A 56,583-nucleotide genomic window follows, 5' to 3' on the forward strand; every position below is an offset into this window, starting at 1 on the left:
CCGTGTAACGCAGCCGGTCGATGTCCGCATCGGCACGAACGCCGCGGCTGAAGCAGCACAGCGTGCCATACACCGCCCCGCCGGACAGGCGCACCGGCGTGCTCAGATGGGTGCCGATGGGGAACCCCGGGTCCGGCGCCTTGCCGGACGCGATATAGGGCGCGGCATCTTCCATCCGTTCCGGCAGTCGGCCTTCGACCACCCGTTGGCACCAGCTTTCTTCGACCGGGTCGGAGAGGCCGGCTTGAATCGGCGCGAAATCGGGTGCGCTGTCCACGGCCATGATGGTGCGGTGGTCTTCCGTGAGCTGGGACACGAAGGCCACGTCCATGCCCAGCCGCGTGCGCAGCAGTTTCAGCACCTCCGGGACGGCGGCAGGAAGTTCAGGGTCGGCGGAGTCGCTGGTGGCGACCAGCAGCTCCGAAATCTTGACGTCGAGGTCGTCGGGGTCGTAGTCCAAAAGCATGCCTGTCAGTCTAAAGGCAGAGCCTGCGTGCGGCGGAGCACCGGGCCGAATGACACCATCGGCTTGAGAATTATTCTCATATACTGTGCTGCAGCCAGCCAGGCGCCAACCCGTGGGGTGCGGCGCTCCGAGCCAGCGCTTTCGTTTCCCAAATGATCCAGGTCTGCGCCCGTTCGCATGGCGCATCCGCTGTCCGGTCCGTGGATGGTGGATTCCGCGTGCGGTGTCGTTGGCCCTCCGGGCCGCAAGCTGCCCGCGGTGTGGCGATGGCTGGCCTGGTCTGTTGCAATTCCGAAGGAGGCTTGACCATGGCTGCCGATGCACCGTGCCCGGACACTGAAAACCCCACCGACGAGGAATACCGCCTGCCCTGCACCGAGGCGCTGCTGGCCAGCACGATGGCGCTCATGACGGGACACGCGCACACCGCCGAGGCCCCGTATCGCGATGCCATGGCCCGCAAGATCATCGTGAACCTGCAGGCCCTGTCGCAGATGCCGGGGCTGACCTCGCACTTTCGCACCATGCTGCGCAGCCTGCAGACCCACTGGACCCCGGGGCCGGAGCGCCAGGCGGCAGCGCAAGAAAACCGCGACCCCGAGCCCCGCCCCCAGGCCCTGTGGCATGCGGCACCGGAGGCGGTGCAGTAGGCCAGCGGTCCTGCCGCACCTTTGGCAGAACTGGGCCGGACATCGGGCCTCTTCGACTCAGCCGGCCACCTTGATCGCCAGGATCGCCAAGCCAAGCAGAACGAGCACCACGGGCAGAACGCGGGCCCGTGGCCGGGAGGCCTTCGCCGCGATGGCGATCTGGACCACTGCGACAAGGGCAAAGATCGCACCCGCCGCCACGATGGCATTGCCCGACCCGTTTTCGATGGCGTTGGCGGGAATGGACGGGTCCATCCCGTGCATGAAGTCGTATTGATTTCGTGGCAGAAGCGCCATGATCAGCAGGCCCAGGATGGACGCGGCATGCAGGGTGATCCGCAATAACTTATTCATGGTGCAGGTTAATCATTCAATGAGGCTGCTGAATCGTGGCCAGAAATTGACGATGAAGTTTCCATAGCTCGTGTTCTGTTTGATCTGTTCCAGAGACAGTCCCATGCCTCTGTTGTAGCGCGCGCCGATGATGCGGACTTGCTCCATGCTTAGTGGGAATGTGTATTTGTCATGATCTGCCAGTTGCCTCAGATGCTGCGCCACGACGTCGATATTGAAAACATCCCTTTGCAGGCAATTGGCGAGTCCCCTGGATTGGGTGACTGACATGTCGGAAGCGGGAATGCCCATTGTCTCGCCCGCCGTGCGGATTTGAATGCTGACGGAGCCGAACGATGTTTTGTTCGGATGCCGGGTGATCGCCATTTTGTCGATGGCAGGAGGGCCGCTCCAATCAAATGAACGAACTTCGAATGCGACGCGATCAATGAAATTGGGGTCGCCCCCCACCTCGATCCAGCAAACACCAGCCAGCAATGGTGGTGGAAGTCGATATTTGGTGGCGGCTTCAAGGATGTACTGTTTGTTATGACGAACCCACGCGTCCTTGAAGTTCTGGATGTATTGCCGGCCGCCGCCCATACGGTCCGGAATCAGCTTCCACGCAAATAGATCGATCAAACCCCATGTAGGTGAATCGTTCGATGTACGGCACTCATCTCAGCCATCGTTTCTCCCTTTTTTAAATCAATGAACCGATGGCCATGCTGTGCACAGCCATCTCGATCCATCTGCAAATAATAAGGGAGCGCGGTCTGCCCAGGCGCTGGCTATTCGTTTGGCTGAGTCATTGCATATCAATACACCAGCCGCTCGGGACGCACTTCCTGCAGGATGGTCGTGGCGATTTCCTCGATGCTTTTGGTGGTCGTGGACAGCCAGCGGATGCCCGCGCGCCGCATCATCGCCTCGGCCTCGGACACCTCGTTGCGGCAGTTGTCCAGCGCCGCGTACCGGGAGTTGGGGCGCCGTTCGTTGCGGATCTGCGAAAGCCGCTCGGGCTGGATCGTCAGCCCGAAGATCTTCTTGCGGTGCGGCTCCAGCGCCGGGGGCAGCTGGCGCCGCTCGAAGTCCTCGGGAATCAGCGGATAGTTGGCCACCTTCAGGCCGCACTGCATGGCCAGGTACAGGCTGGTGGGGGTCTTGCCGCTGCGCGACACGCCCACCAGGATCACGTCGGCGCCGGCCAGGTCGCGGTGGCTCTGGCCGTCGTCGTGGTCCAGGCTGAAGTTGATCGCCTCGATGCGGTCGGTGTATTCCTTGCTCAGGCTCACGTCCGAAAAACGCCCCACGCGGTGGTGCGACTTGGTGCCCAGCTCGGTCTCCAGCGGCCGGATGAAGGTGCCGAACATGTCCAGCAGCATGCCCTTGCAGCCTTCCTGGATGACGCGCAGCACGCCCATGTTGACCAAGGTGGTGAAGACGATGGGCTTCTTGCCCTCCACGTCCGCCGTGTGGTTGATCTGCCGCACGGCCTGGTGCGCCTTGTCCTCGGTGTCGATGAAGGGCAGGCGCACGTGGCGCGGCTTCATGTCGAACTGGGCCAGGATGGCGTTGCCGAAGGTTTCGGCCGTGATGCCGGTGCCGTCGGAGATGAAGAAAACGGTGCGCGTGTGCATGGGCAGGGGTTCCGAAGAAGGGGGACGATCCGTCAGCCCGCCGCCAGCGCGGCCGCGCAGGGCAAGCCTACAATGGCGCCCATTATCCAAATTCTCACCATGCACCCCGGCGGCCCACAACCACAACACCAAAGCCGAACGCCGTGCATGGGCGCTCGCCCGCGATTGCTCCCCCGGAGCGCAGGCGCAGACCCAGTTTCAACTTCTGGAGCTATCCCATGTCTGCACTCTTCAACGCGACCGCCCTGGTCGTTCCGTTTGAAAACCTGAGAATGACCGACGTTGAGTCGGTGGGCGGCAAAAACGCCTCCCTCGGCGAGATGATCTCCCAGCTGCCCCAGGGCGTTCGCGTTCCCACGGGCTTTGCCACCACCGCCCACGCGTTCCGCCAGTTCCTCGCCCACGACGGGCTGGCCGACAAGATCAGCAAGCGCCTCGCCGCGCTGGACACCGAAGACGTGCGCGCCCTGGCCGCTGCCGGCGCCGAGATCCGTGCCATGGTCGAGGCCCAGCCCTTCCCGGCCGACCTGCAGCAGGCGATCGCCGAAGCCTTCGCAAAACTGTCCGAAGGCAACCCCCAGGCGAGCTTCGCCGTGCGTTCGTCCGCCACGGCGGAAGACCTGCCCGACGCCTCGTTCGCGGGCCAGCAGGAAACCTTCCTCAACGTGGTCGGCATCGACGACGTGCTGCACAAGATGAAGGAGGTGTTCGCCTCCCTGTACAACGACCGCGCCATCAGCTACCGCGTGCACAAGGGCTTCGCGCACGACGTGGTCGCCCTGTCGGCCGGCGTGCAGCGCATGGTGCGCTCCGACCTGGGCGCGGCGGGCGTGATGTTCACCATCGACACCGAATCCGGCTTCGAAGAGGTGGTCTTCATCACCAGCAGCTACGGCCTGGGCGAGACGGTGGTGCAGGGCGCCGTGAACCCCGACGAGTTCTATGTGCACAAGCCCATGCTCCAGGCGGGCAACAAGGCCGTGATCCGCCGCAACCTGGGCTCCAAGCTGGTGCAGATGGTCTTCGCCTCGGCCGAGGAAAAGGCCGCCACCGGCAAGCTGGTCAAGACGGTGGACGTGGCGACCGAGCAGCGCAACCGCTTCTCCCTGTCCGATGCCGACGTGGAGCAACTGGCCCATTACGCCCTGGTGATCGAGCAGCACTATGGCCGCCCAATGGACATCGAATGGGGCAAGGACGGCACCGACGGCCTGCTCTACATCCTGCAGGCCCGTCCCGAGACGGTGAAGAGCCAGTCCAAGGGCCAGGCCGAGCAGCGCTTCAAGCTGAAAGGCACGGGCACCGTGCTGGCGGAGGGCCGCGCCATCGGCCAGAAGATCGGCACCGGCCCCGTGCGCCTGGTGAGCGACATCGCCGAAATGGACAAGGTGCAGCCCGGCGACGTGCTGGTCACCGACATGACCGATCCCAACTGGGAGCCCGTGATGAAGCGCGCGAGCGCCATCGTCACCAACCGCGGCGGGCGCACCTGCCACGCGGCCATCATCGCGCGTGAACTGGGCATCCCTGCCGTGGTGGGCTGCGGCGACGCCACCAGCCTGCTCAAGGACGGCACGCTGGTGACGGTGAGCTGCGCCGAGGGCGACACCGGCAAGATCTACGACGGCCTGCTCGAAACCGAGGTGACCGAGGTGCAGCGCGGCGAAATGCCCAAGATCGGCACCAAGATCATGATGAACGTGGGCAACCCGCAGCTGGCCTTCGACTTCTGCCAGCTGCCCAACGACGGCGTGGGCCTGGCCCGGCTGGAGTTCATCATCAACAACAACATCGGCGTGCACCCCAAGGCCATCCTGGACTACCCCGCCGTCGATGCCGACCTGAAGAAGGCCGTGGAATCGGTGGCGCGCGGCCATGCCTCGCCCCGCGCGTTCTACGTGGACAAGGTGGCCGAGGGCGTGGCCACCATCGCCGCCGCCTTCTGGCCCAAGCCGGTGATCGTGCGCCTGTCGGACTTCAAGTCCAACGAGTACCGCAAGCTCATCGGCGGCAGCCGCTACGAGCCCGAGGAAGAGAACCCGATGCTGGGCTTCCGTGGCGCGGCGCGCTACATCAGCGCCGATTTCGGCGAGGCGTTCGCGATGGAGTGCGACGCCATCAAGCGCGTGCGCGGCGAGATGGGCCTGACCAACGTGCAGGTGATGGTGCCCTTCGTGCGCACGCTGGGCCAGGCCGACAAGGTCACCCAGCTGCTGGCCAAGCATGGCCTGAAGCGCGGCGAGGCCGAGCTGAAGGTCATCATGATGTGCGAGGTGCCCAGCAACGCCGTGCTGGCGGACGAGTTCCTGCAGTACTTCGATGGCTTCTCGATCGGCTCCAACGACCTGACCCAGCTCACGCTGGGGCTGGACCGCGACTCGGGGCTCGAGCTGCTCGCGCAGGACTTCGACGAGCGCGACCCCGCCGTGCTGTCCCTGCTGTCGCGTGCCATCGCCGCCTGCAAGGCCCAGGGCAAGTACGTCGGCATCTGCGGCCAGGGCCCCAGCGACCACCCGGACTTCGCCGAGTGGCTGGCCAAGGAAGGCATCTCGTCGATCTCGCTCAACCCCGACAGCGTGATCGCCACCTGGCAGCAACTGGCCCGCTGACGGGCCCGGTCCGGCGACCATGCCCACGCGCCCATCGGCGATGGAGGAGCCCGGGGCCGGACATCCCTTTCCGCCCGACCTGCACGATGCCCGCCACCTCTGGCTGAAGGCGGGCCTGCTGCTGGTCTGGGCCGCAGTGTCCTTCGGGGCCTGCTACTTCGCCCGCGACCTGCAGTTCATGGTGGTGGGCGGCTGGCCGCTGGGGTACTGGATCGCGTCGCAGGGCGCGGTGCTGGTGTTCATCGGCATCGTGGCGATCTACTGCGCGGCGATGAACCATTTCGAGCGGCAGGACGCGAACGCGGTGGCCGGTGGTGCGGGCACGCCGCCGTCCACCCCCGACGCGCCGGGCCCGGGCGCCCCCGGCAAGCCGCATGGCTGACGCGCCGCCGCAAGCCGCCTACGGCCGGCGGCTCCGCCGCATCCTCGCGCTCTACGTGGCCGGGGTGATCGCCTTCCTGGCCGTCATGGCCTGGGCCGAGCAGCGCGGCCTGTCGCGCCACTGGATCGGCCCCATCTTCCTGTTCCTGTCCGTCATGGTCTATGCGGCCATCGGCGTGTACGGGCGCACGACCGATGCCGACGAGTACTACGTCGCGGGGCGCCGCATTCCGCCCGTGTACAACGGCATGGCGGCGGCGGCCGACTGGATGAGCGCGGCCTCGTTCATCAGTCTGTCGGGCGCGCTGTACCTGCAAGGCTTCTCGGGCGTGCCGGGGCAGGCCGGCGGGCTGGCCTATCTGCTGGGCTGGACGGGCGGGTTCTGTCTCGTGGCGCTGCTGATCGCGCCGCACCTGCGGGCCATGAACCTCTACACCATCCCGGAGTTTTTTCAGGTGCGTTTCGGCGGGCGCTGGCCTCGCGTGATCGCGGCGCTCGCGGCCGTGCTGTGCTCGTTCACCTACGTGGTGGCGCAGATCTACGGCGTGGGCCTGATCGCCTCGCGGCTCACGGGCGTGCAGTTCGAGATCGGCATCATGCTGGGACTGGGCGGGGTGCTGCTGTGCTCCTTCCTGGGGGGCATGCGCGCCATCACCTGGACGCAGGTGGCGCAGTACGTGATGCTGCTGCTCGCGTTCCTCATTCCCGTCTCCTGGCTGGCCTACAAGCAGCTGGGCAATCCCCTGGCGCCGCTGGTGTATGGCACCCAGATCGGCAAGATCGCCGACATGGAGGCCCGGTTGCTCGCCGACCCCGCGGAGCGGCAGGTGGTGGCGGCCTACCAGGCGCGGGCGCAGGAGCTGCAGGCCCGGCTGCAGGATGTGGGCGCGGCGCTGGAGCGCGAGCGCGAAGCGGCCCGCCAGCGCATCCGCCAACTGCGCGACCAGAACGCGGACGTCGGCCTCATCGTGGCGGCGAGCCGAGAGCTGGCCACCATGCCGCGCGACGAGGACACGGCCCGCGAGCGCTGGAGCCGCGAGATGCGCGAGAGCGAAGAGCGTGCCCGCCCCCTGGGCGGCCTGCCCGCGCACAGCCAGCCCTACGTGGGCGACCCGGATGGCCCGCCCGAGGCGCAGCGGGCGTACGAGGACACCCGGCGCAATTTCCTCGCGCTGATGTTCTGCCTCATGGTCGGCACGGCCGGGCTGCCGCACCTGCTCACGCGCTACTACACCGTGCCCTCGGTGGCGGCCGCGCGCTCTTCGGTGGCCTGGTCGCTGTTCTTCATCGCGCTGCTGTACCTCAGCGCGCCGGCGCTGGCGGTGCTGGTGAAGTTCGAGGTCATGAGCAACCTGGTCGGCAGCCCGTTCGATGCGCTGCCCAACTGGATCGGGCAGTGGGCGCGGGTGGATGCGGCGCTGCTGTCGGTGGAGGACGTGAACGGCGACGGCATCGTGCAGTTCGGCGAGATCCGATTCGGCGCCGACCTGATCATGCTGGCCACGCCCGAACTGGGCGGGCTGCCCTATGTGATCTCGGGGCTGGTCGCCGCGGGCGGGCTGGCGGCGGCGCTTTCCACGGCCGATGGCCTGCTGCTCACCATCAGCAATGCGCTGGTGCGCGATCTGTACTTTCACGAGACGGGCCGCAGGGCGTCGCCCGAGCAGCGCGTGATCCTGACCAAGTTCACCCTGCTGGCGGTGGCGCTGTCCGCCGCCTTCGTGGCGGCGCTCAAGCGCTCGGAGATCCTGCCCATGGTGTCGGCCTCGTTCTCGCTCGCCGCCTCGGCCTTCGTGCCGGCCATGGTGCTGGGCATCTTCTGGCGCGGCGCCACGCGGCAGGGCGCGGTGGCCGGCATGGTGTGCGGGCTGGGCGTGACCGTGTACTACCTGCTGTCGCATGTGGAGGCCGTGCGCGCCGTGGTGCCTGCCGTGCTGCTGGCGGACGGCCTGTGGTTCGGCATCCAGCCGATCTCGGCCGGCGTGTTCGGCGTGCCGGTGGGCCTTGTGACCGCGTGGCTGGTGAGCCTGCTCACGCGGGCGCCGGGGGCGGGCCCGTCGGTCCATTCGCGCCTGCCGGGGATGTGAACGGCGGGTGCGCGCGCCACAGCGCACGGTGGGGCTCGCGGCGATGCGGGCGGGGATGGTGGTTATGGATAAACCCGGATTCACAAAGCCCCGACCGCGTGCGACGCTGCGCCCAACCATCGGACGGGCCCGTGCCCCCGACGCCGCCGAAAACGATCAGGGGGAACCGTGCTACTCGTCAAGACATCTGCAGGCCATCTGGCCCTCAAGGACCGCCACGGCGCGCTGACCTCGCGGCAGCGTTCGGCCTTCATCCTGTTCGATGGCAAGCGCACGCTGGCGCAGGTGCTGGCGGCCACCGCGACCATGGGCATCGGCATGGACGACGTGCTGGCGATGGTCGGGCAGGGCCTGCTGTCGTTGCCGGATGGCAGTGCGCCCAACCTGCAGAACGCGTCGCCCGAGGGCATGCCGGCCCCGGTGGGGGCGCCGGGCGCGGCCCCGGCAACGGGCGAGTCATCCTCGCCCATGGAGCGCTACCAGGCGGCCTATCCGATCGCCACGGAAATCACGTCCAGCCTGGGGCTGCGCGGCTTTCGGCTGAACCTGGCGGTCGAGGGCGCACGCAGTTTCGACGACCTCGCCGCACTGGCGCCGAAGATCCGCGAACTGGTGGGCGATGAAAAATACCGGCGCCTGGAGCGGGCGCTCTTCGGCTGACCGGCCCTGCGCAGCGGGCCGGTCCTGCCGCAGCGCCGTGGCGATGCGGCAGGAAGGCGCGGATCAGGGCTGCACGTCCACGCGGCCGTAGGCGCCGTTCACGCCCTTGTTCGGTCCCGCCACATAGAACAGCGTGTTCAGCGGCTGCTGGTTCAGGCCGTTGCCGAACGCGATGCCGCGCACGCCGTCCAGCTGCAGGGTCGTTCCGTCCTTTTGCGCCAGGGCGCCGTTCCATTCGCCCGTTGCGGGGTCGAACGCCTGCAGCGTGCCGTCGCCTTCATTGGCGACGATCAGGCGGCTGCTGGCCCCGGCGAAGTTGCCAGGCGCCTGGGCGATGCCCCAGGGCGCGTTGAGCGTGGCGCCGGGCGTGACGATGCGCTGCGCCAGCGTGCCGTCGGTGTTGAAGGCGTTCAGCGCGCCCAGGCCGGCGCCGGCCACGGCGTTGCGCCGGTTGGCGTCCTGCTGCGCATAGGTCACGTAGATGCGCGTGCCGATGGTCTGGATGCCATAGGGCGCATAGTTGGCCGGCAGCTGCGGGTCGGCGAAGCTGCCCGCCAGCTGCACCTTCTGGAAGCTGGTGTCGAACACGTCGACCTTGTTGTTGCGGAAGTCGGTGGCATACAGGAAGTCCGCGCCGCTGCGGGTGGCCACGGCCAGGCCCTTGTAGACCGCGCCGCCGCCGTCCCGGTAGGTCACGATGGCATTGGCCAGATCGGCTGCGGGGCTCCAGCCGGAGAGGCTGCCGTCCTCGCTGGAAAACACGAAGCGGCTGGGGCCGGTCACGCCGTTCTTGGTGACCGGGAAGCTGCTGGTGCCGCTGAAGATGATGCCGGTGGGGTTGGCCGGAGCGCTGCCGGCCGGGGGCACGGTCACCACCAGGGTCTGCGGCACGCCGTTGCCGTCATAGAGCGTGGACTTCTGCGTGGCCGTGGCGGTCACCCAGACGAAGCCGTTCGGGTTGAAGGCGATGCCCCAGCCGTTCTTCAGGTTGGCATCGGTCTGCGTGCCTGCAATGCTGCCGTCGGACACCACGGCCTTGGCCGTGAAGGAGGTGACCGTCGGTGGGGCGTCGCTCCCGCCGCAGCCGGCCAGCACCAACGCCGTCGCCGGCACCGCACCCCACAAGATTCTGGATATTTTCAAGATTGCTCCGTTGGAAGATCGCAGTCATTTTTCTGCCGTCGTGAGTGCGGGCAGCGTTGCCAAAGGTTGTGGGGGGTGGTGAAAAGAAAATGCAAGCGCTGGCGGGCAGGCAAGGGCGCTCCACATGGAAAAAGGGCCATGCCTTCTTGCGAAGGCACAGCCCTTGGGGGAGGTGGCGCCCTTTGGGCGCCGGTCTCGGTGCGGACCGCGCCGCGCCGGTCAGCCGCCGACGCCGAGCAGCTCGACGTCGAACTTCAGCGTGGCGTTCGGCGGGATCACGCCACCGGCGCCGCGGGCACCGTAGCCCAGGGCGGCGGGAATGATCAGCGTGCGCTGGCCGCCCACCTTCATGCCCTGCACGCCTTCGTCCCAGCCCTTGATCACCATGCCGGCGCCCAGGCCGAACTCGAACGGATCGTTGCGGTCGCGGCTGGAGTCGAACTTGGCGCCTTGCTCGCCGTTGTTGTAGAGCCAGCCGGTGTAGTGCACGCTGACGTGGTTGCCGCGCGTGGCCTCGGCGCCTTCGCCCACGACGGTGTCTTCGTATTGCAGGCCGGAGGGGGTGGTGGTGAATGCCATGGGTGTTCCTTTCGAAGTGCTACTGAAATGATAGCGATATGCCCTAGTGCTTATTGCGCTGGAGCCCTAAAAGACCAAACCCGCGCAGCGCGCGGGTCGGGCAGGTGGCGGACGCTGGAGAGGCATCGCGCCGGCTTGGTCGACTTACTTCTTGACCCGCGCCGCGACCCAGCGGGTGGCGAAGGCCTGCACGTCGGACAGCCGCTTGAGCAGGTCCACGCCCGAGGGGGTGACCGTGTAGCCGTCGTTGCCGTGGTCCAGCAGGCCGGCTTCGCGCAATTCCTTGATGCGGGTGTTCAGCGTGTTGGGCGTGATGCCGCCCACGCTGTCCTGCAGCAGCCGGAAGGTTTGGGGGTGGCCGTCGCGCAGGGCCCAGAGCACGCGCAACGCATAGCGGCATTCGAGCTTTTCGAACAGCTGGTTGATGGCGGCGTTTTCCTTGGAGCTCATGAAAGCTTCTCCTTGCGCGATAGAGAGATAGAAATCCGGCAGCGGGCAAAACCCGGGCGGCCGGAACGCTGTGAATATAGCGTGGAAACCATTTTGCTACAAGTTTAATAGCTCCAGAGCAGCACCCCACTTGCGCTGCGGGGTAAAAATACTCAGGTGTTACAGGATTGTTGCACTCCTGCCACGGCCCCGGTGGACGCTCCCTCAGCGCGCCGCGGCACCCGCCGACACCAAGTGCTCGACCAGCAATTGGGCGGCCGGCGCCAGGCCCGGCGCCGGCCGGAAACACAGCGCGAACCGCCGCCGGGCCCACGGGTCGGCCAGCGGCACGATGCGCACCCCCGTCGCCGCGGCGAACGGCACCGCCACCTCGGCAGGCACCACGCTGATGGCGAGGTTGGCGCGCACCACGCGCAGCGCCGCGTCGAAGTTGGAGACCAGCACGCGGTGCACTAGCGTCTTGCCCTCCACCGCCGCGGCGCGCGTCAGCAGCACGTGCACGGCGCTCAGGGCCGGCATGCTCACGAACTCGTAGCCCAGCACGTCGGCGAACCGCACGCTGCCCTGACGCGCCACCGGGTGCGAGGGGTGGGCGACGATGGCCAGGTGGTCGTGCCGGTAGCTGCGCGTTTCCAGGCCCTGCAGATCGGCCGCGTCCCAGCAGATGCCGATGGAGGCGCTGCCTTCGCGGATGCCGCGGACCACCTCGGGGCTCACCCGTTCCTCCATGCTCACCTGGATGTCGCGGTGCGCGGGGTTCTGCAGGAAGGCCGCCACGTCGTCCGCGAGCGATTCGGCCATGACGGAGGCCGTGACCAGCATGCGCACGTGCCCGCGGATGCCGGTGGCGAAGGCCGCCATGTCGCGCTCGATGCGGTCCACGCTCGCCAGCATGGTGCGGGCATGTTCCAGCAGGGTTTCGCCGGCCGCGGTGGGCACCACGCCGTGGCGCTTGCGCACCAGGAGCGGCGTGCCCAGCGTGTCCTCCAGTTGCGCCAGCCGCTTGCTCACCGCCGAGCCGACGATGGATTCCTGCTCCGCCGCGCGGGCGATGTTGCGGTGCTCGCACACCGCCACGAAGAGTTTGAGGGTCTGGAGGTCGGGCAGGCGCATGGAAGGAAGGTGGAAAAAGGGAAGGGGGCCAAGATTTTCCTGCCTGGAATCTTAGGCGTTCCAAAATTGGCATGAATTGATGGAAGGGAATTTCTAGAATGCCTGCACAAGACCCCAGACAGGAGACTCCGTGACCCCCCGCACGCCCGCAGGCCCGCCCGCCCATCCGCTCCCCCCTTCGTCCGCCCAGGCCATCGTGAGAGAGGTGGGACTGCGCGATGGCCTGCAGAGCATCGCCACCGTGGTGCCCACCGCCCGCAAGATCGAATGGGTCGATGCCGCCTATGCGGCCGGCCAGCGGGAGATCGAGGTCGGCTCGTTCGTGCCGGCGCGCCTGCTGCCGCAACTGGCCGACACCGCCGAGGTGCTCGCGCACGCCAAATCCCTGCCGGGCCTGGTCGCCTCGGTGCTGGTGCCCAACCTGCGCGGGGCGGAGCGGGCCATCGAATGCCAGGCCGACCTGATGGTCGTGCCGCTGTCCGCCAGCCACGCGCACAGCCTGGCCAACCTGCGCAAGACGCCGGACGAGGTGGTGGCCGAGGTGGCGCGCATCCGCGCGGCGCGCGATGCGGCGGGCAGCCGCACCCTGATCGAAGGCGGGGTGGGCACGGCCTTCGGCTGCACGCTCCAGGGCGAGGTGGCCGAAAGCGAAGTGCTGCGCCTGATGCAGGCCCTGCTCGACTCCGGGGCCGACCGTGTGAGCCTGGCCGACACCGTGGGCCATGCCGATCCGGCGGGCGTGCAGCGCCTGTTCGAGAAAGCCCGCGGACTCGTCGGCGAGCGGCTGGCCTGCGCGCATTTCCACGACACGCGCGGCATGGGGCTGGCCAACGCCTATGCCGCCTGGCAAACCGGCATCACCCGATTCGATGCCTGCCTGGCCGGCATCGGCGGCTGCCCCCACGCCCCTGGCGCGAGCGGCAACGTCACCACCGAAGACCTCGCCTTCATGCTGGAGCGCATGGGTGTTTCCACCGGCCTCGACGTGGCCGCGCTGCTGGCGCTGCGCGAGCGCGTGGCCGGCTGGCTGGAGGGGGAGACCCTGCACGGCGCGCTCTGGCAGGCCGGACTGCCCCGCACGGCCGCGTCCCTTCCCGCAGCGGTTGCGTCCGCTGCCTGACCGAACCCTTATCGTTGCGTCCATGAATGCTCCCTTGAATCCTCCCTTGAATCCTTCTTCCGCCCCCACCGCCGAAGGCCCGCGCCTGCCCCTGGCGGGCCTGCGCGTGGTGGAGTTCACGCACATGGTCATGGGTCCCACGTGCGGCATGGTCCTGGCCGACCTCGGCGCCGAGGTCATCAAGGTCGAGCCGGTGGACGGCGACCGCACGCGGCATCTGCTGGGCGCGGGCGCCGGGTTCTTTCCCATGTTCAACCGCAACAAGAAGAGCATCGCCCTGGACCTGCGCAAGCCCGAGGGGCTGGAGGTGGCGATCCGCCTGGCCTCGTCGGCCGACGTGGTGGCGCAGAACTTCAAGCCGGGGGTGATGGCCAAGTACGGCCTCGACTACGCCGCGCTGTCCCGCCTGAACGAGCGGCTGGTCTACGTGAACCACACGGGCTTCCTGCCCGGCCCCTACGAGCACCGCACCGCGCTCGACGAGGTCGTGCAGATGATGGGCGGGTTGGCCTACATGACCGGCCGCCCGGGCGATCCGCTGCGCGCGGGCACCAGCGTGAACGACATCATGGGCGGTATGTTCGGCGCCATCGGCGCCATGGCGGCGCTGATGCAGCGCGCCCAGACGGGCCGGGGGCAGGAGGTGGATTCCGCCCTGTTCGAGAACAACGTGTTCCTCGTCGGCCAGCACATGATGCAGTACGCCGTGACGGGCCAGCCCGCCGCGCCCATGCCCGACCGTATCTCGTCGTGGGCGGTGTACGACGTGTTCAGCGTGAAGGACGGTGGGCAGATCTTTCTGGCCGCCGTGAGCGACGCGCAGTGGGTCACCTTCTGCGACGCCATGGGCTATGCCGACCTGAAGGCCGACCCGGGCCTGGCCTTGAACAACGACCGCGTGCGCGCCCGCGCCACGCTGCTGCCCGAACTGCGCCGCCGCCTGGCCGAGCACACGGCCGAGGCGCTGTCGGCCATCTTCGAGCGGCACGGCCTGCCGTTCGCGCCCATCCTGCGCCCCGAGCAGCTGTTCGACGATCCGCACCTGAACGCCACGGGCGGCCTGGCCGATGTCACCTTGCCCGACGGCGAGCGCGCCGGCAGCACCGCGCGGGTCACGCTGCTGCCGCTGCGGCTGGACGGCCAGCGCATGGGCGTGCGGCTGGACCCGCCGCAACTGGGCCAGCACACGCGCGAACTGCTCGCCGGCCTGGGCTATGCGCCCGAGGCCATCGCCGCGCTGCACGCGGCCGCGGCCGTGGCCTGACGAGAGCGGGCCCGGCCCCACCACCGGCATGCGAGCGCGGCACAGACCGCGCCGCCCCTTCATCCCCCCCAACGATCACGGAGACAAACCATGACATCGCTGCCCACCCCCTGCGAACCGGCGCTGCGCCCCGCCGTTCTCACCCGCCGCCGCGCACTGGCCTGGGGCGCTGCCGCGCTCGCGCTGCCCGGCCTGGCCAACGCGCAGCCGGGCGACAAGCCGCTGCGCGTGATCCTGCCGCTGTCGGCCGGCTCGGGCGCGGACGGCGCCATCCGCGCCATCAGCAACAGCCTGGCCAAGGCCCTGGGCCATCCGGTCGTGATCGAGAACCTGCCCGGCGCGGGCGGCATCACCGGCACGGCGCAGATCGTGCGGGCGCCGCGGGACGGGTCGGTGATCGGTGTCGTCTCGAACAACCATGTGGTGAACCCGGCCGTCTACAAGAACATCCCGTTCGATTCGCTGGCCGACATCACGCCCATCACCGTGCTGGGTGCCACGCCCTTCGTGCTGGTCGCCCATCCGTCGGTGCCGGCCAAGACCGTGCAGGAGCTGATCGCGTATGCCAGGGCCAAACCCGGCGTGCTGAACTACGGCTCGTCCGGCAACGGCACCATCCTGCACCTGGGAGCGGCGATGTTCGTGGACCAGGCGCAGGTGGACATCAAGCACATCCCGTACAGGGGCATGGGGCCGCTGATGAACGACATCCTGGGTGGACAGGTGCAGCTGGGTGTCGTGGCCGTGGCGCCGGCCGCGGCGCACATCAAGGCGGGCGCGCTGCGCGCGCTGGGCGTCACCACCGCGGTGCGCGTGCCCACGCTGCCCAGCGTGCCCACCATCGCCGAGCAGGGCCTGTCGGGCTTCGAGCTGGAAGGGTGGATCGCCCCCATCGGCCCCACGGGCCTGCCCAAGGCCGAGGTGGCGCGGCTCTACAACGGCTTCAAGGCCGCCATGGAGATGCCCGAGGCGCGCGAGGCCCTGCTGGCCCAGGGCTACGACATCAAGCTCACACCGCCCGAGCAGGCGGCGGCGTTCTTTCGCAGCGAGGCCGCACGCATGGCGCAGGTGGTGAAAAGCGCGAACGTGAAGATGGACTGAAACGCAGCCGCCACGCACCGGCCTTCGCGGGCCGGCATGGCGCTCAGAAGGGGCCGCGCAGGCCCCGGTTCACGCGGTGTGTCGCGCCCCATGCGCTGAAGCGACCTTGCGATGCGAAACGGGCCGCTCCGCCAGATCGATGCCGTTGGAATGCCTTCGGCGTTCACGCCCGCGCCCGCGCCCGCGTTCGGCGGGCGGCCGAGCCAGTCAACCTCCCTCGCGCCATCACGCCATCGCCGCCGTGTGACGGCAAGCCTGTCAGGGGGGCGCGCCCCCGTGGGCGACAGGCGTTTCATGTCGACGCCAAAGCCGGCCTCCAGCGGTGCCAGGCGCGCGGCACGCGACCCCTGGCCCGCGGGTCGCTGCGCCGGCGACCTCTGGGTAAAGATTTTGCAAATGCGATTCATTTTCAATTGGGCGCCCTAGAATTGCGGGTTTTCCCGGGCGCCGCCCTGTGCGGTGGCTCGCTCCCTGTCCCCCATCCGGCCCCTTCCGTTCCTGCATGACCCGCCCTCCGGACCCTCGCCGCCGCGCCCGCTGGCTCAAGACCCTGCATGAATGGCACTGGGTGAGTTCCGCCATCTGCCTCGTCGGCATGCTGCTGTTCGCGGTGACCGGGTTCACGCTCAACCACGCCGGCCAGATCGAGGCCAAGCCCCGGGTCACCAGCCTGCGGGCGACCGTGCCCGCACCGGTACTCCAGGCTGTGGCGCCCCCCGTCGGGCAGGCCCGCGCACCCTGGCCGCCGGCCCTGCAGGATTGGGCGCGGGCGCAGTGGTCCGTCGACACGGCAGGGCGCGAGGCCGAGTGGTCTGCCGACGAGGTCTATGTCTCGCTGCCGCGCCCCGGCGGCGACGCCTGGATCCGCGTGGGCCTGGCGGATGGCGAGGCCGAGTACGAACGCACCGACCGGGGCTGGATCTCCTACTTCAACGACCTGCACAAGGGCCGCAACACGGGCGCGGCATGGAGCTGGTTCATTGACGCCTTCGCCGCCGCCTGCCTGGTGTTCTGCATCACGGGCCTGTTCATCCTGAAGATGCACGCCGGCAACCGGCCCTTCACGTGGCCGATGGTCGGCCTGGGCCTGGTGCTGCCGGCCCTGCTGGCGTTCCTGTTTATCCACTGAACCGAAAGAGGAAAAATGCCCATGAAAAAGCATTTGCAGCTGCGCTACACCGTGGCGATGGGGGCCTGCCTGGGCGCGCCCGCCTTCGCGGCCGGGCTCGGCGTGGGGATCGAGATCCCGCGCCTGGACGTGGCCGAATACCACCGCCCGTACGTGGCCGTGTGGGTCGAGCGCGCCGATGCCACCGTGGCCTCCACCCTGGCCGTCTGGTACGACGTGAAGATGAAAGACGCCGAGGGCAGCAAGTGGCTCAAGGACATGCGCCAGTGGTGGCGCCGCACGGGCCGCGAACTGTCGGTGCCGATCGACGGCGTGACCAGTCCCACGCGCCCTGCCGGCAAGCACCTGCTGCAGTTCACCGAAGGCGCCAACCCGCTCGCCCGGCTGCCCGCCGGCAACTACAAGCTGGTGGTGGAGGCCGCGCGCGAGGTCGGCGGCCGCGAGGTGGTGACCGTGCCTTTCGCCTGGCCCGCCGCCAAGGGCGAGCCCCTGCGGGCCAAGGGCACCACGGAGCTGGGCGAGATCACGCTCGAACTCAAGCCCTGACCCGGCAAGCCCTTCACACACCATTCCCATCCGTCCGGAGTTTCCGCATGCATTCCAAGACCCCATCGCGCCTCGCCGCTGCCTGCCTCGTCGCCCTCTGCGGCGCGTTCACCTCCGCGCAAGCCCACAACGTGTGGCTGCTGCCGTCCACCACCGTGCTGTCCAAGGCCGAATGGATCACGGTGGACGCCGCGGTGTCCAACGACCTGTTCTTCTTCAACTACTTCCCGCTGGGCCTGGAAAACCTCACCGTCACCGCCCCCGACGGCAGTGCCGTGGCGCCCGAGAACGCCCACAAGGGCAAGCTGCGCAGCGTGTTCGACCTGAACCTCACGCAGACCGGCACCTACCGCCTGGCCGTGCTGAACAACGGCCTGTTCGCCACCTACAAGGACAAGGCCGGCCAGCCCAGGCGCTGGCGCGGCACGGCGGAAAAATTCGCGGCCGAGGTGCCCGCCGACGCGCAGGACCTCAAGGTCACGCAGTCGGCCGGGCGCATCGAAACCTACGTGACGGTGGGCAAGCCCAGCGCCGTGAAGGCCAGCGGCAAGGGGCTGGAGCTGGTGCCCGTGACGCACCCCAACGACCTGGTGAAGGGCGACAAGGCCACCTTCGCCTTCCACATCGACGGCAAGCCCGCCGCCGGGCTGGAGGTGGTGCTGGTGGCGGGTGCCACGCGCTACCGCGACAAGCAGGACGAGATCAAGGCCACCACCGATGCCAAGGGCGAGTTCAGCGTGACCTGGCCGCAGGCCGGCATGTACTGGGTCGATGCCGATGCCAGGGACGACAAGGTGTCGCTGCCCCAGGCCAAGGAACGCCGCTTGTCGTACGTGGGCACGTTGGAGGTACTGCCCTGATTCCGTCCGCCCCCGTGCGGGTGCGCTATGCGGGCGTGCCGCTGCAGGGCGGTGGCCGCAGCGGCGCCACCACCGAAGTGCTGCCGACGCGGCCAGCGGGCGGCGCGGCCCTGCCTTCGTTCGTGCCGGCCGGGTACGCCACGGCGCCGGGCCCGCGCCGTGCCGATCCGGCCGCGCTGCACACGCTGTCGGGCGAGTCCATGGGCACGACCTGGCGCGTGCGCCTGGGCAACCCGCGCTTCGCGCCGCTCGAGCCGGTGCGTGCCGCCATCGACGCCGCGCTGGGCCGGGTCGTGCAGCAGATGAGCCATTGGAAGCCGGACTCCGACCTCTCGCGCTTCAACCGCGCCGCCGCCGGCACCTGGCACACGCTGCCGGACGAATTCTTCACCGTGCTGCAATGCGCCTTCGACTGGTCGCAGCGCAGCGGCGGCGCCTGGGATCCCACCGTGGGCCCGCTCGTGGACCTGTGGGGCTTCGGCCCGGGGGCCGATCCGCAGGCCGGGCCCGTGGCGCGCATCCCATCGCCCCAGGCCCTGAGCGATGCACGGGCCCGCGTGGGCCATGGCCGCATCGCGTTGCAGCCTGCGCGCCGCCAGGCCCGGCAGCCGGGTGGCGCGCAGCTCGATCTGAGCGGCATCGCCAAGGGCTATGCGGTGGACTGCGTGGCGCAGCATCTGCAGGCGCAGGGCTGGACCGATTTTCTGGTGGAGGTGGGTGGCGAGCTGCGTGCCAGCGGCCGCCGGCCGGATGGGCAGCCCTGGCGCGTGGCCGTGGCCGATCCCGCGGGCCATGCACCGCGCGCGCTGGTGCTCCAGGGCATGGCGGTGGCCACCTCGGGCGACCTCTGGCATGCGTTCGACCATGCGGGCCGCCGCTATTCCCACACCATCGATCCGCGCACCGGCGAACCCGTGCACCACGCGCTGGCGAGCGTGACGGTGCTGCATGCCGAGTGCATGCAAGCCGACGCGCTGGCCACCGTCATCACCGTGCTGGGCCCGCAGGACGGCCTGGACTTCGCGCGGCGGCAGGGCCTGGCCGCACTGGTGTGCGAGCGCACGCCGCAGGGCCTGGCCTGGGCCACGACGCCGGCCTTCGAAGCGCTGGCAGGGGCCTGACGCCATCGATTGCTGCATCCCATGGTTCTTTCGATTCCCGTGCCGCGCCTTGCCGCGGCATTCATCCTGGTCCTGCTCTACGGGCTGATGTGCGCCGCCATCGCACGGCGCGAGCGCCGCCGCGCACGCCATGCGCGGGCCGAGGCGGCCGAGCTGGCCTCGGCCCGCGACGGGGTGCCGCCGCTGCTCGTGGCTTATGCCAGCCAGACGGGCCAGGCCGAGGCGCTGGCCCGCGAGACCGCGCGCCTGCTGCACGCGGCCGGCGAGCCCGTGCACCTGTGCGCGCTGGGCGCGGTGGATGCGGCGCTGCTGCAGCGCACGCGCCGCGCGCTGTTCCTGGCCAGCACGTACGGAGAGGGCGATGCACCTGACAACGCCGCGGGCTTCCAGGGGCAGTGGATGGGCGCGGCCGCGGCGCCCTCGCTGGCAGGCCTGCAGTACGGCCTGCTGGCGCTGGGCGACCGGCAATACGCGCACTATTGCGGCTTCGGCCGCCAGCTGGACGGCTGGCTGCGCGCGCAGGGCGCGGTGCCGTTGTTCGAGCGGGTGGAGATGGACAACGGCGCCCCGGCCGCGCTCCTGGCATGGCAGTACCAGCTGTCGCAGGTCGCGAACCTGAACGGGGCGCCTGCCTGGGAGGCGCCGCCATTCGCCGACTGGACGCTGGCCGCGCGCCGCCACCTCAACCCGGGCAGCCTGGGGGCGCCGGTGTTCCACATCGAACTGGCGCCCCCGCCCGGTACCGCGGCCGATTGGGCGTCCGGCGACCTGGTGCAACTGTGCGCGCCGGCCGACCCGCAACGCCCGCGCGACTATTCCATCGCCTCGGTGCCGGGCGACGGACGCATCCATCTCACCGTGCGCCAGGCCGTGCGCGAGGACGGCACGCCCGGCGCGGCATCGGGCTGGCTGTGCGCTGGCCTGGCGCCGGGGGATGCCGTGCCGCTGCGCCTGCGCGCGCACGGGCCTTTCCAACTGCAGGACAACGCTGCTCGGCCCCTCGTCTTGATCGGCAACGGCACGGGCATCGCCGGCCTGCGCAGCCATCTGCGGGCGCGCGCCGCGGCGGGGGCGGGCCCGAACTGGCTGGTGTTCGGCGAGCGCCAGGCGGCGCACGATTTCCTGTACCGCGCGGAGATCCAGGCCTGGCAGGCCGGCGGCGTGCTGACGCGCCTGGACCTGGCGTTCTCGCGCGACCAGGCGCAGCGGGTGCACGTGCAGGACCGCCTGGCCGAGGCCGCCGATGCACTGCGTGCCTGGGTGGCGGACGGCGCGGCCATCTACGTCTGCGGCAGCCTGGTGGGCATGGCGCAGGGCGTGCATGCCGCGCTTTGCGCCGCGCTCGGCGAGGACGCGATGGAGGACCTGCTGCGCAGCGGGCGCTACCGCCGCGACGTGTATTGACGCGGGTGCCACGGCACAGGGGCCGGCATGCCGGCCCCTGGCTGCCCGGCGATGGAGCGCCGGTGGAAAGGCCGCTTACTTGGCGGCCACCGTCTCGGGCATGGCCGAGGAGTGATGGTGGGCGATCAGCCACTGGCCGTTCACGCGCTCGTACACGTAGGTGTAGCGGGCCTGCACGGTCTTGCCGTCCTTGAAGCGGAACGTGTAGGTGCCCACGTCCTGTGCCACGTTGCAGCCGATGCGGATCTTGCGGCTGTCGATCTTGCCTTGCGGCTCGCTCTTGAGGAACTTCACGAAGTAGTCGCGGATTTCCAGCGGCGTCGTGCGGGGCTGGTTGGACACGGTGGGCAGCAGCACGCCGTCCTGCGCGTAGTTCGCGGTGACCCTGTCCGGGTCCAGCGTGCGCAGCGAGTCGTTCCAGCGGTCGAACAGCGCGGAGATCTGCTTTTCGTCGGCAGGGAAGCAGACCGGCTCACCCTGGCCCTGCGCGAAGGCCGGGGCGGAGACGGAGAACAGAGCCAGGGCAGCTGCGGAGAGGGCGGTGTGAAGCGTCTTCATGGGATCCTTTGAGAAAAGTGGGTCAAGCGCCGGCTTTCGCCTGCACTGCATCGCTCACTGCGATACAGGACCTATTCTTCAAGGCGCGCATGAACACGGCCGTTGCAGCCCCATGAAGGGCAGATGACGCAAAAATGAACCACGGATGAACAGGCTTTCGCCCCGGTGTCACTCGGCCGCGGCGTCCAGCCGGTACCCGAAGCCGCGCACCGTTTTCAGAAGCGAGATGGCATGGCCCTCGTCGATTTTCGCGCGCAGGCGGCGCACGTAGACATCGACCACGTTCGTCAGCGGGTCCTCGTTGGTGCCCCAGACATTGGAGAGGATGCGCTCGCGGCTGTACACCCGGCCGGGCGCGCTCATGAGCAGTTCCAGAAAGGCCAGCTCCTTCGCGGTCAGCGCGATGGGCTGGCCGGCGCGGGTGGCCTGCATGCGCTCCAGGTCGAGCACCAGATCGGCCACCTGCAGCGTGCTGGCGCGCTGGCGCTGCTCGCGCCCCCGGCGCATCAGCGCCTCGATGCGGGCCAGAAGCTCTTCGAACGCGAAGGGCTTGGTGAGGTAGTCGTCGGCGCCCAGCCGCAGGCCGTTGACCTTGTCCTCGGTGTTGCTGAGTGCGCTGAGCATCAGCACCGGCACGTGGCGCCCTTCGGAGCGCAGTGTCTGGCACAGCTCCAGGCCGCTCAGGCCGGGCAGCATGAGGTCGAGCAGCAGCAGCCCGGGATCGCCGGTGCGCGCCAGGGCCAGGCCATCCGGGCCGTTGCGCGCCAGCTCCACGCTGTAGCCTTCGGCCTTGAGGCCGCGCAGCAGGAAGTCCGCCACGCGCGGATCGTCTTCGACCACCAGGATGTTCATGCGGTTTCCTCGGGAGACAGGGTTTCGGGGTGGCTGGCCGAAGGCACGGTGATCTGGACCACCGTGCCCACGCCGGGCTGGCTGTCGATGTCGATGCGGCCATGGTGCGCGTGCACGATGGACTGCGCGATCGACAGTCCGATGCCGGTGCCGTCCGCGCGGTGTGCCCGCGCGCGCTGGCCGCGCACGAAGCGCTGGAACACGGCGGGCAGTTCCTCGGCCTCGATGCCGATGCCTTCGTCGCGCACCAGCACCTGGGCTTCGCCGTCGGGGCCGGGCTGGCAGCCCACGCGCACCGTGCCGCCGCGCTGCGAATAGCGCACCGCGTTGTCCAGCACGATCATCAGCGCCTGGCGCAGCCGGTCGGCATCGGCGTTCACCATCAGCGGGCCGCCGGGGGCGGGCGGCAGGGGCTCCACGGCCACGCCGTGCAGTCCGCCCAGCGCGGAGGCCTGCTCCGCCGCATCGGTCACCAGGGCCTGCAGGTCGATGCGGCGTGGGCGGATCACCAACTGGTCCGCCTCGGTCCTGGCGATCAGCAGCAGGTCGTGGATCACCTTGGTGAGCTGGTCGACGCCGCCGACGATGCGCTGCAGCGTCTGGCGGTATTCCTGCGCCGGCCGGTCGCCGCCGCGCATCGCGATCTCGGCCTCGCCCCGGATGGCCGTGGCGGGCGTGCGCAGTTCGTGGCCCAGGTCGGCGAACAGCTGGCGCCGGCGCTGGTCCACGCGCTGCAGGGTTTCGTGCGCCACGCTCAGTTCATGCGTGCGGGCCTGCACCGCGTCCTCCAGTTCGCGGCGCGCCGCATCGGCATGGGCGCGGTGCTGCTGCAGCTCCGCCGCCATGGCATTGAAGTGCTGGGCGACGCGGTCGAATTCGTCCTTCGAGCCCGTGGCCACCCGGTGGTCCAGCGCGCCGGCCTGCAAGGCCCGCGTGCCGGCCAGCAGGCGGTCCAGGGGGCGCTGCAGGCGGCGGTTCAGGTGCAGCGCCAGCAGGGCCGCCACGGCGAGGGTGACGATCACCAGCGTGATCGCCTGCTGGCGCAGCACGTCCAGCCCGCGCTCGGTGGCGGCGCGTGCCACGGGAACGGCGCTGCGCTGGCGCTCGATGGCGCCGTTGATGAGCTCGCGCAGGTCCAGGCCGCGCGCCATGTCGAACGTGGCGTTCAGCTCTTCCCACACCGCAGGGAAGTCGGCCCCGGGCTCCAGCGGCTGCAGCTGCGCCAGGCGGGCCTCCACGGCCTGGATGTTGTCCTCCAGCAGCTCCGTCACGCGCACGAGCTGCGGCACCTCCTGGGGCATGGACATGCCCTCGCGGTGGGCCAGTTCGTGCCACAGGGCCAGGTCGCGGCGGGCCAGCTCCGCCAGGGCGGCCGCGCTTTGGTGCATGCGTTCGAGCAGCCGCTCGCGCACCTCGGGCACGGCATTGGCGTTCATCAGGCGCTGGGTGGCCCACACGCGCAGCCGCTGCTTGTTGGCCGACAGGTCCAGCAACTCCGAGAGGATGTCGCTGGCCAGCCGGCTGTGCTGGGCGTAGTCGTTGACGCGGTGGGTGCCCCAGTACACGAACGCGGCCTGGATGCATACCAGGGCCACGAGGGCGGCGAATGCCAGGGAGAGTCTTGCGCGGTACATGGGGCCGTCGGAGTGCGAAGGGCCTGCATTATGTTCCGTGCCGGGTGCCGGCAACCTGCCAGAGGCCAGGCAGCCGGATTCCCCGGTTGCTATGAAAATAATAGCTACACAGGCAATCGATCTCCCGGCATCGGGGCTATTTGGCCGGGATGGCCTGGCCGCCGGCCAGCGCCCACAGCGATTCGGCCACCTCCGACATGCCGGCGCGCTGGCGGTACAGGCGGATCTCCACCGGCACGTCCCAGGCCGCCTCGCCGGCCGCCACCAGCGTGCCGGCCCGCAGGTCGTCGGCGATGAGGCTGCGCGGCAGCCAGGCCACGCCGCGCCCCTCCAGCGCCATGGTCTTGAGCAGCACCGCGTGGTGCGCGGTGAACACCACCGCCACGCCGCCCGGCACGGCCGATTCCCCGCCATCGCCGTACACGCCGCGCATGCGCGCCCGCATGATGCGGCCCAGGCCCGAGGCGTCGCTGTAGGCCAGCAGGGGCAGCGGCGCGCCGTCCCGGCCGATGGCGTGCAGCGGCCCGCCGTCGGGGCCCGCCGCGCTCACCGGCTGCAGCACGTCGTCCGACAGCCGCTGCATGGGGTACTGCGCCTCGTCCAGGCGCCCGGGCGCTTCCGCATGGCCGTGGCACAGCACGAACTGCACGCGCCGCTGCAGCGCCAGGTCTTCGCACGCCCGGGAGCTGTCCGACATGGTCTGGATGGGCCCCAGGCGCAGTTGCGCCTCCAGCTGGCCCAGCCAGCGCGGAAAGAAGGTGAGCGAGAGCACGTGTGTGGCCGCGAAGCGCAGGCTGGCGGCCGCCGTGTCGTGCGCGGCGCGCGCCTTGATGCGCGCGGCCTCCAGGTTGGCCAGCAGGGTTTCCATCAGGGGCAGAAAGCGCTGCCCCGCCGCCGTGAGGGCGGCCGGGTGCGCGCTGCGGTCGAACAGCTCCACGCCCACCCATTCCTCCAGCGCGCGGATGTGGCGGCTGAACGCGGGCTGGGCGATGGCCCGGGCCTCGGCGGCGCGCGAGAAATTGCCGCACTCGGCCAGGGCCAGGAAGTCTTCCAGCCATTCGAGATCGAGGGGGCGGTTGCCAGGTCCCATGGGCGTCGTGTTCCGTGCAGATAGATGTATGCGATTCGGGTATTGGACGGTGCGGGGCCCTCGCCGGAAGATCCGCTGCGTTGTCGTTCCCCCGCACCCATAACGGAGACCTTGAATGCCTTCCATCGCGAATTATCGCGGGATCATCCCCGCCATCTCGTGCCCCTTCACCCCCGACCACCGCATCGACGAGCCCGCCCTGCGCAAGCTCGCCGCCTGGCTGGCCGGCCACGAGGGCGTGGTGGCCATCATGACCAACGGGCACACCGGCGAGGTGTTTTCCCTCACTCCCGCCGAGCGCGCCGAGGTCACCCGCATCGTGGCCGACGAACTGAAGGGCCGCACGCCCGTCATCTCCTCCATCGTCTGCGAGGGCCTGGCCGAGGCCGCCGAACATGCCCGCGCCGCCCAGGCCGCCGGCGCCGTGGCGCTGGATGTCATGCCGCCCCACCACTGGCTGCGCTTTGGCTTCACGCCGGGCCATGCGCTGCAGTATTTCGAGGCCATCCACCGGGCCGCGCCGGGCCTGGACCTGGTGTGCCACGTGTACCCGGCGTGGACGCGCGCCTCGTACTCGTCGCAGCTGCTGGCCGAGCTCGCCCGGCTGCCCTACCTGCAGGCCTTCAAGGTGGGGCAGCGCGACATGAACAAGTACGCCCGCGACATCCAGGCGATCCGCGAGGCCGACGCCTCCAAGGCCATCCTCACCTGCCACGACGAGTACCTGCTGGCCTCGATGGTGCAGGGCGTCGATGGCGCGCTGGTGGGCTTCGCCACCTTCATCCCGCAGCTCATCATCGACCTGTGGAACGCCGTGAAGGCCGGCGACCTGAAAAAAGCCATGGCCGTGCAGGCCGTCATCACGCCGCTCAAGGACGCGGTGTACGGCGGCGGCGAGCCCACGGGCGAGGCCCATGCGCGCATGAAGGGCGGCATGTACCTGGCCGGCGTGATCGACGACGCCACCGTGCGCCCGCCCACCGAGGCGCCTAACGCCCAGGAGGTCGAGGCCCTGCGCGCCGCCGTCCGGCAGGCGGGCCTGCTGCAGCGCTGATCTGCGGATGGCATGACAAGACGGGACGCACCGCACGGCCCGCACCGGACATTCGCGACCCCATAAAGACAGGAGACACGCCATGCAACGCAAGCCATTCCTCCGCGCCGTCCTCGGCGCCCTCGCGCTCACCGCCGCCGCCAGCGGCTTCGCGCAGACCTACCCGAACAAGCCGGTGCGCGTGGTGATCCCGTTCCCGCCGGGCGGCACGCTGGACGCCGTGGGCCGCATGCTGGCGCAAAAGCTCGGCGAGCAGACCGGGCAGAGCTTCGTGATCGACAACAAGCCCGGCGGCAGCGGCGTGATCGGCGGCGACGCGGTCGCCAAGGCCGCGGCGGACGGCTACACGCTGCTGTTCAGCGCCTCCACCTTCACGACCGCGCCGATGACGCTCAAATCGGTGCCGTTCAGCGTCACGCAGGACTTCGCACCCGTGGCGCTGGTGGCCAAGGCGCCCCTGTCGGTGGCGGTCAACAAGGACCTGCCGGTGACCGACATCAAATCCCTGCTGGGCTACGCCAGGAGCCACCCGGGCAAGATGACCTTCGCCGTGGGCTCCATCGGCTCGGCCGGGCATCTCTCGACCGAACTGCTGAAACGGGCCGGCAAGATCGACTACCTCATCGTGCCCTACAAGGGCACGGCGCCGGCCTTCCAGGACCTGATCGGGGGGCAGATCGACGGCTTCATCGACCCCATCCTCGGCTCGCTCCAGTACCACAAGAGCGGCATGCTCAAGGTGGTGGCCGTGACCTCCGCCCAGCGCGTGCCCAACCTGCCCGACGTGCCCACGGTGGCCGAGACCCTTCCCGGCTTCGAGTTCTACAGCTGGTACGGCCTGTGGGCCCCGGCCAAGACGCCGCCCTCGCTGGTGCAGCGCCTGAACGCCGAGGTGAACAAGGCCCTGGCCGGCGACATGGCCCAGAAGCTCAAGGACCAGGGGCTGCTCGTCACGCCGGGCAGCGTGGACGACTTCGCCAGGTTCCAGCGCGCCGACATGGAGCGCTCCCAGAAGATCGTGACCGAGGGCAACATCCGTGCGGAATGACGGCACGCCGCCCCCAGGCGCCCATGCCGCCGTCACCGGCAGCAGCAGCGGCATCGGCCGCGCCATCGCCGAGTCGCTGCTGGCCGCGGGCTGGCACGTGAGCGGGCTGGACGTGGCCGCGCCGGCCATCGAACACGCCGCGTTCACGCCCGTGGCCGTCGATCTGACCGATGGCGAAGACATCGCCCGTGCCGCCGCGGGGCTGCAGGCCGTCCAGGCCCTGGTGCATGCCGCGGGTGTGCTGCGCGTGGGCCCGCTGGGCCAGCTGGACCACGCGGGCGGCGGGTTGATGTGGCGCCTGCACGTCGATGCCGCCACGCGCCTGGCCGATGCCATCGTGCCCGCCATGGCCGCGCGTGGGAACGGCCGGGTGGTGTTCATCGGCAGCCGCGTGGCGCAGGGCATGCCCGGGCGCGGCCAGTACGCGGCCACCAAGGCGGCGCTGGTCGCGCTGGCGCGCAGCTGGGCGGCCGAGGTGGCGGGGCAGGGCGTGACGGTGAACGTCGTCTCGCCCGCCGCCACGGCCACCGGCATGCTGAGCGACCCCGCCCGCGCCGGCAGCGCACCGCGCCTGCCGCCCATCGGCCGCCTCATCGAGCCCGTCGAGATCGCCGCGCTCGTGGGCTACCTGCTGTCGCCGCCGGCGGCGGCCATCACGGGGCAGGACATCGCCATCTGCGGGGGCGCCTCGCTCGCCCGCTGATCCTTCTTTTCTCAACCACCCAAGCACCATGAAAATCGTCGATATCGTCGAATCCACCCGGCCCATCCAATCCGACATCCGCAACGCCTACATCGATTTTTCGAAGATGACCCTGAGCCTGGTGGCCGTCGTGACCGACGTGGTCCGCGACGGCAAGCCGGTGATCGGCTACGGCTTCAATTCCAACGGCCGCTACGGCCAGGGCGCGCTGATGCGCGACCGCTTCATCCCCCGCGTGCTCGAAGCCGACCCCGCCACGCTGGTGGACGGCACTGGCGAGAACCTCGACCCGCACAAGGTCTGGGCCCGCATGATGATCAACGAAAAGCCCGGTGGCCACGGCGAGCGCTCGGTGGCCGTCGGCACCATCGACATGGCTGTGTGGGACGCGGTGGCCAAGATCGCCGGCCAGCCGCTCTACCAGCTGTTGGCCGAACGCTACGGCAACGGCACGCCCGACCCGCGCGTCTTCGTGTATGCCGCCGGCGGCTACTACTACCCCGGCAAGGGGCTGGACGGCCTCCGCAAGGAAATGGAGAGCTACCTGGCGCGCGGCTATTCGGTGGTCAAGATGAAGATCGGCGGGGCCTCGCTGGCCGACGACTGCGAGCGCATCGAGTCGGTGCTCAAGATCCTCGGCCCGGGCCAGCAGTTGGCGGTGGATGCCAACGGCCGGTTTGACCTGCCGACCGCCATCGACTACGGCCGCGCCCTGTCGCAGTACCCGCTGTTCTGGTACGAAGAGGCCGGCGACCCGCTCGACTACGAACTGCAGGCCAGGCTGGGCGAGGTGTACCAAGGCCCCATGGCCACGGGCGAGAACCTGTTTTCGATGCAGGACGCGCGCAACCTCATCCGCCACGGCGGCATGCACAAGGATCGCGACTGGCTGCAGTTCGACTGCGCTTTGAGCTACGGGCTGGTGGAATACCTGCGCACGCTGGACATGCTCAAGGACCATGGCTGGTCCCCCAGCCGCTGCATCCCCCACGGTGGCCACCAGATGTCGCTGGCCATCGCCGCGGGCCTGGGCCTGGGCGGCAACGAAAGCTACCCCGACCTGTTCCAGCCCTATGGCGGCTTCCCGGACGGCGTAAAGGTCGAAAACGGTTACGTCACGTTGCCACCGTTGCCGGGCATCGGGTTCGAGGGCAAGTCCGACCTGATCGCGGAGATGCGGGCCCTGGCTTCCTGAGAATATGGCGGGGCATTTTGCTATAAAAATATGAGCAATATGCCCTAGTAGGATATGCGCTGCAGGCCTGTTTGATCACAATCGATACCCCGGTGGCATCGCCCCGCTGCCCGGCTTCGCCATGCGATGCCGGGCTTTTGCCTTTGGGGGTAGCGCGGGGCGTGCGCGTGCCTTTATGCTGGCCAAGGCGCTGTGACGGGGCGGTATTTGCTTGTATGGTCATTGTTCTCGTGTCCTCTCGCGCCCACCCACTCCCATGGACATCAAGACCCTTCGCCTTTTCGTGGAAATCGCCAAACACGGCAGCTTCGCCGAAGCGGCCAAGGTGGTGTGCGCCACGCAGTCGGCGGTCAGCAAGGCGATGAAGGGCCTCGAATCCGAAATGGGCGTGCAATTGCTCGCGCGTTCGGGCCGGGGCAAGGGCCTCACTGCCGCCGGCAACCTGCTGCTTCGCCGCGCGGTGAACATCCTGCATGAGATGCGCGGGCTGGAGGGCGAGCTGGCGGAAATGCAGCAGGTCCAGCGCGGAAGCCTGCGCATCGGCTTTCCCCGCATGGGCACCAGCGCGTACTACGCGGGGCTGTTCACCGAGTTCCGGCAGCGCTTTCCCGCCATCGACGTGGCCATGGTGGTCGAGCCGCTCGACCGGCTGGAAGCGCAGCTGCGCGCGGGCGAGGTGGATCTGGCGGCCCTGGTGGCGCCCGCCGCGCACGACTTCGACTGGCAGCATGTGCGCACCGAGCCCGTGGTGGCCCTGGTGCCGCAGGCCTTCGTGCCCGCCGGCACCACGCGCATTTCGCTCGCGGACCTGGCGCAATGGCCGCTCATCCTGTTCGAGGAGGGCACCACCGTGAACCAGGCCCTGCTGCAGGCCTGTGCGCGGCAGGGCGTGCGACCCCACGTGTCGGTGATGGGCACGGGGCAGGTCGATTTCATGGTGCAGCTGGTGGCGCAGCAACTGGGCGTGATGCTGCTGCCGCGCGCCATCACGCGCTGGAGCAAGCACCCCGGCGTGCGCTATCTCGATGTGGACGATCTGCCCTCCATCTGGCACTTCACGCTGGCCTGGCGCCGCGGCGTGCCGCACGCGCCCGCGGCGCGCGCCTGGCTGGACCTGGCCCGGGATTACTTCCAGGTGCGCGAGCTCGGGCGCTGATCTCCGGTTGCGGGCTGGTTCAGTAAGCGCCCGACGAGCCGATCAGCCGCTGCGCGGGCGCCGGCAGTGCGCCAGTGCGGCTGTTGCTGCGGGCGGGGGCTGCCGGGGTTCCGGCCGTGCCGGCATCGGTGTCGCCCGGCAGGCGGAACTGGGCCACCATGCGCGAAAGCGATTCGGCCTGGAACTTCAGGCTGTCGGCCGCAGCGGCGCTCTCCTCCACCAGCGCGGCGTTCTGCTGCGTGACCTGGTCCAGTTGCTGCACCGCATCGCCCACCTGGTTGATGCCGCTCGATTGCTCGGCGCTGGCCGCACTGATCTCCGACAGCAGCGTGGACACCTGTGTGACCTGCGCCACCACCTCGTCCATGGTGCGTCCGGCCTGGGCCACGAGATCGCTGCCGGTGCTCACGCGCGACACGCTGGCTTCGATCATCGCCTTGATCTCCTTGGCGGCCTCCGCCGAGCGCCCCGCGAGCGACCGCACCTCGCTGGCCACCACCGCGAAGCCGCGCCCTTGCTCACCCGCGCGGGCCGCTTCCACCGCAGCGTTCAGCGCCAGGATGTTGGTCTGGAAGGCGATGCCGTCGATCACCCCGATGATCTCTGCCATGCGGCCGGAACTCTGCTGGATGTCCTGCATGGTGGACACGACGTTGCCCACCACCGAGCCACCCTGCGTGGCCACGGCCGAGGCGCCGGAGGCCAGCTGGTGCGCGCGGCGGGCCGAGTCGGCGTTCTGCTGCACGGTGGAGGTCAGCTCTTCCATCGACGCCGCGGTCTCCTCCAGGTTGCTGGCCTGCTCCTCGGTGCGCTGGCTCAGGTCGGCGTTGCCATTGGCGATCTGCACCGACCCGGTGGCGATGGAGTCGGCGCTCGTGCGCACGTTGCCCACGATCTGCACCAGGCTGGCGTTCATGCGCTGCAGCGCGTTGAGCAACTGGCCCACCTCGTCCTTGCTGTTCGCCTCGATGTGCGACGTCAGGTCGCCCGCCGCCACGGTTTCGGCGATCTGCACCGCGCGCCCGATGGGCCGGGTGATGGATCGCGTGATGAGCCAGCCCAGCACGAACGACACGGCCACCGCCGCGCACGCGATGGCGATGATGAGCTGAAAGCCCGTCTTCACCTCGCGGTCCGCGCCGTCGCTGGCCTTGTCCATCTGCAGCTGCTGGTGATCGGACATCTTGTCGAGGGCTGCCATGTAGGCCAGCTGGTTGCGCCGCAGCGTGTTGGCCAGCAGGCCCTTGGCTTCCTCGGGCTGGCCTGCGCGGATCAGCGAGAGGAACGCGTCCACGTCCTTCACGTAGGCGGCCCGCTGCTCCTGCGTGTCTGCGAGCAGCCGCTTGCCCGTGTCGCTCTGCACGGTGGGCGTGAGCTTGGCGTACATGCCGGTGATGAGCGCGCGGCTGCCTTCGATGCCCTTCATCTCCTGCTCTCGCTGGGCCGCGTCATCGAAGATCACCAGATTGCGCACGTAGCGGGCCTGCTGATCGACCTCGTCGGAAATCTCGTTCAGCAACCGGACCTTGACGTAATAGTCCTTGGTCACCAGCGTCAGCGCCTGATTGACGTTGCCCAGGGCCGACATGGAGATGCCGGCCACGAGGAGCAGCAACACGATCGTGGAAAGAAATGCGAGCGTGATGCGGGGGCCGATGCGCAGGTTTCCGAAGAATCGGTGGTTCATGGAAGTGGCTCTTTCTTTCTTGGTGGGCAGAAAAAAATGCGCCACCCGCAAGTGCCGGGGCGGAGTTGCAGGTGGCGCGCACTTCAATGCTTTCCTCTTGCGGCGTGCGGTTCGCCCCATGGGTCAGCCGCTTCGGCTTCTACCCTCCCTCCCTGTCCATCTGCGTGGAAACTTGCTGGTAGTGCAATGTCGTTCGTAAGTTTATGTTTCAGATTTTCAAATCCAAAGCGAAATTTTGGAAAGCAACACGTGCCAATTTCGCATGTCTCGCCAAGCGCCGCATGTGGCGTCCGGCCATCTTCCGAAGGGTGGTGGGGCTCTTTCCCGTGCGGGCCAAGGGGTGCTTCCGCGAAAACGTCCAGCCATGAAAAAAGCCTGCTCCCGCAAGGCGGGGGCAGGCTTTTCGATGGACGCTGCGCGGAGGGCGGCCGCGGGCTGACTACAGCGAGTCGATGAAGCTGCGCAGCTTGTCGCTGCGGCTGGGGTGCTTGAGCTTGCGCAGCGCCTTGGCTTCTATCTGGCGAATGCGCTCGCGCGTCACGTCGAACTGCTTGCCGACTTCTTCCAGCGTGTGGTCGGTGGACATCTCGATGCCGAAGCGCATGCGCAGCACCTTGGCTTCGCGCGGCGTGAGGCCGTCCAGGATGTCCTTGACCACATCGCGCAGGCCGGCCTGCATGGCGGCGTCGATCGGGGCGGTGTTGGCACCGTCCTCGATGAAGTCGCCCAGGTGGCTGTCGTCGTCGTCGCCGATCGGCGTTTCCATGGAGATCGGTTCCTTGGCGATCTTCATGATCTTGCGGATCTTGTCTTCCGGGATCTCCATCTTGGCCGCCAGGATGGACGCATCAGGCTCGAAGCCGAACTCCTGCAGATGCTGGCGCGAGATGCGGTTCATCTTGTTGATCGTCTCGATCATGTGCACCGGGATGCGGATGGTGCGCGCCTGATCGGCGATCGAGCGCGTGATGGCCTGGCGGATCCACCACGTGGCGTAGGTCGAGAATTTGTAACCGCGGCGGTATTCGAACTTGTCCACGGCCTTCATCAGGCCGATGTTGCCTTCCTGGATCAGATCCAGGAACTGCAGGCCGCGGTTCGTGTACTTCTTGGCGATGGAGATCACAAGGCGCAGGTTGGCCTCGATCATTTCCTTCTTGGCATCGCGGGAGGACGATTCGCCCTCGTTCATGCGCTTGTTGATGTCCTTGAGTTCGGGCAGCGGCACCACCACGCGCGCCTGCAGGTCCATCAGGCGCTGCTGCAGTTCCTGCACCGGCGGAATGTTGCGCTGCAGCACGGTGCTCCAGGGCTTGCCGGACGCCGCCTGCTTTTCCACCCACTTCAGGTTCAGCAGGTTGGGCGGGAATTCCTTGATGAAGGTTTCCTGCGGCATGCCGCACTTGTCCACGATGATGCGGCGAAGCTCGCGCTCCTTCTTGCGCACGTCGTCCACCTGGCCGCGCACCATGTCGCACAGCTTCTCGATGGTCTTGGCGGTGAAGCGGATGGTCATCAGCTCGGCCGACAGGGCCTGCTGGGCCTTCATGTACGCGGGCGTGCCGTAGCCTTCCTTGTCGTAGATCTTGTGGACCTTCTCGAACAGGTCGCGCATGGTGTCGAAGCGGGACAGGGCTTCGCGCTTGAGTTCTTCCAGCTTCTTGGTCAGCGCCTTGGAGCCGCCCTTGCCGTCGTCGTCGTCCTCTTCGTCGAATTCGTCGAAGTCTTCTTCGGCCACGTAGTCGTCGGCTTCATTGGGGTTGGAGAAGCCGTCCACGATGGTGGAGATGACGACCTTGCCCTCGCGAATCTCTTCGCCCATGTTCAGGATCTCGGCGATGGTGGCGGGCGATGCGCTGATTGCCTCCATCATGGCCTGCAGGCCGCCTTCGATGCGCTTGGCGATTTCGATTTCGCCTTCGCGCGTCAGCAGCTCCACCGTGCCCATTTCGCGCATGTACATGCGCACGGGGTCGGTGGTGCGGCCGAATTCGCTGTCCACGGTGGACAGGGCGGCTTCGGCTTCTTCTTCCGCTTCCTCGACGGTCGCCGCGGTGGGCGTCACGTTGTTCTGGAACAGGGTCTCGGCATCGGGCGTCTGCTCGTACACGGCCACACCCATGTCGTTGAGCATCGTGACCACGACTTCCATCGTCTCGGCATCGACCAGCTTGTCGGGCAAGTGGTCGGAGATTTCGACCTGCGTCAGGTAGCCGCGCGTCTTGCCCAGGGTGATCAGCGTCTTCAGGCGCGAGCGGCGCTTGGCCAGGTCTTCCTCGGACAGGACGGTCTCGTCGAGGCCGAATTCCTTCATCAAGGCGCGTTCCTTCGCCTTGCTGATCTTCATGCGAAGGGGCTTGACCTTCTCGACCGTGGCCGTGGGGGTGGCTTCGGCTTCGGGTTCGCCTTCGAGGTCGGCCTCGATGTCGGACAGGTCGGCATCGTCGCCCACCGCATCGTCGTCCGCTCCGGCCTTGGGCTTGCGGCCCCGCTTGGCAGGGGTCTTGTCGGCTGCGGCGGCACCGGCGGCCTTGGCCGGGCGGCCGGGGCGCTTCTTGGGCGTTTCGTCGTCGGCGGAGGCCGCGGCGGCCTTGGCGCGGGCGGGCTTCTTGGTTTCTTCGGAGGCTTCGGCCTTGTCAGAGGACTTGTTCACGGGCACGGTATGGACTTTCTTGGCGGCTGGAGCAGCGGCGGCCAGGGCCTTCTTGGGCTCGGTCGTTGCGGCTTTGGCAGCAGGTTTGGAAGCGGCCTTCGCGGCGGTGTCTGGGGCGGACTTGGGCGACTTCGCGGACTTTTGAGCAGGCATGGACACCTCAGGATCAAAAACGGACACAAAGAAAACGCAAGCGCCATGGATCCCGGCGCGGGTGGCACGGCAAAGGCCGGAGCCTTCGCGGTTCGAGGGAGCGACCCTCAGGGGCAAGATGTGTGGGCGAACATTTGGTGTGCAGTCCTTGCGGTGTGAAGGGCGGTCGTGCGTGTGTGTCACGGTTGCCCGGCCCGGAGGTGCTGCTGTCGCTCTTGCCGATGAACCCTACATTATAGCGGCCCAGGGGAATTTCAAGCCGGCTTGAGCGAAATTCCGCGCAATGCCTTGAGCCGCTGCTCCAGGGCCTGGTATTGCGCCAGAGCCGCCGGGTCGCGCGCTGCCAGCAGGATGAGCTCGTTTTGCTGGCGCTTGAGCTCCTCGATGAGCATGCGGTCGAGCAGGTCGCGCAGCTCGGCCCGCAGCTCCTGCACGTCGCCCTCGGTCTGGGCGTGCGAGCCGGTCATCACGCGTTCGGCCAGCCCTTCGCACTCATGCCCGCGCAGGCTCTCGCGCAGCACGGCCCAGGCCAGCGGGCCATGTTCGTGCAACTGGCCTTCCAGCCAGGTGAACAGGGGCCCGTGCGGTGCCGCCTGGGCGCACAGCACCGCGTGGTCCTCATGGGCCAGTTCTTCCAGGAACTCCATGTGCGACAGCAGAAGCCGCACCGCGTGGTCCGTGCGGCTCGCCGCCGGGGTGCGGGGCAGACGCGGCTGGATGGGGCGCTCGTCCTCCTTCTTCCAGCGGCCCTTGCCTTTCCAGTCGCCATTGTTTTTGCGAAACGGTTTGGCGGCATAGCCCTGGCCGCCGCCGGGCGGCTCGCCGGCAGGTGCCCAGCCGGCGTCCTGCGCGGAGGCGCCCCAGGGCGGTTCGTCGGCGTAGGCGGGCGGGGGGGCGCCACCGGAGGCCGTCCGGTGCGCGCCGCCGCCCTGGCGGCTGGCGTCCTGCGCTGCGGCCTGGTTCCACAGGTCGGACAGATCGCGCGCGTCGAGCTGGCCCTGCTCGGCCAGTTCGGTCAGCAACTGCCGCTTGAGCGCGCCGTCGGGCAGGGCGGACCACAGCGGCCGCGCGTTGCTCACCATGTGGGCCCGGCCTTCGGCGGTGCCCAGGTCGCAGTTCTCGCGGGCCGCCTCCAAAAGGAAGCGGCTGAGCGGCAGCGCCTCGCCCACCTGGCGGGCGAAGGCGTCGGTGCCGTGTTCGCGGATGAAGCTGTCGGGGTCGTGCTCGGCCGGCAGGAACAGGAATTTCACGCTGCGCGTGTCGGTGGCGTAGGGCAGGGCTCCGTCGAGCGCCTTGCGCGCCGCGCGCCGCCCGGCCGCGTCGCCGTCGAAGCTGAACACCACGGTGTCGGTGAAACGGAACAGCTTGTGCACGTGGTCGGGCGTGCAGGCCGTGCCCAGCGTGGCCACGGCGTTCGGGAAGCCGAGCTGCGCCAGCGCCACCACGTCCATGTAGCCTTCCGTGACCAGCACGTAGCCGTGCTCGCGGATGGCGGTGCGCGCCTCGAACAGGCCGTAGAGTTCGCGGCCCTTGTGGAACACGGGCGTTTCCGGCGAGTTGAGGTACTTGGGCTTGTCGTCGCCCAGCACGCGCCCGCCGAAGCCGATGCATTCGCCCTTCACGTTGCGGATCGGGAACATGACGCGGTCGCGGAAGCGGTCGTAGCGCTTGTCGTCCTCCTCGTTCACGATCACCAGGCCGCTCTCGGCCAGCAGGGGGCTGTCGTACTCGGGGAACACGCTGGCCAGATTGCGCCAGCCCTCGGGCGCGTAGCCCAGGCCGTAGCGCTTGGCCACCGTGCCGGAGACGCCGCGCCCCTTGAAGTAGCCCACCGCACGCGGCGAATCCTTGAGGTGCTTGCGAAAGGATTCACCGGCCTTTTCGAGCACGTCCGTCAGCGTGGCCTGCTTTTGCCGCTGGGCGGCGGCGCGCTCGCGCTCCTGGGGCGAGACGTCGTCCTGCGGCACCTGCAGGCCCACTTGCTGGGCCAGGTCCTGCACGGCCTCCACGAAGCCCATGCCGGCGTGCTCCATGAGGAAGCTGATGGCGTTGCCGTTCTTGCCGCAGCCGAAGCAGTGGTAGAACTGCTTGGAGGGGCTGACGCTGAACGAGGGCGATTTTTCCCCGTGGAAGGGGCACAGCCCCATGAAGTTGGCGCCGCCCTTCTTGAGCTGCACGTAGCGGCCGACGATGTCGACCACATCGACGCGGGCGAGCAATTCCTGGATGAACGACTGGGGGATGGACACCCGGCGATTGTCCCCCAACGCGCCGGTGCCGGCACCCGCCGGCCGGCCCGCGGGTCAGTTCGCCGGGTGGCGCGCCTCGCGCGGGCTGAGGCCGAAGCGGCGCTTGAACATGCGCTGGAAGGTGGAGGGGTCCGAAAACCCGCACCGCAGCGCGATCTCCGAGAGGCTGGGCCGCTCGGTGCCGGCGCCCGCGGTCGCGGTGACCTGCTGCCAGGCCGCCTCCAGCCGGGCGCTCCAGATGGCCGCCGCCACGCCTTCGCCATGGCGTGCGAACAGGCGGTACAGCGACGCACGCGAGCATTCCAGCAGCACCGCCAGCCGCTCGGCGCCGAAGGCCGGATCGCCGCAGTGGCGCCGCACCAGGCCCCAGGCCGCCCGGTACAGGCTGTCGTCGAAGCGGCCTGCATCGGCCTGCAGGCCGGCCTTCTGCGATGTCTGCAGCAGGGCCAGGGCCATGTCGGTGCAGGCTTTCAGCGCCACGGTGCGTTCGTCGATCCCCATGCGCGGCGCTTCGCGCCAGGTGGCGGCCATCAGGGTCTGCAGCACGCTGCCCAGGCCCGGGCGCTGCGGCAGCTGGTCGGGCAGGGTGAAGCCGGGGCCGAGGGTGTCGTGGATCGTCTTGCGCGACACGATGAGGGACATGTCGCGGTGGCGTGAGCGCCGGATCTCCACCGGCCGGGCGTAGTCCACAAGATAGAGCATGCCGGCCGAGATCTGCTGCGCTCCGTGGTTTTCCTGGGTGGCCCAGTCGCACTCCACCATCAGCGACAGGCTGATGTCGTCCGCGCCGTCCCGGCGGCACATGGCCTCGGTGCGCACGGCATGCACGGCCTCGCTCGCGTGCTCGACCAGATCGGCCCCATGGCCGACGATGCGCCGCAACCGCCCGCCGAACGCCGCCCCGTCCGGCACCTCGGATTCGGGGCGCATGCGGCTGAGCACCGATTCCCGCCAGAAGTCGAGGCGCTCCCGAGGGGGGACGGGATCGGTGGCGACCTCCACCAGCGTCCCCGGCGCGTGCGGACTGGCCAGCGCCGCATGGCGGCGGTGTGGAGGGGAATCGGGAGCCGGACGGACCTCGTTTGCCATGAATTCCCTTCCGCGGTCTGTTGCTTTCTGTGTGTTTCCACTCGAAATGTAGTGCACGCGCGACAGGTCGAGAAAAAAACCCTGTGCGGCCGACGGGGTCGAAATGGATCCTGCGTCTCACCCGCTGGGCCTGGAATGGCCGCGTGTCTCAATTCCCCGCCCGAAGGGCTCCCACCGTGGCATGGGTAAGAAATCCCCACTGGATCCGCGGGTTGAAATGGCCGGTGCGAAACGGGACGATGCACCGGTGGGCGGCAGGCCTGCCGCCCGATCCCGGGCTAAAAAACTGCGTCATCACCCCAATGGACCGGCCTGCCGGACACAATTTATGCACCCTGTGGACAGCCCCCTCGACCCCCTGCAGCATCTTGACCTTGTCCGAAGCTGCGGCGAAGGCGGACTTGGCCCTGCACCCCATGCGCTGTCGGTGCCGGTCCATGCCGAGCCGGGCGGCCCGGGCCAGGGCACGCTCACGGTCTTCGGCGCGGGCGGCCAGACGCTGGTGGAGACGGCCTTCGACGGCCATGCCACGGTGCTGGTGCACGCGGCGCAGGGCGGCCTGCGCCTCGTCCTGGACCTGGGGGACGGCCTGCATCTGGCCGCCCGGCTCGAGGACTACCGGTCCGGCACGGCGGTCGTGCTGTCTCCGATCTCCACGCTGGTGGATGCCTACCTCGCCACGCAGCCGGGGATGGCGCTGGCGCGGGCCCAGGCGCGCGTGCTGGAGTCGCTGGGGCTGCCGCCCGACCTTCCCGTGGGGACTCTGGGCTTCAGCCTGGACCGCGACCGGTTCGATGCGGACCACTTCCACCAGGCCGCGCGCGGCGCGGGCGGCACGCAGGCCCTGACCCGGCAGGTGGCGGACGGCATCGACGCCACGGTCTCCGTCCAGCGCTTCGGACGGAACGCGGCCGGCCTGCTGGGCGCCGACAAAAGCCCCGACGCCACCATCAAGGACCTGGTGGATGGCTTGTCCGGCAACTTCAAGGACTGGGCCGGCGGCAAGGTCAAGGGCTGGCTCATGCGGGTCAGCGGGATCAACAGCTTCCTGAACGAACTGGGGCTGGGCGAAGGTGAGGACACCACCGCCAAGCAGCTGCAGGCGATCACGGCCGAGATCAAGCGGCTGAGCGAGGCGATCGGCAGGGTGCCGCGGTCCACGGCCTACATCACCCGCCTGACGGCGCTGGAGGCGTTGAAGGCGTTCGTGCAGGACAAGACCGATTTGCTGGCCAGCGCAGCGGGGGATGCGCCGCCGACGGCCGACCAGCTTCAGGAGCAATTCGTCAAGTCCGTGAATGAAAGCCTGGTGCTGACCCAGCTGCACGACAACCAGGTGGGCTCCGGTGCCGATGCCAAGGGGCTGATCCGCCTGCTGCTGGACGATCATCCCAAGTTCTATTCGGGCCGCACCGGAACGGCCTATGACGACCTGCTGTTCAACGCCTTCAACCAGGCGCGCGCACTGCAGGCCCAGGCACTCAATCTCAAGGTCGAGGCCGCCCATGCGGGCGATCCGCCGCAGCTGGACAAGGCGGAGCGGCACCTGGACGAGTACCACATCCACCTCAAGCGCCAGCGGCTGATGTACCCCAACGGGCTCAAGCCCTTCGCCGACGGCAGCATCCTGGACCGCGACACCGGCCTGATGTGGAAACCGGAGATGTTCGAATACGACGGCCTGGAAGGGCTGATGGCCGACCCGGCGAGCGCGGGCAATCCCTGGCGCCTGCCCAGCATCACCGAACTGCAGAGCCTGATACCGCCGGACGCCGTGCGCCATCGGCTGCCTTCCGGCGAACAGTCGGCCGCGACGCCTCAAATCATGCGATATTTCGGCTTCAAGCCGCAGTCGTACCAGCACGACGGCACCACCCGCTACCGGCATTTCGCCGACCTGGGGCAGGCGGGGTCCAGGCCCTACAAGATCCTCGGCCCGGGCTACATCGTCACCCGCAACGCCTACAAGCGCCGCGATCGCCAATGGGGCCAGTCGGACTACGAACTGCGCACGCTGGTGATGAACCTCTACAACGGCGACGAGGAAAACATCCGCATCAAATTCTGCCGTGGCGACGGCAGGTGCTATACCCAATACGGCTCCTCGCAGCCACCCGTGCCGTGGACCATGCCGGTGCTGTACGTGCGCACGCCGCCCGTTCCCGTGGAGTTCAAGGTCGAGTTCTACGAGGGTTTCAAATCCACGGCCGACACGGCGCAGGGTTGGGCGCTGGTGCGCTACTCCGACAGCAGCGATTGGAAGGACGTGACCCAGGACGCCATCTGGAGCGTCGAGGGCGAACACGCCTCGGACGTGCACGTGTCCAACCACGAAGGCACCAGCGGCCTGGTGCAACTGCGCAGCCAGGAGCGTACGCCACGTGCCTACACGATCAAGGCCGAACTGCCCTGGTACCTGTCGGACCAGCCCGGGCAATCGGGCCGGCTGGAAGGCAAGGCCATCCTCTACGGCAACCAGAGCGCGCCGGTGCCGGTACTCAAGCGGCTGCTGCTGTCCCCGGCCACGAAGATCACCAAGCAATCCCCGTTCTCGTACGACCTCAGCATCCGGGGCGTCCTGAGTTCGGGGGCCGCCATCGACAATGACATGGCCGTCTGGTCGTGCAACCCGAGCGATTCCGGCGTGCAGATCAGCCCCTCAGGCCGGGTGACGGTGTCCCAGGCCCCCACATCGAAAAAGCAGATCCAGATCAAGGCCACGATCGGCGGCGCCGAAGGGTTCGCCTACCTCGTGCTGCTGCCCTGACCCGCGAGGCGCATTCCATGCCATTTCTCACCATCAGTGCCGGCCGCGACCGGTCCATCGCCCTCGCCGCGGACGGCGCGGCCTACGGCTGGGGCGGCGTCAAGCGGCTCGGCGCCCAGCTGCCGCCCGGCTATCCGGGCGAGCTGTGCACGTCCAGCCCCACCGAGATCGGCCACAACCGCTACGCGCAGCCGCAGCCCCAGTGGCTGAACCCCGGGCTGCCGTTCACCGCGGTGCACGACGGGCATTCCCACACGCTGGCCGTGCGCGAGGGCGGCGCCGTGGTGGCCTGCCGGCCCGTGGTGTCGCCGGATCACGGCGCCGACCGCGTGGGCGTGTCGGGCCTGCCTTCCCCCGTGGTCCAGGTGGCGCAGACCGAAGCCGCCGCGTTCGCGCTGCAGGCCGACGGCACGGTGCGCTCCTGGGGCATGGCGGCCTATGGGCAACTGGGCCGCGCGACGGCCTCGCGCGAATCCGCGCCGCAGGCCATCGAAGGCCTGGGTGCCATCGCGCACCTGGCGCCCGGCCATGCGCACGTGCTGGCGCTGGACCGTGCCGGACGCGTCTGGGCCTGGGGCGCCAACGCGGCCGGTCAGCTCGGCAACGGGGCGCTGAAGGAATCCGCCGTGCCGGTGCGGGTGGACCTGCCCGGGCGCATCGTGCAGGTGGCCGCGGGCGACACGCATAGCTTCGCGGTGGACGCGCAAGGCGGGCTGTGGGCCTGGGGCTCCAACCAGTACGGGCAGGCGGGCGGCGGCGATGCGCGCTATGTCGCCCGGCCCGTGCGGGTGCGCACCGGCTTTGCCGTGGCGCAGGTGGATGCGGGCATGTTCTACACCGTGGCGCTGTCGCGCCAGGGCGACGTGTTCGCATGGGGCTGGAACGGCATGGGGCAGCTCGCGCGGGACGGCCTGGCCTTTTCCGCCAGGCCGCTGCGGGTGCCGGCGCTGCGCGGCGTGCTGCAACTGGCGGCCGGATCGGGCCATGTGCTGGCGCGCACCGGCACCGGGCTGCTCGCCTGGGGCGACAACCGCTCGTCCGCCTGCGGGGCGTTTCCGTCCACCGCCGTGCAGGTCCGACCCCATCCCATCGCATTCGCCTGAAGGCCCGCCATGACCGATTCTTTCTCGACCCCGGAGCCGACGCGCCGCGCCAGCCTGCAGTGGATGTTCGGGCTCTCCCTGGGCACAGTGGTTGCCCCGCTGGCCGGCTGCGGCGGCAGCGCCTCCGGCGCCACGGCGGACACGCTGCCCGAGCCCGCCGCGCTGACGTCGTCCGGCGGCCAGCTCAGCCTGGACCTGTTCGCCCGCTACGGCGCGCAGCCGCTGCGCATCGCGGGGTCGCAGCCGCCGGCCTATCCGGGCGTGGCCCGCACGGTGCAGACCGCGCTGCGCAGCTTCAACGGCCAGTACATGGCGCCCACGCTGCACCTGCAGCCCGGCGACACGCTGCGCATCCGGCTGGTGAACGAACTGCCGGCCAACGTGAAGGGCCAGTCCTCGCTGGACTACCTCAACCACCAGAACAGCACCAACCTGCATTTCCACGGCCTGCACGTCGATCCGCGGGAGATCCGCCCCGGCGTGTTCGGCGACTACGTGGTGGACATGGCCGAGGCCGGCGTGCTGCCGGGGGCCAGCCGCCAGCACGAGGTGGCCATCCCGGCCGACCACACCAACGGCATCTACTGGTACCACCCCCATCTGCACGGGTCGTCCAACGTGCAGGTCTCCAGCGGCATGTTCGGCGCCATCCTCATTCACGACCCCAAGGACACCTTCATCGACACGCCGGACATCCGCGAGCGCGCGATCCACGTGCACAAGGTCAACCTGACCGACGACGGCAAAACGGAATCGTTCTACGACTCCATCCGCACCGCGTCGTCGGGCTTTTTGCTCAACGGCGCCTACCAGCCCACCATCGTGATGCGGCCGGGCGAGTTGCAGCAGTGGCACTTCGTCAACACGGCTTCGTTCTACCCGTTCAACCCCGTGCTGGACGGCCATACGCTCTGGGCGTATGCCAAGGACGGCAACGTGTTCAACCGCCGTTTCAAGCCCATCAACGCGGCCACCTCGGACCAATTCGACAACGCCCACTGGCCCGGCAACGCGCTGTATCCCGGCAACCGCCATTCGATCGTGGTGAAGGCCAGCGACGTGCCCGGCACGTACTACCTGCGTTCGGTCAAGGCGCCGTCGAGCGAGGCGCAGGACGAGATCGTCGCGCGCATCGTGGTGGAGGGCACGCCGCTGTCCACCCCGCTGCCCCAGCCCGCGCGCCTGCCGCGCTATGCCGAGCACCTGCCCATCACCGATGAGGAACTGGCGGCCCATGGCGGCAAGCAGCGCAGCCTGGTGCTGGCCGTACTGCCCAAGACGAGCGAGCGCCTGGCCCAGCCCATTCCGGCGGGGGAGGGCTGGTTCATCCCGCTGTCGGACGGCGTCGACGGCTTCACCGACACCGTGTTCTCGTCCGGCGACGCCTCGCCGCAGGCCCGGCTGTCGCCGTTCCAGTCGTCGCTCACGGCCACGCAGACGGTGGCGCTGGGCGCGGTGGAGGAGTGGACCATCCAGAACCTCAACCGCTACCCGCACCCGTTCCACATCCACGTCAACGACAGCTACGTGGTCCGGGTCAACGGCGAGCCGGTCGACCCGTACTGGGCCGACACGCTGCCGGTGCCGCCGATGGGCAGCATCACCTTCCGCATGCGGTTCACCGACTTCCACGGCCAGTTCGTGTGGCACTGCCATGCGCTCGACCACGAAGACCTGGGAATGATGCAACTGGTGCACGTGGTGGCGTGACGGGTGAACGAGCACGAGCGAGCGAACACGGCCGAGAGCCGGCGCGCAGCCGCAGTAACCAAGAGAGAGAGGGGAGAGAAGAAGAGCGCGGCGAGGGGCCCGGTGCGGTGCGCCGGGCCCCGCAGTCGTGCGCGCAAAGGCCGCCTGAGGGAGCGGCGCGGGCGCCAAAGCCCTCGCGGCCCGGTGGGTCACGGGACGCGCGCGGGACCGATGTGCCGCAAGATGCGCGTAAGCTGTCGGCTCGATCGCCGCCCCGCCATTGCCCGTGGCCCATCGCTGTCATGAATCAGCCCGCCTCCCTCCACGCCGCCTCTTCGGCCACCGCCTCTTCGCCCGCCTGCGCCGCCTGCCGCGATGGCCAGGCGCTGGACTTCGAATTCACCATGGCGTTCCAGCCCATCGTCGATCTGCGCGACCGCAGCGTCTACGCCTACGAGGCGCTGGTGCGGGGGCTGGACGGCAGTTCGGCCCAGAGCATCCTGGATCGGGTGACCGAGCAGAACCTCTACGCCTTCGACCAGGCCTGCCGCGTGAAGGCCGTGGAGCTGGCCGCGGCGCTGGGCATGCCCTGCCGGCTGAGCATCAATTTCCTGCCCAACGCTGTGTACCAGCCGGAGGCCTGCATCCGCGCCACGCTGCAGGCCGCGCAGCGCTGCGGCTTTCCCACCGAGCGCATCATCTTCGAGATTGCCGAGCGCGAGAACCTGCTGGACAAGGCGCACCTGCAGGGCATCCTGCACGCCTACCGCCGCCACGGCTTCCTGAGCGCGATCGACGATTTTGGCGCGGGCTACGCGGGCCTGAACCTGCTGGCCGACTTCCAGCCCGATCTGCTGAAGATCGACATGGCCCTGGTGCGCGGCGTCGACCGCCACCCGGTGCGGCAAGCCATCGTGCGCGGCATCGTGGGCCTGTGCCATGACCTGGGCGTGCAGGCCCTGGCCGAAGGCGTCGAAACCGATGCCGAGCTGCACACCCTGCGCGGCCTGGGCATCGACCTGTTCCAGGGCTACCTGTTGGCCCGGCCCGCGCTGCAGGCCCTGCCGCCCGTGCGCTGGCCGCAGGACGCCGCCACCTGACGCGCTGCGTCGCCAGGCGGCCGCGGGGGTTTACACGGCGCGCCGGCTGGAAGATGCTCGGCCTTCGTTCAACCCCCCCGTCCTTCGCCGCATGTCCATCGATCCCGCCGTCCTCCAGGCCTTTGCACCCACCGGGGTGCTGCGCGCCTCCATCAACCTGGGCAACCCCATTTTGGCCAAGGCCGGCGCGCCGGGGGTGGACCCGTCCGGCGTGTCCGTCGATCTGGCGCGGGCCCTGGCGGAGCGCCTGGGCGTGCCGATCGCCTTCGCCGTGTTCGATGCGGCCGGCCGATCGGTCGAGGCCGTCACGCAGGAGCAGGCCGATGTGGGCTTCTTCGCCGTAGATCCGCTGCGCGCCGCCGGCATCGCGTTCACCGCGCCGTACGTGCTCATCGAAGGCTGCTACTTGGTGCGCGAGGACTCGCCGCTGCGCGACAACGAGGCCGTGGACCGGCCCGGTCACCGGGTGGTGGTCGGCAAGGGCAGCGCCTACGACCTCTATCTGAGCCGCGAGATGAAGGCCGCCACCCTGGTGCGCGCCCCCACGTCGCCCGCCGTCGTGGAGACCTTCCTGGCCGAAGGCGCCGACGTGGCCGCGGGCGTCAAGCAGCAGCTGCAGGCCGATGCGCAGCGCCTGGGCGGCGGCCTGCGCCTGCTGCCGGGCCGCTTCATGGTCATCCAGCAGGCCATGGGGCTGCCCAAGGGCCGGGGCGCGGCCGCGGCGGGCGTGCTCCATGCCTTCGTGGAGGAGGCCAAGGCCAGCGGCTTCGTGCAGGCCGCGCTGGAGCGGCACAGCATCCAGGGCGCCTCCGTGGCGCCGGCCCAGGCACCGGCTTGAGGCGGTGATTCGATTGCTATTGTTTTAATAGCGATATGCCCTAGTGTTGATTGTGCTGGGGTCTGTTTTGATACCAAGCCTGCTTCGCAGGGCCCCGCCGGGGTGCTGGCCGGTGCGGGGCTCGCGGGGCCGCGCATAAGATCGCATCGGCACCGGGCGGGCCGCGGCATGCTGCGGCGGCCCGCGCTGCCATCCGACCATTCCAAAGGAGACAACCCATGAAAAAAACGTTCCGCCTGCTGGCCGCCGCATTCGCCCTGGTGGGAGTGGCATCGACGGCGTCGGCCGAGGTGTACCCCAAGGAGGCGCTGCTGAAAGCCAACAAGGAGGGCGCCGGCGGCGGCAAGGGCACGCTGGCCGGCGAATACGCCTTCACCCGCGACAAGGCGCTCAAGGACCAGGCCATCAAGGAGATCAGCTGGCTCACGCTGCAGCCGGGTGACTCCATCGGCTACCACAAGCACACCAGCAACGAGGACACCTACGTCATCGTCTCGGGCCGCGGCACCTTCAAGGACAAGGACGGTGTGGACGTGGCCGTGAAGCCGGGCGACGTGACCATCGTGCGCAAGGGCGAATCGCACGGGCTGACCAACACCGGCACCGAGCCCCTGGTGTTCCTGGACGTGATCGCCGAGCAGTAGGCGCTGGCGCGGCGGCCAGCCCCGGGCCGCAACGCCCAAGAGCACCCGCAGGGTGCTCTTTTTTGGGGTGGCGGGCGCTCAGTCCCCCATCACCACGCCTTCGCGGCGCGGGTCGGCGCCGCCCAGCCACATCGGCTGCCCGTGCACCTCGGCGCGGGTGATGGCCTGCAGGCCGCTGGTCATGTTCATCTCGCGCACCTCGGCGCCGCGGGCACGCAGCGCCTCCACCGTGGCCGGCGGGAAGCGTTTTTCCTCCAGCATCGTCGGGCCATTGAGCGAGCCGAAATTGGGCAGGTTGATGGCCTGCTGCGGCATCAGCCCCCAGTTGAAGATGCCGTAGAGCGTCTTGGCCGTGTAGTGGATGATGAGCGCGCCGCCCGGGCTGCCGCCGCTCATCACCACCTGGCCGGTCTGCTTGTCGAACACCAGCGTGGGCGCCATCGACGAGCGCGGGCGCTTGCCGGGCTCCACGCGGTTGGCGATGGGCTGGCCCTGCGCGTCCTTGGGCGCGAAGCTGAAATCGGTCAGCTCGTTGTTCAGCAGGAAGCCCTTGACCATCTGGCGCGAGCCGAACTGGTCTTCGATGGTGGTCGTCATCGCCACCGCGTTGCCGAAGGCATCGACGACGCTGATGTGGCTGGTGCCGTGCTCGATCTGGTCGGGCATGGGCGCATGGCTGGTTTGGACCGCGCCGGGGTTGCCGGGCTGCGCCACCTTCATGCTCTGCGGGCCGATCAGTTGGGCGCGCTGGGCGAGGTAGGCGGGGGCGAGCAGGGTGCTCCAGCTGCCGCCCGGCGGCTGCACGAAGTCGGGGTCGGCCACGTAGAGGCCGCGGTCGGCGAAGGCCAGGCGCGAGGCCTCGTTGTACAGGTAGAGCCAGTCGGCGCTGGGCAGCCAGTCGCCCGCGCCCTTGGGCCCTTCCTGCAGCGCCATCGTGGTGGCGTCGGTGTTCTTCAGGATGCCCAGGATCTGTCCCACGGCGATCGCGCCCGAGCTGGGCGGCGGAAAGCCGCACAGGCGAAAGTCCTTGGAGGCCACCTGGTAGTCCGTGCACAGCGCCTCGCGCTTCCTGGGCTGGTAGCCGGCCAAGTCGGCCAGCGCCAGGCGCCCGGGGTTGGTCGGGTGGCCCTGCACCTCGGCGACGATGGCCTGCGCCACCTCGCCCTCCAGCAGCGCCTTGGAGCCGTTGCGCGCGATGCCTTTCAGCACGGCGGCCAGCTCGGGGTTCTTGAGCACATGGCCCACGGGCCAGGGCTGGCCCGCCGCGTCGAAGAAATAGGCGCGCGCGGCCGGGTCCTGTGCCAGGTACTTTTCGTTGGCCAGCAGGGTGTTCAGGCGCGGGCTCACCTTGAAGCCGTTCTCGGCCAGCTGGATGGCCGGCTGGAACAGCGATGCCCACGGCAGCTTGCCGTGCTCCCGGTGCGCCAGCTCCAGCATGCGCACCGCGCCGGGCGTGCCCACCGAGCGGCCGCCCACCACGCCGTCATAGAAGGGCACGGGCTTGCCGTCTGCGCCGAGAAAGAGGTTCTCGGTGGCGGCGGCCGGCGCCGTCTCGCGGCCGTCATAGGCCTCGACCCGGCTGCCCGCCGAGTGCAGCAGGAAGGCGCCGCCGCCGATGCCGCTCGATTGCGGCTCGACCAGCGACAGCACCATCTGCACCGCGATAGCGGCGTCGATCGCCGAGCCGCCGGCCTGGAGCACCTGGTAGCCCGCATCGGTGGCCAGCGGGTTGGCGGCCGCCACGGCGAACTTCTGCGTCGCCCAGCCGGGCTTCTCGGTGTAGCCGGACGCGCCTTCGGGCTGGTCGGGCAGCGTGTAGTTCAGGCGGGGGCTGGTGCCGCAGGCCGCGAGCAGGGCGGCAGCCGCGAGGGCGGCCAGCCGGGCGGCGGGCAGGTGCTTGGGGGTCATGGAGTCTCCCGGTGTGGTGGGCGCCATGGTAATGCGGGGTGCAGGCCTGGCCTGCGGGTGTTACACCCCGCTACCGAAACGGCGCGCGTGGGTGGCCTCTGCGTTGGACGCCTTTGGTCTTTTTGGCCTCCGGCGCAATCAATACTAGGGCGTTTCGCTATCTATTTTGTAGCAAATCAAAGGTCGCGCACGGGCCCGGGGCGACCGTCTTCCACCACGAAGCGGGCCAGGGTGGAAGCGCCGCTGTCGGCCCGCAGCGGGTCGTCCACGGTGCGCAGCGTGGTGGTCCAGCGCCGGGGCGTGACCTCGGCCAGCCCCCAGCCGCGCAGGTCGCAGCGCGCCAGCAGCACGTGCGGGTTGTGGCGGACGATGGCGTCCACCTTGTCCTGCGTGGTGCCCGAGCGCGAGCTGATCGAGGTGCCGCAGAACTCGCTGGCCAGCACACGGGCCGTGGGGGCCACGGAGGACTCGGCAGGCGCGTCCCCGTCGGCCGGCGCCATCACGTTGCAGACGTAGTTCTGGTGGATGTCGCCTCCCAGCAGCACCGTGTTGCGCGGCGCATGCCGGGCCACCGACTGCAGCAGCCGCTGGCGCGCGGCCGGGTAGCCGTCCCAGCTGTCGGTCGATTGCACGCCGGAGGGGTAGTGGCGCGGCGAGAACAGCGTCTGCTGCGCGACCACGCTCCAGCGGGTGCCGTCGCCGCTGGCGCTTCCCACACCGCTGCCGCGCGCATCGGCGGCCAGGCCGGCATCCAGCCAGCGCTCCTGCGCCGTGCCCAGGAAGCTGCGCCCGGGCGCCTGCAGATCGGCGCAGTCGCTGGGCCGCACAGCGCCCGCGCCGCTGCTGCCTTCCGCGCGGCAGGCCTGGCGGTCGCGGAACTGGCGCGCATCCAGCAGGTGGATGGTCGCCAGCCGCCCCCAGGGCAGCGCGCGGTACACCTGCAGCGCGCCGAACCCGCTGGCCGCCAGGCTCGCCACTCGCAGCGGCGTGTGTTCGTAGAAGGCCTGCCATGCCGCCGTGCGCATCGCCAGGAAGTCGGCGGCGTCGCCGCGGCCGTGGGTGCCGGCGTAGTCGTTCTGTACCTCGTGGTCGTCCCAGGTCGTGGCCCAGGGGCACAGCGCGTGGGCGGCCTGCAGCGAAGGATCGCTCTTGTGCAGCGCGTAGCGGTCGCGGTAGTCGGCCAGCGTGTGCGCCAGGCGCAGGCCGTGCACGCGCGCCAGCCCGGCCGGGTCCTTGGGGCTGGCGTATTCGTAGATGTAGTCGCCCAGGAACAGCACCAGGTCGGGCGACTGGCGGCACACGTCGGCCCAGGCCGCGTAGTGGCCGTGCTCCCACCGCTGGCACGACGCGAAGGCGATGCGCAGGCCCGTCGCCACATCCCCGGCGGCCGGCGCGGTGCGCGTGCGGCCGGTGGCGCTGACGGCGTCGCCCTGCAGAAAGCGGTAGTGGTACCAGCGCCCCGGGGCCAGCCCCTGCAGCTCGACATGCACGCTGTGCGCGAACTCCGGCAGGGCGGTGGCCGTGCCGCGCTGCACGATGCGGCGAAACGCGTCGTCGTGCGCCACCTCCCACTGCACGGCAAGCGGGCGGTTCCATGCGCCGGGTTCGGCGGGCACGAGGCGCGTCCACAGCACCATGCCATCGGGCGAGGGGTCGCCGCTGGCCACGCCCAGCGTGAACGGGTCGTGCCGCAGCGCTGCGGTGCCTGCCCCGGCCCAACGGGGCCAGGCGGCCACGCCCGCGGCCCAGGCGGCCCGTTGCAGCAGTGCCCGGCGCGAGAGCAGGGGTGTTTGCGTCATGGGAAGGGTTGCAGTGCGCGAGCGGAAACGGTCAGGCCGGGCGCTCGGAAAAGGCCGCCCGGGAGGGGCTCAGGCGGCCATCACGCGGTTCTTGCCCGCGCGCTTGGCCAGGTACATGCCCTGGTCGGCCCGGCGGATGGCTTCCGTGCTGCCCTCCTGCTCGGCCATCTGCGCCACGCCGGCGCTGAAGGTGATGAGCACCTTCTCGCGGTCCTTCAGGAAGTAGCGCGTGGTCAGCTCGCGCTGCAGCCGTTTCATGGCTTCCACGCCCTGGTCCAGGTCGGTGTCGGGCAGCACCAGCACGAATTCCTCGCCGCCGTAGCGCGCCAGCATGTCCTGCGGGCGCATCACCTCGCGCGTGACGCCGGCCAGGTGCACCAGCGCCTCGTCGCCGGCCGTGTGGCCCAGGCGGTCGTTGATGAGCTTGAAGTTGTCCACGTCCAGCAGGGCCACGCACAGCGGCGAGCCGTTGCGCGTGGCGCGGGCGATCTCGCGCTCCATCACCTCGTCCAGGCCCTTGCGGTTGAGCGAGCCGGTGAGCGGGTCGTGCCGGGCCTGGGCGCTGGCGCGGTCCAGCTCTTCCTGCAGCTTGGTGATCTCGGCATGGCGCGCATCGGAGCGCGCGCGCAGGTCCTGCAGCTCGTCGCGCGCCACCCGGCTGTCCAGGGCCATGGCGCGCGTGGCGCTCATCACCTCCTCGAGCAGCGGGGTGATCTCCTGCAGGCTGTTGGCCTGGCCGATGCGCTCGGCGCAGTGCTCCATCTTGTCGTGGTAGGTGCTGCTGGAGGCGGTGATCTGCACCAGCCGCTCGATGAAGGTGGCCAGCAGCTCCTTCATCTGTTCCTGCGCCTGCACGGTGCGCTCCTTGGCCTCGGTCTGCTTGAAGATCACGTCCTTCAGGCGCCGCTGCACCTCGTCCAGCCGGCGCAGCGTGAGCGGCGGCGTGGAGGCGGCCATCAGCGCCTCGACCTGGCCCTGCAGCCAGCGGTCGTCCTGGCTCAGCACGGCGATGTTCTCGAACAGCATGTGCAGCAGTTCGAGCAGGCTGGCGCGGATGGCGGCCTGGTCCTCGGTGGCGAACGACAGCCGGTAGCTGAAGTTGTTCAGCATCAGGCCGAAGGTCGAGATCGGCGGCGAGGGCTGGCGCAGGAAATTGGTCAGCTGCGCGGCCAGTTCATGCACGCGGGCATCGTCCTCGCCCAGCGCGGGCAGGGTGTTGTCGATCAGGCGGGCGAGCTGCTCGGTCAGTTCCTCGGGCAGGTGCGTGGCGGCCGAGGGCTCCGCGGCCGCGGCGGCCGGTGCGGCCACGCTGGCCAGCCCGAGGTTGGCGTAGCCCACGAGCACGCTCTGCAACTGGGCCCAGTCGGTGTTGTCGATGGCGGATTCGAACAGGCCCAGCAGGCGCTTTTGCGCCGGGGTCTGCCCGGGCAGCACGCGCAGGATGTGGCGCAGGGGGCCTTCCGGAAAGGCGGTGGGGCTGGGGTTGCCGGCGATCTCGTCGTAGAGGGCCTGGTAGTTGTCGGGCGTGGGCGCCAAACGGCGCGCGGCCAGCTGCTTGAGGGTTTCTCGCGCGATTTCTGAAGGGGGGCGGTCGGCCATCTGGCGTGCACGGAAAGGCAAAGATGCGCGAGTGTGACAGACGGCGCACCGCTTGAACAGGCGCCCGCAGGGCATCCGTGCAACGCCGGTCCCGCCCACCACCGGCCTGGGTGAAGGGCCTGGCGGGCGCGGGCCGGCGCCAGTGTCAGTTCACCATGACCAGCTTGCCCATCACCCCGCGCGATCCCATGTGGGCATAGGCCGCGGGCAGTTGCGCCATCGGCATGGTGCGGTCGATCACGGGCTTGATGGCGCCCTCGCCGTACCAGGCGGCCAACTCGGCCATCATGGCGGCGTTGGCCTGCCGCTCGCGCCTGGAGAACTCGCCCCAGAACACGCCCACGATCGAGGCGCCCTTGAGCAGCGCCAGATTCAGCGGCAGCGCCGGGATGGGGCCGGAGGCGAAACCCACCACCAGGTAGCGCCCGCGCCAGGCGATCGAGCGGAAGGCGGGCTCGGTGAAGTCGCCGCCCACCGGGTCGTAGATCACGTCCGGGCCCTTGCCGTCGGTCAGCGACTTGATCGCCTCGCGCAGGTTTTCCTCGGTGTAGTTGATGACGGCGTCCGCCCCCACGGACAGGCACAGCTTGCATTTTTCCTCGGTGGAGGCGGCCGCGATCACGCGGGCGCCCATCTTCTTGGCGATCTGGATGGCCGCCGTGCCCACGCCGCCGGCCGCACCCAGCACCAGCACCGTCTCGCCGGCCTTGAGCTGCCCCCGGTCCACCAGCGCATGGTGCGAGGTGGCGTAGATCATGATGAACGCCGCCGCATCCACGTGCGAAAAGCCCTCGGGCAGCGGCATGCACAGCGCCGCGGGCGCCACCGCGTGGGTGCCGAAGCCGCCCGTGCCGGTGAGGCAGGCCACGCTCTGCCCGGGGCGCAGGTGGGTGACGCCTTCGCCCACGGCCTCCACCACGCCGGCGTATTCCGACCCCGGCACGAAGGGCAGGGGGGGCTTCATCTGGTACTTGTTCTGCACGATGAGCAGGTCGGGAAAGTTCAGGCTGGCGGCCTTGATCGCGATCAGCACCTCGCCCGCCTTCGGCGTGGGCGTGGGCAATTCGGTCCAGGCCAGGGCGTCGACGCCCGTCGGGTTGGTGCAAAGCCAAGCATGCATGGAAGGTCTCCTGTCGGTGTGGCCGCATGATAGGCGCGGGGGCCGGCGTGGCGAGTCCCTGGAGCGACGGCGGCCGCCGGCAGGGGCGGGCGCCCAGGATGCGGCCCGGCCTGGCCGTGTCGGACGCGGCCTACAATCGCTCGCACCCTGCTTCCTGCCACCCATGAAGATCCTCATTTCCAACGACGACGGTTACCAGGCACCCGGCATCGTGGCCCTGCACGATGCGCTCAAGACCATCGCGGACGTCGAGGTGGTGGCGCCGGAACACAACAACAGCGCCAAGTCCAATGCGCTCACGCTGCATTCGCCGCTGTACGTGCACCAGGCGGCCAACGGCTTCCGGTACGTGAACGGCACCCCGGCGGACTGCGTGCACATCGCGCTCACCGGCCTGCTCGGCTACCGGCCCGATCTGGTCGTCTCGGGTATCAACAACGGCGCCAATATGGGCGACGACACCATCTACTCCGGCACCGTGGGCGCCGCGATGGAGGGCTACCTCTTCGGCATTCCGGCCATCGCGTTCTCGCAGGTGGACAAGGGCTGGGGCGAGATCGAATCCGCCGCCCGCAAGGCGCGCGAGATCGTCGAGCAGATGCAGGCGCAGAGCCTGGTGGGCGAGGCGCCCTGGCTCCTCAACGTGAACATTCCCAACCTGCCGTTCGATGCACTGCGGCCCCTGCGGCTGTGCCGCCTGGGCCGCCGCCATGCAGCCGAGCGCGTCATCGAGCAGCAGAGCCCGCGCGGGGAGGTCATGTACTGGATCGGGGGCGCGGGCGCGGCCAAGGACGACGCCGAGGGCACGGACTTCCATGCCACGGCCCAGGGCCATGTGGCCATCACCCCTTTGAAGGTGGATCTGACCGACCACGAAGGCCTGGGCTACTGGACGCAGACCGCGGCGCGCCTGGTGCCCGACGCGCCCGCCGCTACCACGCCGGCCCCTGCCCTATGACGCAGCGCCGCCCCGGCTTTCCGGCCCGCATCGACCCGCCGCCGGGCGCTGCGCCCCGGCCGCCATCGCAGCCCGCGCCGCGCCGCGATGCCCCGCCCATGCCGCAGGGCGTGGGGCTCGATTCGGCCGCCGTGCGCGCGCGCATGGTGCAGCGCCTGGCGGCCTCGGGCATCGCATCGCCAGCCGTGCTGCAGGCCATGGGCTCGGTGGAGCGGCACCGCTTCGTGGACACCGCCCTCGTCAACCAGGCCTACGAAGACACCAGCCTGCCGATCGGGCTGGGCCAGACCATCTCCAAGCCGAGCATCGTCGCCCGCATGACGGAGCTGCTGCTGGGCGCGGAGGGCGCGCGCGCCGCCGGGCTGGGGCGCGTGCTGGAGATCGGCACCGGCTGCGGCTACCAGGCCGCAGTGCTGGGGCGCGTGGCCCGCGAGGTGTACACCATCGAACGTTTGCGCGCGTTGCACGAGAAGGCGCGCGACAACCTGCGTCCCTGGCGCCTCGCGAACGTGCACCTCATCTTCGGCGACGGCACGGTGGGCTATGCGAAAGGCGCGCCGTATGCGGCCATCATCGCCGCGGCAGGCGGCGAGACCCTCCCTCAGGCGTGGATCGACCAGCTGGCCGTGGGTGGCCGCCTCGTGGCGCCCATGGTGGGCGCCGGCGGCCACCAGGTGTTGTTGGTCATCGACAAAACGGCGCACGGATTGAAACAGAACGTTTTGGAGGCCGTTCATTTTGTCCCCCTAAAATCGGGGATTGCCTGAAGGGATTGCTTATGTTGGTTACGCGTGGTCTTGTTGGTTGGGGTTCGGTAGCGCTCGCAGCCTTGGTGCTGACGGGTTGCGGTACCCGCGTCAACAGGGCACCGGTGGAAGATCGTGGCACGTCCGCTTCCACATCCGCCTCCCAGCCCGGCATGGTGGTCGCTCCCGCGGCCAAGCCTCTGCCCGGTGCTGAAAACGCCGGCAAACCCGGCTACTACACGGTCAAGCCAGGAGATACCCTGATTCGCATCGGCCTGGAAAACGGCCAAAGCTGGAAGGACATCGCCCGCTGGAACAACCTGGACAACGCCAACCTCATCGAGGTTGGCCAGGTGCTCCGCGTGGCCGCGCCTTCGGCCACGCCAGCGCCCTCGGTGGCCAGCGATACCGGCGTGGTCACCCGCCCCGTCACCTCTTCCGCGATCGCCCCGTCCACCCCCGCCAGCGGTGCCAAGCCCGGGGCATCGGCCCCCGCCGTGGCCGCCGCCCCCGCTCCTGCGCCCAGCCCCGCGCCTGCGGCGACCGGCGGCGAGGACGACATGGCCTTCATCTGGCCATCGTCGGGTTCGCTCGTGGCGGGTTTCGACGAGGCCCGCAACAAGGGTTATGACATCGGCGGCAAGGCGGGCGACCCCGTGCTCGCCTCCGCGGATGGACGGGTCGTCTATGCCGGCGCCGGCCTGCGTGGCTACGGCAACCTCGTGATCCTCAAGCACAACAACACCTACCTGACGGCCTACGCCCACAACCAGACCCTGCTGGTGAAGGAAGACCAGACGGTGCGCCGCGGCCAGAAGATCGCCGAAATGGGCAGCTCCGACACCGACCGGGTGAAGCTGCACTTCGAGATCCGCCGCCAGGGCAAGCCGGTCGATCCGTCCCGCTACCTGCCGGCGCGTTGAACACGCTGCCGTCCGGCCCCGGCCTGCTCCCCGAGGGAGAGGCCAGCACCGAAGACCTGGAGGAGGGCGGCGAAGCCTCGCAGGAGATTCGCCAGTTCGCCATTGGCGAGGCGCAGCACGGTGAGCGCCTGGACCGGGCGCTCGCCGATCAGGTGCCCGAGTTTTCGCGCAGCTATCTGCAGCAATTGCTGGCCCAGGGGGGCGTTCTGCTCAACGGGCAGGCCGCGGCCAAGCCTGCGGCCCGAGTCAAGGCGGGCGATGTGGTGGCGGTGGAACTGCGGCCCACCCAGCAGAGCCAGGCCTTCCGTCCGGAGTCCATCCCCATCAACGTGGTGTTCGAGGATGCGCACCTGCTGGTCATCCACAAGCCTGCGGGGCTCGTCGTTCACCCCGCGCCCGGCAACTGGAGCGGGACCTTGCTCAACGGCCTGCTGGCCCGCGATCCCAAGGCGCTGCTGGTGCCCCGGGCGGGCATCGTCCACCGGCTCGACAAGGACACGAGCGGGTTGATGGTCGTGGCGCGCGAGCGGGGCGTCATGGATGCGCTGGTGCGCATGATCGCCGCCCGCGAAGTGAGCCGGCAGTACCTCGCCATCGGCCACCGCCCCTGGAGCGGGCCGGAGCAGCGCGTGGTCGAGGGAAGCATTGGCCGCGACCCGCGCAATCGCCTGCGCATGGCCGTGGTGGACCTGGCCACGCAGTCGGGCAAGCCCGCGCGCACGGACATTGCCTTGCTCGACAGCGTCGATCCGGTCTGCTTCGTGCGCTGCACGCTGCACACCGGGCGCACGCACCAGATCCGGGTGCACATGGCCTCGCTTCGCCATCCCCTGGTGGGCGATGCCTTGTACGGCGGAGAAGCGGCGGGGGGGCTCGCGCGCCAGGCGCTGCACGCGTACCGGCTGGCTTTCGCCCATCCCATGACGGGTAAGCCGATGGAGTTCCATGCGCCTCTGCCACAGGACATGGAAAACGCCTTGGATTTTTGGGGCCTGCGCTACAATCGCGCCTAGCGGCTGTACCAGCCGACTCGCCCGCATGGACACACTGCAGGGCTGGGAACAGCACCAAGGTCTTTGCGTGCGGTCCCGCTGAACGAACCCTTTGACAGGCATGGCGCCCTTTTCGACACGTGGCGTCTCTTTCCCCGCAATTGCTGAACCATGAATACGGTGGACGCCAAACGGGTCCTTGAAACCGCGCTGATCTGCGCTCCGCAACCGGCGACCCTGCGCGAGTTGCGCACGCTCTTCAACGACGCTCTCGGAACCGATACCCTGAAAACCATCCTGCTGGAACTCCAGCAGGACTGGGCATTGCGGGGCGTGGAGCTCGTGCAGGTCGCGACGGGCTGGCGTTTCCAGAGCCGCCCTGAAATGCGCGAGTACCTGGACCGGCTGCATCCGGAAAAACCGCCGCGCTACACCCGGGCCACCCTGGAGACGCTGGCCATCATTGCCTACCGGCAGCCGGTGACGCGCGGCGACATCGAGGACATCCGCGGCGTGACCGTGAACAGCCTGATTATCAAGCAGCTGGAAGACCGGGGCTGGGTGGAGGTCATTGGGCACCGCGAAACCGTGGGCCGGCCCGCCCTGTTCGCCACCACGCG

At 69.2% G+C, this 56,583-nt stretch carries 49 protein-coding genes (2 of these 49 running past the window's edge); 29 read left to right on the forward strand and 20 right to left on the reverse strand.

Features of this window, described 5'->3' with window-relative positions:
* Positions 1 to 466: the 5' portion of a GAF domain-containing protein gene (locus tag R1Z03_RS11265; protein WP_317359707.1), read on the reverse strand. It extends 47 nt beyond the left edge of the window; 466 of the gene's 513 nt are visible here — the first part of the coding sequence; the start codon lies at positions 464 to 466; its stop codon lies beyond the left edge, outside the window.
* Between the two features lie 308 nt (positions 467 to 774).
* Between R1Z03_RS11265 and R1Z03_RS11270 the strand changes: the two genes are divergently transcribed.
* Positions 775 to 1,116, forward strand: a complete 342-nt coding sequence (locus tag R1Z03_RS11270; RefSeq protein WP_284430170.1) for a hypothetical protein — start codon at positions 775 to 777, stop codon at positions 1,114 to 1,116.
* A gap of 57 nt (positions 1,117 to 1,173) precedes the next feature.
* Here R1Z03_RS11270 and R1Z03_RS11275 read toward each other — a convergent pair whose 3' ends face one another.
* The 3 genes from R1Z03_RS11275 to R1Z03_RS11285 all read right to left on the reverse strand — a co-directional run bounded on the left by R1Z03_RS11275 (position 1,174) and on the right by R1Z03_RS11285 (position 3,089).
* Positions 1,174 to 1,458, reverse strand: a complete 285-nt coding sequence (locus tag R1Z03_RS11275; protein ID WP_284411512.1) for a hypothetical protein — start codon at positions 1,456 to 1,458, stop codon at positions 1,174 to 1,176.
* Positions 1,459 to 1,482: 24 nt separating this feature from the next.
* On the reverse strand, positions 1,483 to 2,091 hold the full coding sequence (locus R1Z03_RS11280) for a hypothetical protein (protein WP_317359710.1): 609 nt from the start codon (positions 2,089 to 2,091) through the stop codon (positions 1,483 to 1,485).
* 176 nt (positions 2,092 to 2,267) lie between these two features.
* Entirely contained in the window at positions 2,268 to 3,089 is an 822-nt protein-coding gene (locus R1Z03_RS11285) for a pyruvate, water dikinase regulatory protein (protein WP_272568151.1), read from the reverse strand.
* 218 nt (positions 3,090 to 3,307) lie between these two features.
* On the opposite strand from R1Z03_RS11285, the gene ppsA reads away from it, so the two are divergent.
* From ppsA to R1Z03_RS11305, 4 genes are all read left to right on the forward strand, one after another.
* Positions 3,308 to 5,698: a phosphoenolpyruvate synthase gene (ppsA, locus tag R1Z03_RS11290; RefSeq protein ID WP_317359715.1), complete on the forward strand. Its 2,391-nt coding sequence runs from the start codon at positions 3,308 to 3,310 to the stop codon at positions 5,696 to 5,698.
* 19 nt (positions 5,699 to 5,717) lie between these two features.
* Positions 5,718 to 6,080 carry a DUF4212 domain-containing protein gene (locus R1Z03_RS11295; RefSeq protein WP_317359718.1) on the forward strand — a complete coding sequence of 121 codons (363 nt, stop codon included), beginning with the start codon at positions 5,718 to 5,720 and terminating at the stop codon, positions 6,078 to 6,080.
* Positions 6,073 to 8,166, forward strand: a complete 2,094-nt coding sequence (locus R1Z03_RS11300; protein ID WP_317359721.1) for a VC_2705 family sodium/solute symporter — start codon at positions 6,073 to 6,075, stop codon at positions 8,164 to 8,166. Before R1Z03_RS11295 ends, R1Z03_RS11300 begins: the two co-directional genes overlap by 8 nt.
* Before the next feature lie 168 nt (positions 8,167 to 8,334).
* Complete coding sequence (locus tag R1Z03_RS11305; protein WP_317359723.1) at positions 8,335 to 8,826, forward strand: hypothetical protein; 492 nt, start codon at positions 8,335 to 8,337, stop codon at positions 8,824 to 8,826.
* Between the two features lie 63 nt (positions 8,827 to 8,889).
* Here the strand turns inward: R1Z03_RS11305 and R1Z03_RS11310 are convergent, their stop codons facing one another.
* The 4 genes from R1Z03_RS11310 to R1Z03_RS11325 form a co-directional block, all read right to left on the reverse strand.
* Positions 8,890 to 9,969: a TIGR03118 family protein gene (locus R1Z03_RS11310; protein ID WP_317359725.1), complete on the reverse strand. Its 1,080-nt coding sequence runs from the start codon at positions 9,967 to 9,969 to the stop codon at positions 8,890 to 8,892.
* 219 nt (positions 9,970 to 10,188) lie between these two features.
* A complete protein-coding gene (locus R1Z03_RS11315; protein WP_272568163.1) occupies positions 10,189 to 10,548 on the reverse strand; it encodes an FKBP-type peptidyl-prolyl cis-trans isomerase in 360 nt (119 codons plus the stop codon).
* Between the two features lie 144 nt (positions 10,549 to 10,692).
* Positions 10,693 to 10,998, reverse strand: coding sequence for a helix-turn-helix domain-containing protein (locus tag R1Z03_RS11320; protein WP_092744314.1), 306 nt, complete (start codon positions 10,996 to 10,998; stop codon positions 10,693 to 10,695).
* Between the two features lie 204 nt (positions 10,999 to 11,202).
* Positions 11,203 to 12,111, reverse strand: coding sequence for a LysR family transcriptional regulator (locus R1Z03_RS11325; protein ID WP_317359730.1), 909 nt, complete (start codon positions 12,109 to 12,111; stop codon positions 11,203 to 11,205).
* 130 nt (positions 12,112 to 12,241) lie between these two features.
* Here R1Z03_RS11325 and R1Z03_RS11330 point away from each other — a divergent pair, with 130 nt between their 5' ends.
* The 8 genes from R1Z03_RS11330 (at position 12,242) to R1Z03_RS11365 (ending at position 20,656) form a co-directional block, all read left to right on the forward strand.
* Positions 12,242 to 13,231 carry a hydroxymethylglutaryl-CoA lyase gene (locus R1Z03_RS11330; RefSeq protein ID WP_372588253.1) on the forward strand — a complete coding sequence of 330 codons (990 nt, stop codon included), beginning with the start codon at positions 12,242 to 12,244 and terminating at the stop codon, positions 13,229 to 13,231.
* Positions 13,232 to 13,355: 124 nt separating this feature from the next.
* Positions 13,356 to 14,495, forward strand: a complete 1,140-nt coding sequence (locus R1Z03_RS11335; RefSeq protein ID WP_372588274.1) for a CaiB/BaiF CoA transferase family protein — start codon at positions 13,356 to 13,358, stop codon at positions 14,493 to 14,495.
* Positions 14,496 to 14,585: 90 nt separating this feature from the next.
* Entirely contained in the window at positions 14,586 to 15,596 is a 1,011-nt protein-coding gene (locus R1Z03_RS11340; protein WP_317359733.1) for a tripartite tricarboxylate transporter substrate binding protein, read from the forward strand.
* 502 nt (positions 15,597 to 16,098) lie between these two features.
* Entirely contained in the window at positions 16,099 to 16,725 is a 627-nt protein-coding gene (locus R1Z03_RS11345) for a PepSY-associated TM helix domain-containing protein (RefSeq protein ID WP_317359735.1), read from the forward strand.
* Positions 16,726 to 16,746: 21 nt separating this feature from the next.
* A complete protein-coding gene (locus R1Z03_RS11350) occupies positions 16,747 to 17,271 on the forward strand; it encodes a DUF2271 domain-containing protein (protein WP_317359737.1) in 525 nt (174 codons plus the stop codon).
* 47 nt (positions 17,272 to 17,318) lie between these two features.
* Complete coding sequence (locus tag R1Z03_RS11355; RefSeq protein ID WP_317359740.1) at positions 17,319 to 18,131, forward strand: DUF4198 domain-containing protein; 813 nt, start codon at positions 17,319 to 17,321, stop codon at positions 18,129 to 18,131.
* 14 nt (positions 18,132 to 18,145) lie between these two features.
* Positions 18,146 to 19,252 carry an FAD:protein FMN transferase gene (locus R1Z03_RS11360; protein WP_372588254.1) on the forward strand — a complete coding sequence of 369 codons (1,107 nt, stop codon included), beginning with the start codon at positions 18,146 to 18,148 and terminating at the stop codon, positions 19,250 to 19,252.
* Between the two features lie 21 nt (positions 19,253 to 19,273).
* The gene (locus tag R1Z03_RS11365) at positions 19,274 to 20,656 is read left to right on the forward strand and encodes a sulfite reductase subunit alpha (protein ID WP_317359742.1); all 1,383 of its coding nucleotides are present in this window, start codon (positions 19,274 to 19,276) and stop codon (positions 20,654 to 20,656) included.
* A gap of 75 nt (positions 20,657 to 20,731) precedes the next feature.
* Here R1Z03_RS11365 and R1Z03_RS11370 read toward each other — a convergent pair whose 3' ends face one another.
* The 4 genes from R1Z03_RS11370 to R1Z03_RS11385 form a co-directional block, all read right to left on the reverse strand.
* Positions 20,732 to 21,214: an SgcJ/EcaC family oxidoreductase gene (locus R1Z03_RS11370; RefSeq protein WP_284430185.1), complete on the reverse strand. Its 483-nt coding sequence runs from the start codon at positions 21,212 to 21,214 to the stop codon at positions 20,732 to 20,734.
* 168 nt (positions 21,215 to 21,382) lie between these two features.
* Positions 21,383 to 22,066, reverse strand: a complete 684-nt coding sequence (locus R1Z03_RS11375) for a response regulator transcription factor (protein ID WP_284430186.1) — start codon at positions 22,064 to 22,066, stop codon at positions 21,383 to 21,385.
* On the reverse strand, positions 22,063 to 23,700 hold the full coding sequence (locus R1Z03_RS11380; RefSeq protein ID WP_317359747.1) for a HAMP domain-containing sensor histidine kinase: 1,638 nt from the start codon (positions 23,698 to 23,700) through the stop codon (positions 22,063 to 22,065). Before R1Z03_RS11380 ends, R1Z03_RS11375 begins: the two co-directional genes overlap by 4 nt.
* A 136-nt stretch (positions 23,701 to 23,836) precedes the next feature.
* Positions 23,837 to 24,790 carry a LysR family transcriptional regulator gene (locus R1Z03_RS11385; protein ID WP_284430188.1) on the reverse strand — a complete coding sequence of 318 codons (954 nt, stop codon included), beginning with the start codon at positions 24,788 to 24,790 and terminating at the stop codon, positions 23,837 to 23,839.
* 115 nt (positions 24,791 to 24,905) lie between these two features.
* On the opposite strand from R1Z03_RS11385, the gene R1Z03_RS11390 reads away from it, so the two are divergent.
* The 5 genes from R1Z03_RS11390 (at position 24,906) to R1Z03_RS11410 (ending at position 29,946) form a co-directional block, all read left to right on the forward strand.
* Positions 24,906 to 25,844: a dihydrodipicolinate synthase family protein gene (locus R1Z03_RS11390; RefSeq protein ID WP_272551826.1), complete on the forward strand. Its 939-nt coding sequence runs from the start codon at positions 24,906 to 24,908 to the stop codon at positions 25,842 to 25,844.
* 82 nt (positions 25,845 to 25,926) lie between these two features.
* Positions 25,927 to 26,892 (forward strand): tripartite tricarboxylate transporter substrate binding protein, encoded by a 966-nt coding sequence (locus R1Z03_RS11395; RefSeq protein ID WP_317359751.1) that lies wholly within the window; start codon positions 25,927 to 25,929, stop codon positions 26,890 to 26,892.
* Positions 26,882 to 27,595, forward strand: coding sequence for an SDR family oxidoreductase (locus R1Z03_RS11400; RefSeq protein WP_317359753.1), 714 nt, complete (start codon positions 26,882 to 26,884; stop codon positions 27,593 to 27,595). Before R1Z03_RS11395 ends, R1Z03_RS11400 begins: the two co-directional genes overlap by 11 nt.
* A 28-nt stretch (positions 27,596 to 27,623) precedes the next feature.
* On the forward strand, positions 27,624 to 28,790 hold the full coding sequence (locus R1Z03_RS11405) for a mandelate racemase/muconate lactonizing enzyme family protein (RefSeq protein WP_284430192.1): 1,167 nt from the start codon (positions 27,624 to 27,626) through the stop codon (positions 28,788 to 28,790).
* A gap of 256 nt (positions 28,791 to 29,046) precedes the next feature.
* The gene (locus R1Z03_RS11410; protein WP_317359757.1) at positions 29,047 to 29,946 is read left to right on the forward strand and encodes a LysR substrate-binding domain-containing protein; all 900 of its coding nucleotides are present in this window, start codon (positions 29,047 to 29,049) and stop codon (positions 29,944 to 29,946) included.
* A 19-nt stretch (positions 29,947 to 29,965) separates the two neighbouring features.
* Here R1Z03_RS11410 and R1Z03_RS11415 read toward each other — a convergent pair whose 3' ends face one another.
* The 4 genes from R1Z03_RS11415 to R1Z03_RS11430 form a co-directional block, all read right to left on the reverse strand.
* Complete coding sequence (locus R1Z03_RS11415) at positions 29,966 to 31,633, reverse strand: methyl-accepting chemotaxis protein (protein ID WP_317359760.1); 1,668 nt, start codon at positions 31,631 to 31,633, stop codon at positions 29,966 to 29,968.
* Positions 31,634 to 32,072: 439 nt separating this feature from the next.
* Positions 32,073 to 34,439: an RNA polymerase sigma factor RpoD gene (rpoD, locus tag R1Z03_RS11420; RefSeq protein ID WP_284430195.1), complete on the reverse strand. Its 2,367-nt coding sequence runs from the start codon at positions 34,437 to 34,439 to the stop codon at positions 32,073 to 32,075.
* A gap of 254 nt (positions 34,440 to 34,693) precedes the next feature.
* Entirely contained in the window at positions 34,694 to 36,688 is a 1,995-nt protein-coding gene (gene dnaG, locus R1Z03_RS11425; RefSeq protein WP_317359763.1) for a DNA primase, read from the reverse strand.
* A gap of 54 nt (positions 36,689 to 36,742) precedes the next feature.
* Positions 36,743 to 37,777 carry a helix-turn-helix domain-containing protein gene (locus R1Z03_RS11430; RefSeq protein WP_317359765.1) on the reverse strand — a complete coding sequence of 345 codons (1,035 nt, stop codon included), beginning with the start codon at positions 37,775 to 37,777 and terminating at the stop codon, positions 36,743 to 36,745.
* A gap of 328 nt (positions 37,778 to 38,105) precedes the next feature.
* Between R1Z03_RS11430 and R1Z03_RS11435 the strand changes: the two genes are divergently transcribed.
* The 6 genes from R1Z03_RS11435 (at position 38,106) to R1Z03_RS11460 (ending at position 45,918) form a co-directional block, all read left to right on the forward strand.
* Complete coding sequence (locus R1Z03_RS11435; protein ID WP_317359767.1) at positions 38,106 to 40,544, forward strand: hypothetical protein; 2,439 nt, start codon at positions 38,106 to 38,108, stop codon at positions 40,542 to 40,544.
* A gap of 17 nt (positions 40,545 to 40,561) precedes the next feature.
* Positions 40,562 to 41,647: a hypothetical protein gene (locus R1Z03_RS11440; RefSeq protein ID WP_317359769.1), complete on the forward strand. Its 1,086-nt coding sequence runs from the start codon at positions 40,562 to 40,564 to the stop codon at positions 41,645 to 41,647.
* Positions 41,648 to 41,656: 9 nt separating this feature from the next.
* Complete coding sequence (locus R1Z03_RS11445; protein ID WP_317359772.1) at positions 41,657 to 43,357, forward strand: multicopper oxidase domain-containing protein; 1,701 nt, start codon at positions 41,657 to 41,659, stop codon at positions 43,355 to 43,357.
* Between the two features lie 281 nt (positions 43,358 to 43,638).
* Positions 43,639 to 44,436 carry an EAL domain-containing protein gene (locus tag R1Z03_RS11450; RefSeq protein WP_284430201.1) on the forward strand — a complete coding sequence of 266 codons (798 nt, stop codon included), beginning with the start codon at positions 43,639 to 43,641 and terminating at the stop codon, positions 44,434 to 44,436.
* A 91-nt stretch (positions 44,437 to 44,527) separates the two neighbouring features.
* Complete coding sequence (locus R1Z03_RS11455; RefSeq protein ID WP_317359775.1) at positions 44,528 to 45,274, forward strand: transporter substrate-binding domain-containing protein; 747 nt, start codon at positions 44,528 to 44,530, stop codon at positions 45,272 to 45,274.
* A gap of 218 nt (positions 45,275 to 45,492) precedes the next feature.
* Entirely contained in the window at positions 45,493 to 45,918 is a 426-nt protein-coding gene (locus R1Z03_RS11460) for a cupin domain-containing protein (protein ID WP_272568201.1), read from the forward strand.
* A gap of 78 nt (positions 45,919 to 45,996) precedes the next feature.
* On the opposite strand, the gene R1Z03_RS11465 is transcribed toward R1Z03_RS11460, so the two are convergent.
* The 4 genes from R1Z03_RS11465 to R1Z03_RS11480 form a co-directional block, all read right to left on the reverse strand.
* Entirely contained in the window at positions 45,997 to 47,826 is a 1,830-nt protein-coding gene (locus R1Z03_RS11465) for a gamma-glutamyltransferase family protein (protein WP_317359777.1), read from the reverse strand.
* Positions 47,827 to 48,002: 176 nt separating this feature from the next.
* Positions 48,003 to 49,625 (reverse strand): alkaline phosphatase D family protein, encoded by a 1,623-nt coding sequence (locus tag R1Z03_RS11470; RefSeq protein ID WP_317359779.1) that lies wholly within the window; start codon positions 49,623 to 49,625, stop codon positions 48,003 to 48,005.
* Between the two features lie 69 nt (positions 49,626 to 49,694).
* Positions 49,695 to 51,224 (reverse strand): GGDEF domain-containing protein, encoded by a 1,530-nt coding sequence (locus tag R1Z03_RS11475; protein ID WP_284430206.1) that lies wholly within the window; start codon positions 51,222 to 51,224, stop codon positions 49,695 to 49,697.
* Between the two features lie 145 nt (positions 51,225 to 51,369).
* Positions 51,370 to 52,344: an NADPH:quinone oxidoreductase family protein gene (locus tag R1Z03_RS11480; RefSeq protein ID WP_284430207.1), complete on the reverse strand. Its 975-nt coding sequence runs from the start codon at positions 52,342 to 52,344 to the stop codon at positions 51,370 to 51,372.
* 163 nt (positions 52,345 to 52,507) lie between these two features.
* On the opposite strand from R1Z03_RS11480, the gene surE reads away from it, so the two are divergent.
* From surE to scpB, 5 genes are all read left to right on the forward strand, one after another.
* Positions 52,508 to 53,302, forward strand: coding sequence for a 5'/3'-nucleotidase SurE (gene surE, locus R1Z03_RS11485; protein ID WP_317359782.1), 795 nt, complete (start codon positions 52,508 to 52,510; stop codon positions 53,300 to 53,302).
* The gene (locus tag R1Z03_RS11490) at positions 53,299 to 54,069 is read left to right on the forward strand and encodes a protein-L-isoaspartate(D-aspartate) O-methyltransferase (protein ID WP_272568210.1); all 771 of its coding nucleotides are present in this window, start codon (positions 53,299 to 53,301) and stop codon (positions 54,067 to 54,069) included. The genes surE and R1Z03_RS11490 overlap by 4 nt, the downstream gene beginning before the upstream one ends.
* An 11-nt stretch (positions 54,070 to 54,080) precedes the next feature.
* Positions 54,081 to 54,971: a peptidoglycan DD-metalloendopeptidase family protein gene (locus R1Z03_RS11495; protein ID WP_317359785.1), complete on the forward strand. Its 891-nt coding sequence runs from the start codon at positions 54,081 to 54,083 to the stop codon at positions 54,969 to 54,971.
* Entirely contained in the window at positions 54,968 to 55,984 is a 1,017-nt protein-coding gene (locus R1Z03_RS11500; protein ID WP_317359788.1) for an RluA family pseudouridine synthase, read from the forward strand. The genes R1Z03_RS11495 and R1Z03_RS11500 overlap by 4 nt, the downstream gene beginning before the upstream one ends.
* 150 nt (positions 55,985 to 56,134) lie before the next feature.
* On the forward strand, positions 56,135 to 56,583 hold the 5' portion of the coding sequence (scpB, locus tag R1Z03_RS11505; RefSeq protein ID WP_317359790.1) for an SMC-Scp complex subunit ScpB. It continues 319 nt past the right edge of the window; the window shows 449 of its 768 coding nt (coding positions 1-449); it begins with the start codon at positions 56,135 to 56,137; its stop codon lies off the right edge, out of view.

The sequence above is a fragment of the Acidovorax sp. BLS4 genome (assembly GCF_032929295.1).
Classification (GTDB): domain Bacteria; phylum Pseudomonadota; class Gammaproteobacteria; order Burkholderiales; family Burkholderiaceae_C; genus Paracidovorax.

What these genes read in the sequence shown, in the direction of transcription:
- R1Z03_RS11410 (WP_317359757.1), top strand. Translation starts at nt 29,047, where the DNA reads ATGGACATCAAGACCCTTCGCCTTTTCGTGGAAATCGCCAAACACGGC.
- R1Z03_RS11345 (WP_317359735.1), top strand. Translation starts at nt 16,099, where the DNA reads ATGACCCGCCCTCCGGACCCTCGCCGCCGCGCCCGCTGGCTCAAGACC.
- R1Z03_RS11270 (WP_284430170.1), top strand. Translation starts at nt 775, where the DNA reads ATGGCTGCCGATGCACCGTGCCCGGACACTGAAAACCCCACCGACGAG.
- R1Z03_RS11490 (WP_272568210.1), top strand. Translation starts at nt 53,299, where the DNA reads ATGACGCAGCGCCGCCCCGGCTTTCCGGCCCGCATCGACCCGCCGCCG.
- R1Z03_RS11455 (WP_317359775.1), top strand. Translation starts at nt 44,528, where the DNA reads ATGTCCATCGATCCCGCCGTCCTCCAGGCCTTTGCACCCACCGGGGTG.
- R1Z03_RS11380 (WP_317359747.1), bottom strand. Translation starts at nt 23,700, where the DNA reads ATGTACCGCGCAAGACTCTCCCTGGCATTCGCCGCCCTCGTGGCCCTG.
- R1Z03_RS11430 (WP_317359765.1), bottom strand. Translation starts at nt 37,777, where the DNA reads ATGGCAAACGAGGTCCGTCCGGCTCCCGATTCCCCTCCACACCGCCGC.
- R1Z03_RS11405 (WP_284430192.1), top strand. Translation starts at nt 27,624, where the DNA reads ATGAAAATCGTCGATATCGTCGAATCCACCCGGCCCATCCAATCCGAC.
- ppsA (WP_317359715.1), top strand. Translation starts at nt 3,308, where the DNA reads ATGTCTGCACTCTTCAACGCGACCGCCCTGGTCGTTCCGTTTGAAAAC.
- R1Z03_RS11340 (WP_317359733.1), top strand. Translation starts at nt 14,586, where the DNA reads ATGACATCGCTGCCCACCCCCTGCGAACCGGCGCTGCGCCCCGCCGTT.
- rpoD (WP_284430195.1), bottom strand. Translation starts at nt 34,439, where the DNA reads ATGCCTGCTCAAAAGTCCGCGAAGTCGCCCAAGTCCGCCCCAGACACC.
- R1Z03_RS11320 (WP_092744314.1), bottom strand. Translation starts at nt 10,998, where the DNA reads ATGAGCTCCAAGGAAAACGCCGCCATCAACCAGCTGTTCGAAAAGCTC.
- R1Z03_RS11475 (WP_284430206.1), bottom strand. Translation starts at nt 51,224, where the DNA reads ATGGCCGACCGCCCCCCTTCAGAAATCGCGCGAGAAACCCTCAAGCAG.
- R1Z03_RS11350 (WP_317359737.1), top strand. Translation starts at nt 16,747, where the DNA reads ATGAAAAAGCATTTGCAGCTGCGCTACACCGTGGCGATGGGGGCCTGC.
- R1Z03_RS11365 (WP_317359742.1), top strand. Translation starts at nt 19,274, where the DNA reads ATGGTTCTTTCGATTCCCGTGCCGCGCCTTGCCGCGGCATTCATCCTG.
- R1Z03_RS11460 (WP_272568201.1), top strand. Translation starts at nt 45,493, where the DNA reads ATGAAAAAAACGTTCCGCCTGCTGGCCGCCGCATTCGCCCTGGTGGGA.
- R1Z03_RS11435 (WP_317359767.1), top strand. Translation starts at nt 38,106, where the DNA reads ATGCACCCTGTGGACAGCCCCCTCGACCCCCTGCAGCATCTTGACCTT.
- R1Z03_RS11465 (WP_317359777.1), bottom strand. Translation starts at nt 47,826, where the DNA reads ATGACCCCCAAGCACCTGCCCGCCGCCCGGCTGGCCGCCCTCGCGGCT.
- R1Z03_RS11300 (WP_317359721.1), top strand. Translation starts at nt 6,073, where the DNA reads ATGGCTGACGCGCCGCCGCAAGCCGCCTACGGCCGGCGGCTCCGCCGC.
- R1Z03_RS11480 (WP_284430207.1), bottom strand. Translation starts at nt 52,344, where the DNA reads ATGCATGCTTGGCTTTGCACCAACCCGACGGGCGTCGACGCCCTGGCC.
- R1Z03_RS11470 (WP_317359779.1), bottom strand. Translation starts at nt 49,625, where the DNA reads ATGACGCAAACACCCCTGCTCTCGCGCCGGGCACTGCTGCAACGGGCC.
- R1Z03_RS11445 (WP_317359772.1), top strand. Translation starts at nt 41,657, where the DNA reads ATGACCGATTCTTTCTCGACCCCGGAGCCGACGCGCCGCGCCAGCCTG.
- R1Z03_RS11390 (WP_272551826.1), top strand. Translation starts at nt 24,906, where the DNA reads ATGCCTTCCATCGCGAATTATCGCGGGATCATCCCCGCCATCTCGTGC.
- R1Z03_RS11355 (WP_317359740.1), top strand. Translation starts at nt 17,319, where the DNA reads ATGCATTCCAAGACCCCATCGCGCCTCGCCGCTGCCTGCCTCGTCGCC.
- R1Z03_RS11395 (WP_317359751.1), top strand. Translation starts at nt 25,927, where the DNA reads ATGCAACGCAAGCCATTCCTCCGCGCCGTCCTCGGCGCCCTCGCGCTC.
- surE (WP_317359782.1), top strand. Translation starts at nt 52,508, where the DNA reads ATGAAGATCCTCATTTCCAACGACGACGGTTACCAGGCACCCGGCATC.
- R1Z03_RS11450 (WP_284430201.1), top strand. Translation starts at nt 43,639, where the DNA reads ATGAATCAGCCCGCCTCCCTCCACGCCGCCTCTTCGGCCACCGCCTCT.
- R1Z03_RS11370 (WP_284430185.1), bottom strand. Translation starts at nt 21,214, where the DNA reads ATGAAGACGCTTCACACCGCCCTCTCCGCAGCTGCCCTGGCTCTGTTC.
- R1Z03_RS11415 (WP_317359760.1), bottom strand. Translation starts at nt 31,633, where the DNA reads ATGAACCACCGATTCTTCGGAAACCTGCGCATCGGCCCCCGCATCACG.
- R1Z03_RS11285 (WP_272568151.1), bottom strand. Translation starts at nt 3,089, where the DNA reads ATGCACACGCGCACCGTTTTCTTCATCTCCGACGGCACCGGCATCACG.
- R1Z03_RS11440 (WP_317359769.1), top strand. Translation starts at nt 40,562, where the DNA reads ATGCCATTTCTCACCATCAGTGCCGGCCGCGACCGGTCCATCGCCCTC.
- R1Z03_RS11315 (WP_272568163.1), bottom strand. Translation starts at nt 10,548, where the DNA reads ATGGCATTCACCACCACCCCCTCCGGCCTGCAATACGAAGACACCGTC.
- R1Z03_RS11335 (WP_372588274.1), top strand. Translation starts at nt 13,356, where the DNA reads ATGGTCATGGGTCCCACGTGCGGCATGGTCCTGGCCGACCTCGGCGCC.
- R1Z03_RS11295 (WP_317359718.1), top strand. Translation starts at nt 5,718, where the DNA reads ATGCCCACGCGCCCATCGGCGATGGAGGAGCCCGGGGCCGGACATCCC.
- R1Z03_RS11495 (WP_317359785.1), top strand. Translation starts at nt 54,081, where the DNA reads ATGTTGGTTACGCGTGGTCTTGTTGGTTGGGGTTCGGTAGCGCTCGCA.
- R1Z03_RS11325 (WP_317359730.1), bottom strand. Translation starts at nt 12,111, where the DNA reads ATGCGCCTGCCCGACCTCCAGACCCTCAAACTCTTCGTGGCGGTGTGC.
- R1Z03_RS11385 (WP_284430188.1), bottom strand. Translation starts at nt 24,790, where the DNA reads ATGGGACCTGGCAACCGCCCCCTCGATCTCGAATGGCTGGAAGACTTC.
- R1Z03_RS11375 (WP_284430186.1), bottom strand. Translation starts at nt 22,066, where the DNA reads ATGAACATCCTGGTGGTCGAAGACGATCCGCGCGTGGCGGACTTCCTG.